The organism is Pseudomonas sp. NPDC090755 (assembly GCF_044769005.1).
Classification (GTDB): Bacteria; Pseudomonadota; Gammaproteobacteria; order Pseudomonadales; family Pseudomonadaceae; genus Aquipseudomonas.
In genome coordinates, this window is the sequence record NZ_JBIVXC010000005.1 from 115344 (window position 1) to 171956 (window position 56613).

The following is a 56613-nucleotide window of genomic DNA, read 5'->3' on the forward strand; positions in this document are numbered from 1 at the left end:
GGGCCATGCGCAGGTGTTTTTCCGCTTCCTGGTCAGCCTTGCGCTTGCGCGCCAGCAGCAACAGCAGCAGGAGCAGCACCAGCAAGGCGGAACCGGCGATCAGCGCCAGCAACAGCGGATTGCCGAGCAGCTCGTCGAGCACCTTGCTGGAGCTGCCAGGTGCAGCGTCTTCGACCGCTGGTGCGCTGCTGTCGACCGGCGCGGTGTCGACGGCCGCCGGTGCTGGCGTGGCCTCAGGTTCGCCAGGTGCTGGTTGCAGCTCGGCGGAAATGGCCGGCGGCTCTTCTGCACCTTCGGCAGCCGGGACCTCGCCCGCAGCGCCCTGGGCCTCCAGCCTGGCCAGCTGATCGTTTTTCAGGGCAATCAGGCGCTCCAGCTTGTCCAGCTGGCTCTGCAGGTCGGTCATGCGGCCTTTCAGCTCGGCATTGTCGCGCCGGCTGGTGTCGAGGCTTTCCTGGGCAACGGCGAGCTTGTCACTGACCGCCTTGCCATTACCCGAGACCGCCTTGCCACCCGGGGTGACCAGGCGCAGGTTGTCCTGGTTGGCGATCTGCGCCGGAGCGGCTTCGGCGGCGGTGCGACGGGTGGCGTCCAGCTGCCGCGCGCGCGGGCCCAGGCGCCGGCCTTCACGCCAGGCGGCATAATGCTCGGCGACTTCGGCGACCGCCTGCCCCTGGGGAATGCTCATGATCTGTTGCTGGTCGGGCAGGCGCAGGACCTGGCCGGTTTTCAGCTGGTTGATGTTGCCGTTGATGAAGGCATCGGGGTTCAGGGCCTGGATGGCCATCATGGTTTGCTGCACCGAGCCACCCTGACGCACCCGGGAAGCGATCTCCCACAAGGTGTCACGGCGTACCGTGGTGTAGTTGGCCGACGCAGTGACCGCCGGGCTGATCGCCGATTCAGGCTTGGCACCCGGCAGCCCGGCCTGGTTGACCAGCACACTGTAGTCGCGCAACAGGCGCCCGCTCGGCCACATCACCTGGACCACGAACTTGACCATGGTCGCCGGCAACGGCTGGCTCGAGGTCACCCGCAACACGCTCTTGCCGTTGGGATTGATCACCGGCGTGAAGGTCAGGTCATTGAGGTAGTCCGGACGCTGGATCCCGGCCTTGACGAACTCTTCCTGCGGCGCAAGGCTGGGGGCCATCTCCGCCGCTGTGAGATCGCGCACATCGAGCAGCTCGATCTCGGCATCCAGTGGCTGGTTCTGCGCCGACTTGAGAGTCAGCTCTCCAAGGCCCAGGGCATGCGCCATACCGGACGACAGCGCCGACGCCGCGGCTATTGCTAAGACCAGTTTGCGAATTCGAAGCATGACCTCTTCCTTTGAAAAAACCGTCCCCGGCAACCGAGAATCAGCCGGTAAAAATTATCGGCAAGTATCTTTTACGCAATCTGTTTTATCAACAATTGCGCCAGTTGCACGGCGTTCAGGGCCGCGCCCTTGCGTACGTTGTCGGTGGTCAACCAGAGGTTGAGCTGCTCGACTTCGTCGATTCCACCGCGCACCCGTCCAACATAGACCACGTCCTGGCCAACCGCGTCACCGACCGGTGTCGGGTAGTCGCCCTCCTCCACCAACTCGATGCCATCGGCGGCTTCCAGCGCTGCATTGACTGCAGCGAGGTCGATCGGTTCACGACTTTGTAGCGACACACTGTAGCTATCGCCAAAAAATACCGGCACTTGAACGCAGGTCACGGAAATCTTCAGGGCCGGCAAGCCCAGTACTTCACGCAGTTCGCTGACCAGGCGACGCTCCAGCAGGCCATGCCCCTGGGCATCGCTGGCGCCGACCTGGGCCAGCAGGTTGAAGGCCATCTGCCGATCGAAGAAGCGTGGCTCCAGCGGGCGCGCATTGAGCAGTTCGGCGGTCTGCCGGGCCAGTTCGTTGACCCCTTCGCGGCCCTGGGCCGAGACCGCCAGGCAAGCGGTGACATTGACCCGCTCGATATCGAGCAACTCCTTGAGCGGCGCCAGGGCGACGGCCAGGGCCACCGCCGCAGTGCTCGGGCTGCTCAGTTGGCAAGGTTGCGGCAGGCTGTCCAGGCGCCCTGCATTGGCCTCGGGCACCACCGCCGGTGCCTCCTGGGCCGACAGGCCACCCGACAGATCGATCACCGCACAACCGGCCGCCTGGGCCCGTGGCGCGAAACTGCGGGTCACGGCGGGACCTGCGGCGAAGAAGGCCAGTTTGACCTTGGCGAAGTCGAAGCTGTCGACCTCGCGCACCCGCAGGCTCTTGTTGCGAAACATCACGCCACTGCCGGCCGACTCGTTGCTGGCCAGCAGGTGCAGGGTGCCCAGCGCAAAGTCCTGCTCTTCGAGTATCTGCACCAGGGTTTCACCGACTGTTCCGGTGGCACCGATCACGGCGATATCAATAGGCTGGCTCATGAAAAATCCTCTGCTGGAACGGCGGGAGCGGCACTTTACTTGGATTTGCATCCGCAGGACACCGTAATCGCGGGGCAAGTCGGGCCGCCGCATCGCCACTCCCACAGGCCAGTCACAAAAAAGCCCGCGCTGTCACCAGCACGGGCTCTCGTTCAACTCACCGGCGCAATCAACGCTCCAGCAGGATCCGCAGCATGCGACGCAGCGGCTCGGCCGCGCCCCACAGCAGCTGGTCGCCGACGGTGAAGGCGCCCAGGTATTGCGAACCCATGTTCAACTTGCGCAGACGACCCACCGGAATGTTCAGGGTACCGGTGACGTTGGTCGGGCTCAGCTCCTGCATGCTGATCTCGCGCTGGTTCGGCACCAGTTTCACCCACGGGTTGTGCTGGCTGATCATGCCTTCGATATCGGCGATCGGCACGTCTTTGTTCAGCTTGATGGTCAGCGCCTGGCTGTGGCAACGCATGGCGCCGATGCGCACGCAGATGCCGTCGACCGGGATCGGGCTCTTGAAGCGGCCGAGGATCTTGTTGGTCTCGGCCTGGGCCTTCCACTCTTCGCGGCTCTGGCCGTTCGGCAGTTCCTTGTCGATCCACGGGATCAGGCTGCCTGCCAGCGGTACGCCGAAGTTCTCGGTCGGGTAGGCTTCGCTGCGCATGGCCTCGGCAACCTTGCGGTCGATGTCGAGGATGGCACTGGCCGGGTTGGCCAGGTCGTCGGCCACGGCGGCATGGGTCGCGCCCATCTGGCGGATCAGCTCGCGCATGTTCTGCGCACCGGCGCCCGAGGCCGCCTGGTAGGTCATGGCGCTCATCCACTCGACCAGGCCGGCTTCGAACAGGCCGCCCAGGCCCATCAGCATCAGGCTGACGGTGCAGTTGCCGCCGATGTAGTTCTTGGTACCGGCGTCGAGCTGCTGGTCGATGACCTTGCGGTTGACCGGGTCCAGGACGATGACCGCGTCATCCTGCATGCGCAGGCTGGAGGCGGCGTCGATCCAGTAGCCCTGCCAGCCGGCTTCGCGCAGCTTGGGGAAGACTTCGTTGGTGTAGTCGCCGCCCTGGCAGGTCAGGATTACATCGAGGGTCTTGAGCTCTTCAATGCTGTAAGCGTCCTTGAGCGGAGCAATATCCTTGCCCACTGCCGGACCCTGGCCACCGACGTTGGAGGTGGTGAAGAACACCGGCTCGATGAGATCAAAATCCTGCTCTTCCAGCATCCGCTGCATGAGCACGGAACCGACCATACCGCGCCAACCGATCAGACCTACACGTTTCATCGCAACTACACCTTTGCTAAAAAGTGGGCCGCTGCTTCACATGGAAAAACAGCAGCGGGCCCGAGAGATTACAGATTCCGCAGCGCTGCGACTACTGCGTCGCCCATTTCCTGCGTACCTACCTTGCTGCAACCGGCCGACCAGATGTCGCCCGTGCGCAGCCCCTGATCCAACACCAGACTGACGGCCCTTTCAATCGCTTCGGCTGCCGCCTGCTGGTTGAAGCTGTAACGCAACATCATCGATACCGACAAAATGGTTGCCAGCGGGTTGGCGATGCCCTGCCCGGCGATGTCCGGCGCGGAACCGTGGCAAGGCTCGTACATGCCCTTGTTGTTGGCATCCAGGGACGCCGAAGGCAGCATGCCAATGGAGCCGGTCAGCATGGAAGCTTCATCCGACAGGATGTCACCGAACATGTTGTCGGTGACCATCACGTCGAACTGCTTGGGCGCGCGCACCAACTGCATGGCGGCGTTGTCGACGTACATGTGCGACAGCTCGACGTCCGGGTAATCCTTGGCCACTTCCTCGACGATTTCGCGCCACAGCTGGCTGGACGCCAGGACGTTGGCCTTGTCCACCGAGCAGAGTTTCTTGCCGCGCACGCGGGCCATGTCGAAGCCGACCCGGGCGATACGGCGGATTTCGCTTTCGCTGTATGGCAGGGTGTCGTAGGACTGACGTTCGCCGCCTTCCAGCTCACGGGTGCCACGTGGCGCGCCGAAGTAGATACCGCCGGTCAGCTCGCGGACGATGAGAATATCCAGGCCCGAGACGATTTCAGGCTTGAGCGACGAGGCATCGGCCAGTTGCGGGTAGAGGATCGCCGGACGAAGGTTGGCGAACAGGCCCAGTTGCGAGCGGATCTTCAGCAGGCCGCGCTCGGGACGAATGTCGCGCTCGATCTTGTCCCATTTCGGGCCGCCCACGGCGCCCAGCAGCACGGCATCGGCCTGGCGCGCACGCGCCAGGGTCTCGTCGGCCAGCGGTACGCCGTGCTTGTCGATGGCCGCGCCACCGATCACGTCGTGGGACAGGCTCAAACCCAGCTGGAACTTGTCGTTGGCCAGCTCCAGCACCTTGACCGCCTCGGCCATGATTTCCGGACCAATGCCATCACCTGGGAGAATCAGAATCTGCTTGCTCATGGGTTCCTCTTGTTCGAATCAAGCGACACGCCGCGATGGCGAGCCGGAAAAATAACTAGCGCTCGGCCCAGAGCACCAGGACATCGGTGCTGAACGAGCCATCGGCTTCAATCTGGTAATACTGCCGTACTTCTTCGCCCATTGCCTGCTGCAAATGGCGTATGCCGTCACGCATCACCTGCGGGGTACGCATACGTTCGACCCAGGAGCCGAACTCCAGGCGCAGGCGCTGGCGGGTATGGCTGCGGGTGAACAGGCCGGCGTCGCTGACCTGATGCAGCCACTCGGCCGCCGAATAGTCGCGCACATGACTGGTGTCGCGCAGCACTTCCACGCTTTGCAGGTAGGTGTCGAGCAGCGGGCTGCCCGGCGACATCACGTCGATGAAAGCAGCCACCCCGCCCGGCTTGAGCACCCGGCGCACCTCGCGCAGGGCCAGGCCCAGGTCGCTCCAGTGGTGGGCCGAATAGCGGCTGAAGACAAAATCGAAGCTTGCATCGGCGAACGGCAGGCGCTCGGCGGCGCCGCGTTCGGTGACGATGTTGTCGAGTTGACGCTCGGTCGCCGTGGCGGCGACCACATCGAGCATCTGCTGCGACAGGTCATACGCCACCACTTCACGCACCAGCGGCGCGACATGGAAACTCACGTGCCCGGCGCCACAGCCCAGGTCCAGCACCCGCGCCTGCTGCTGCCCGGCCAGTTCAGCCTGCAACAGGGCGAATTCGCTGCCCTGGGCGTGTACGGCACTACTCAGGTAAGCGTTGGCCTGTTCGCCGAACTGGCGCTGGACAACGTCCTTGTGGGTGCTGCTGGTCATCGGCATCTCCTGGGTCCTGATCGGGGGGGCAAGCCCGCTCCCACCTCTGTGGGAGCGGGCTTGCCCCGCGATGGATTCAACACATCAATCAGGCGTTACGAAACAACCACGGCTGGCTCGCCCGGTGCTTGGCCTCGAACACCTCGATGGCATCACGATCCTGCAAGGTCAGGCCGATGTCGTCCAGGCCATTGAGCAGGCAGTGCTTGCGAAACGCATCGATCTCGAAGCCCAGCACCTTGCCGTCAGGACGGGTCACGGTCTGCGCCTGCAAGTCGATGGTCAACTGATAGCCAGGATCGGCTTCGACCTGCTTGAACAGCTCGTCGACTTCCTCATCGCTGAGGATGATCGGCAGCAAACCGTTCTTGAAGCTGTTGTTGAAGAAGATGTCGGCGTAGCTCGGCGCGATGATGCTGCGGAACCCGTACTCTTCCAGCGCCCACGGCGCGTGCTCACGGCTCGAACCGCAACCGAAGTTCTCGCGGGCGAGCAATACGCTGGCGCCCTGGTAGCGGTCGTGGTTGAGGACGAAATCCGGGTTCTTCGGACGCTTGCTGTTGTCCTGGTACGGCTGGCCGACATCCAGGTAGCGCCATTCATCGAACAGGTTGGGGCCGAAACCGGTGCGCTTGATCGACTTCAGGAACTGCTTGGGAATGATCTGGTCGGTGTCGACGTTGGCACGGTCCAATGGCGCGACAAGGCCAGTGTGCTGGGTAAAGGCTTTCATGCTGCGCTCCCTTGGATCAACTCACGGACATCGATGAAACGACCGGTTACTGCGGCGGCAGCGGCCATGGCCGGGCTCACCAGGTGGGTACGACCGCCAGCACCCTGACGACCTTCGAAGTTGCGGTTGGAGGTCGAGGCGCAATGCTCGCCGCTCTCCAGGCGGTCCGGGTTCATCGCCAGGCACATGGAGCAGCCAGGCTCACGCCATTCGAAACCGGCTTCGAGGAAAATCTTGTCCAGGCCTTCCTTTTCCGCCTGGGCCTTGACCAGGCCCGAGCCCGGCACGACGAGGGCCTGCTTGATGGTCGAGGCGACCTTGCGGCCCTTGGCGATCTCGGCGGCGGCACGCAGGTCTTCGATCCGCGAGTTGGTGCAGGAGCCGATGAACACCCGGTCGAGCTGGATGTCGGTGATCGCCTGGTTGGCGCTCAAGCCCATGTACTTCAAGGCACGCTCGATGGAGCCACGCTTGACCAGGTCCATTTCCTGGGCCGGATCCGGCACACGCTGGTCAACGGCCAGTACCATTTCCGGCGAGGTACCCCAGCTGACCTGTGGCTTGATCTGCGCGGCATCGAGCTCGACCACGGTGTCGAACACCGCGTCGGCGTCAGACACCAGGTCCTTCCAGGCCTCTACCGCTTGCTGCCACTGCTCGCCCTTGGGCGCGTACGGACGGCCCTTGACGTACTCGATGGTTTTCTCGTCGGTCGCCACCAGGCCCACGCGGGCACCGGCTTCGATGGACATGTTGCAGATGGTCATGCGGCCTTCGACGGACAGGTCACGAATGGCGCTGCCGGCAAATTCCATGGCGTGACCGTTACCGCCTGCGGTGCCGATCTTGCCAATCACGGCCAGGACGATGTCCTTGGCGGTGACGCCAAACGGCAATTTGCCTTCGACGCGCACCAGCATATTCTTCATTTTCTTGGCCACCAGGCACTGGGTGGCGAGCACGTGCTCGACCTCGGACGTGCCGATGCCATGGGCCAGGGCGCCGAAGGCACCGTGGGTCGAGGTGTGCGAGTCGCCGCAGACCACCGTCATGCCCGGCAAGGTCGCACCCTGCTCCGGGCCGATGACGTGGACGATGCCCTGGCGCACGTCATTCATCTTGAATTCGGTGATGCCATATTCGTCGCAGTTTTCGTCGAGGGTTTGCACCTGCAGGCGCGACACCTGGTCGACGATGGCGTCGATACCACCCTTGCGCTCAGGCGTGGTCGGCACGTTGTGATCGGGCGTGGCGATGTTGGCATCGATGCGCCAGGGTTTGCGATTGGCCAGGCGCAGACCTTCGAAGGCTTGCGGCGACGTCACTTCGTGAATGATGTGACGGTCGATATAGATCAGCGCCGAACCATCGTCGCGCTGTTTGACCAAATGCGAATCCCAGAGCTTGTCGTAGAGCGTTTTGCCGGCCATCAGACTCTTCCTCATCATCTTTCTATGCCAATAACCCCTTGGCTTGTACGGACGATGCTATGAGGTTAGATTGAATAACTCAAATTCATAATTTTTATGCTTTGGATAACCAAGAGGAATTCGAGCAGTGGACCTGGCCAACCTCAATGCCTTCATTGCCATTGCCGAGACCGGCAGCTTCTCAGGGGCCGGCGAACGCCTGCACCTGACCCAACCGGCCATCAGCAAACGCATCGCCGGGCTTGAGCAACAACTGGACGTACGGCTGTTCGACCGCCTGGGCCGCGAAGTCAACCTGACCGAAGCCGGTCGCGCCCTGCTACCGCGCGCCTACCAGATCCTCAACGTGCTGGACGACACCCGCCGGGCCCTGACCAACCTGACCGGCGAAGTCAGCGGACGCCTGACCCTGGCCACCAGCCATCACATCGGCCTGCACCGCCTGCCGCCACTGTTGCGGGCCTTCACCCGCCAGTACCCGCAGGTCGCCCTGGACATCCAGTTTCTCGACTCGGAAGTGGCCTACGAAGAGATCCTCCATGGCCGCGCGGAAATCGCGGTGATCACCCTGGCGCCGGAGCCCCATCACCTGGTGCGCGCCGTGCCGGTCTGGGACGACCCGCTGGACTTCGTCGCCGCGCCAGAGCACCCGCTGGCCTGCAAGGGTGCGGTGAGCCTGGCGGATATCGCCCATCACCCGGCGGTTTTTCCCGGCGGCAACACGTTTACGCACCATATTGTCCAGCGCCTGTTCGAAGCCCAGGGCCTGACCCCGAACATCGCCATGAGCACCAACTACCTGGAAACCATCAAGATGATGGTCTCCATCGGCCTGGCGTGGAGCGTGCTGCCACGTACTATGCTCGATGAGCAGGTTGCGCCCATCGCCTTGCCGGGCATACAGCTGTCCCGCCAGCTAGGCTACATTCTGCACACCGAGCGCACGCTGTCGAATGCGGCCAGAGCCTTCATGGCCCTGCTCGACAGCCATGCCAGCACCCCCGAGCCATTGAGGTAGAACCCGGTCAGTACGACTCTCCAGGACGCGTCACCGCCAAAGGTCTGGTATCGATGCCCAAATCAGCGAATCCCTTTCCGCGCCTGCCGCGCATCCATGCGGCAGACCCCCAGGCGCTGGAGGAGACCTGGGAAAACGCCCCGCAGCTGCTGGCGGCGCTCAATGGCGCGCGCCTGGGTGCCTGGTTCTGGGACGTCGAGACCGGGCAGATCAGCTGGTCACGGGGCACCCAGGCGCTGTTCGGCTTCGATCCCCACCAGCCGCTGCCCAATGACGTTGACTACCTTGAACTGCTGCCCCCCGAAGACCGCGCCCGGGCCTTGCAGGCCTTTCATGCGGTGATCAACGGCGAGCCGGTGGAGCAGGCCCTGCGCCACCGCATCCGCTGGCCCGACGGCAGCCTGCACTGGTTGGAAATCAACGGCAGCCTGGCCAAGGACAAACATGGCCGGCCGCGGATGGTCGGGGTGATCCGCGAGATCACCCGCCAACGCGAACGGGAAACCGCGCTGATCAACTCGGAAAAGCGCTTCGCCACCCTTTTTCACCTGAGCCCCAACGTGATTCTCCTGAGCCGGCGCTCCGACGGCCTGATCTACGAGGTCAACCAACACTTCGAACAGATCCTCGGCTGGCCGTGCCAGCAGGTGGTCAACAAGACCACCATCGAACTGGGCCTGTGGGTCAATCCGCAACAGCGCAACGTAGTGCTCGAAGCCACCCGCAACACCAGCGGCCCGGTGACCCTCGAGGTGCAGTTTCGCGCCAGCAGCGGCAAGATCCACGATGGCATCCTCAGCACCCAGAACATCGAACTCGAAGGCACGGCCTGCCTGCTCAGCACGTTTGTCGACACCAGCGATCGCAAACGCGCCGAACAAGCCCTCAAGGACAGCCAGGAACGCCTCGACCTGGCCCTGGACTCCGCGCAGATGGGCACCTGGGACTGGCACATTCCCAGCGGCATGCTCTATGGCTCGGCCCGTGCAGCAGAACTGCACGGCCTGGAACCAGTGCCTTTTCACGAGTCCTTCGAGGCGTTCTTCGAAGGGGTACCGGAGCATGAGCGCACTACCATGCGCCAGGCCTACCGCACCCTGCGCGAAGGGCCGGCTGGCAACTACCAGTTCACCTACCGCATCCAGCTGGAGAACGGCACCTCGCGCTTCATCGAAAGCCGGGCCCGGCTGTACCGCGACGAACAGGGCAACCCGCTGCGCATGGCCGGCACCCTGCTGGACATCACCGAACAGGTCGAGCGCGAGCAACGCCTGGTCAGCTCCGAGGAAAAATTCGCCAGCCTGTTCCAGGCCAGCCCAGACCCGATCTGCGTCACCCGCCAGGACAACGGCCAGTTCATCGAGATCAATCCGGCCTTCACCCAGACCTTCGGCTGGAGCACCCAGCAGGTGATCGGCCACACCGCCGAAGAGATCGGCCTGTGGGCAGAATCTGCCCAGCGGGCCCGGCGCATCGAACGGGTGATCCGCGACCAGGCCCTGAACAACGTGGCCGTGGTGGTCAACCACAGCGACGGACAACCCCTGACCTGCGTGATATCCAGCCGTCTGATCAAGGTCGACGACCAGCCCTGTAGCGTCACCACTCTGCGCGACATCACCCAGCAACAACGGGCCGAAGCGGCGCTCAAGGCCAGTGAAGAGAAGTTCGCCAAGGCGTTTCATTCCAGCCCCGACGCCATCACCATTACCGAGCTCGACAGTGGCCGCTACCTGGAGGTCAACGATGGCTTCTGTCGCCTGACCGGCTACAGCACGGCCGAGGTGATCGGCCGCACCGTGTACGAGATCGGTATCTGGGCCGACGACAAGCAACGCTCGGCGCTGATCAGCGAATTCCAGGACAAGGGCCGCGTCCACCACCGGGAAATGCTCGGGCGCAACAAGCGCGGCGACATCCTCACCGTCGAGGTGTCGATCGAGCCGATCACCCTCAATGAAACCGAATGCCTGCTGCTGACCGCCCGCGACGTCAGCCTGCTGAAGAACGCCCAGGCGCAGATCCGCCACCTGGCCTACCACGACCCCTTGACCAACCTGCCCAACCGCGCCTTGCTGATGGACCGCCTGAGCCAGCAGATCGCCCTGCTCAAGCGCCACAACCTGCGCGGCGCCCTGCTGTTCCTCGACCTTGATCACTTCAAGCACATCAACGACTCCCTGGGCCACCCGGTCGGCGACACCGTACTGAAGATCATCACCGCCCGCCTGGAAGCCAGCGTGCGCCTGGAGGACACCGTGGCGCGGCTGGGCGGTGACGAATTCGTGGTGCTGCTCAGTGGCCTGGAGGGCAGTCGCGACGAAGTCACGGAGAAGGTCCGGGAACTGGCCGATACCCTGCGCGAGCTGCTGGCCGAGCCCATGTCCCTGGATGGCCAGCGCCTGCAGGTGACGCCGAGCATCGGCGTGGCCCTTATCCCAGATCACGGCTCGACCCCCGCCGACCTGCTCAAGCGTGCCGACATTGCCCTGTACCGGGCCAAGGACTCCGGGCGCAACACGACCCAGCTGTTCCACACCACCATGCAGAAGGCCGCCAGCGAGCGCCTGCGCATGGAAAGCGACCTGCGCATGGCGCTGGCCCGGGGTGAACTGGCCCTGCACTTCCAGCCCCAGGTCGACGCCCGCGACAACCGTATCGTCGGTGCCGAGGTGCTGCTGCGCTGGCACCACCCGCAGCTGGGCCAGCAACCACCGACACAGTTCATCCAGGTGCTGGAGGAAAGCGGGCTGATACTCGAAGTGGGCAGCTGGATACTCGACGAAGCCTGCGATGCCTGTGCCGGCATGCTGCGCGATCACCTGATCGATGCCTACGACTTCAGCCTGTGCGTGAACATCAGCCCGCGCCAGTTCCGCCAGAACGACTTCGTCGAGCGGGTACTGCGCAGCCTTGATGACTTTCGCTTGCCCTACAGCATGCTCAAGCTGGAAATCACCGAGGGCATCGTCATCCAGAACCTGGAAGACACCATCAGCAAGATGCGTGAGCTCAAGCGCTATGGCGTGAGTTTCGCCATGGATGATTTCGGTACCGGGTATTCATCGCTGACCTACCTCAAGCGCCTGCCGGTGGATACGTTGAAGATCGACCAGTCGTTCGTGCGCGATGCGCCGGAGGATCCCAACGATGCGGAGATCGTCCGCGCTATCGTGGCCATGGCCCGCAGCCTGGACCTGTCGGTGATTGCCGAGGGGGTGGAGTTATCGGAGCAGCTGGAGTTCCTGGAGCGGTTGGGGTGTCATTTGTACCAGGGGTATCTGCATAGCCGGCCGTTGCCGCTGGGGGAGTTTCGGCGGATGTTGCTGGAAGCACCGGCCCTCTGACGACCCTGCCGCTGGCGCCAGGCTGCGATCGACTGCGCAGCAGTCGCAATCCAGGTACCTCGGTGGATCAGATGTATGGAGAGAGCCTGGTTCTACGACCGCTTCGCGGCCGATCGCAGCCTGGCGGCAGCGGCTACCCGGGGCCGGCGTTGTGTTTGAAATGCTCAATAAAAAAGGGCACCCGAAGGTGCCCTCTTTCACATCACGTCACTCAGTTCAGCGCAGGCTTGCTGTCCCCGTTGATCGGGATGCGCTTGGCCTTGGCCTCTTCCGGGACGATACGCAGCAGGTCGATGCTGAGCAGGCCGTTGGCCAGCCCCGCGGCCTTGACCTCGATATGGTCGGCCAGGCGGAAGGACAACTTGAACGCCCGCTGGGCAATGCCCTGGTGCAGGTAGGTGACGCTTTCGGCGCTGCTGTCACGCTTGCCGCCCGTGACGGTCAGCACGCCTTTCTCCACTTGCAGGTCCAGATCCTGCTCCTGGAAACCGGCCGCAGCAACGACGATTCGATAGTGGTCATCGCCATGTTTTTCAACGTTGTAGGGAGGGTAGCTGCTACCCGCCTCATTACGCGCCGCAGATTCGAACAGGTCATTGAAACGGTCGAAGCCTACGGAATGACGGAACAGTGGAGCCAGAGAAAAAGCAGTAGTCATGGTACATCTCCTGAAAATCAGCGAGGTTGTGTAGTAGCGCGACCCGACTTCGGCATCGCGTACTCCTTAGATAAGGACCCTCGCCGGCTTTTCAAGCAACCCGGCAAACATTTTTCACGCCGCCTGGCTGACCGGCATGCCAATCAACTGACCAACCCGATCGCAATCGGTTTCCCGGCGCAGTTCGGCGAACAGCGCCACGGCTTCAGGATAGGTACGGGTCAGCATCGCCACCCACTGCTTCAAGCGTCCCGGCGCCTGGCGCGGGGTCATCTGCGCCACCGCCTGGCCCCAGAAGTCGCGGATCAGCGGCAACAGGGCGTACCAGTCCATGGGCACGAACTCGACGCCGTCGCGGGCAGCGGCGATCTGCCGGGCCAGGTCCGGGCGCGAGACCAGGCCGCGCCCGAGCATGATGTCCTCGACCCCGCTGACTTCACGGCAACGCTGCCAGTCCTCGAAGGTCCAGACTTCACCGTTGGCGTACACCGGCACCTTGACCACGTCCTGCACCCGCGCCACCCACTCCCAGTGGGCCGGTGGCTTGTAGCCCTCGACCTTGGTCCGCGCATGGACCACCAGTTGCTCGGCACCTCCCTCGGCCAGGGCGCGGGCGCAGTCCAGCGCCACGTCGGGGCTGTCGAAGCCCAGGCGCATCTTGGCCGTTACCGGAATATGCGCCGGCACGGCGCGGCGCACTTCACGCAGGATGGCATGGAGCAGCTCCGGCTCCTTGAGCAGCACCGCACCGCCGCGGGACTTGTTGACCGTCTTGGCCGGACAGCCGAAGTTCAGATCGATCACCGGCGCGCCCAGCTCACAGGCCAGCACCGCGTTCTCGGCCAGGCACACCGGGTCGGAACCGAGCAATTGCACGCGCAACGGCACCCCGGCCGTAGTCGCTGCACCCTGGCTCAGTTCTGGCGCCAGCTTGGCGAAGGTGGCGGCAGGCAACAGCCGGTCGCAGACACGAATGAACTCGGTGACGCACCAGTCGATGCCGCCCACCTGGGTCAGTACGTCGCGCAGGATGTTGTCGACCAACCCCTCCATCGGGGCCAGGGCAATTTGCATGGGGGGCGTCTCGGCTGAAAAAGGCCGGCAGTCTAGCAAAATCCGCGACCTACAGCGCTCCGGCCATCAGCGCCGCGCCATAACCTTCGATGAACTCGCCGGGCATGCGCTTGGGCCGGCCTGTGGATAACTCGATGCAGACGAAGGTGGTCTGCGCGCGCAGCAAGGTAGCGCCGTCACGGGGACGCACCAGCTGGAAGCGCCGGGTCATTTTCAGGCGCTGGTCCCAGTCGACGATCCAGGTCGCCAGTTGCAACTCATCGTCTTCATAGGCTGACGCCAGGTAGTCGATCTCGTGGCGGACCACGGCCATGGCCCGGTCCAGGCGCCGGTACTCGGCCAGGTCCAGGCCCAGGCGCTGGGAGTGGCGCCAGGCACAGCGCTCCAGCCAGGTGACGTAGACCGCATTATTGGCGTGGCCGAGGCCATCGATGTCTTCGGCACCGACGCGCAGGTCGATGGTGAACGGTGTTGCCAGATCCCAACTCATGCCCGCTCCAGTTCTCAGGTGAACGGGCAGAGTGTACCGGATGCTCAGGCCGATTGCCGCTCGCTGGCGTGCCTGGGCGCGAGCAGCGCCTGCACGCCCTCGATCAGTTGCGGGTCGGACAACACACGCTGGTGGCCACCTTCGGGCAGCAGCAACAGGCGACTGTCGAACCAGGCCTCGTGAATGGCCCTCGCCTCGCTGGACGGCACCAGACCGTCATCCTCGGCATGCACGACCAGCGCGGGAATATCCAGTTGATAGCCTTTGACATCAAGGCGCGCGATCGGCACCCCGACATCCCGCTCGACCTGGCGCACAAAGGCCGCTCGTGCCCGCGCCGGCATGCCCAGTCGCCGGGCGAAGCCGCGCAGTACACCCAGCAGTTGAGCCGGCGCGGCAATACTCACCGCAGCTTCCGCGCGCAGGCCCCACTGCAAGGCCAGCATGACGGCAGAGCCGCCCATCGAGTGGCCGATCACTGCCCGCAGCGCCGGCAACTCGGCAGCGGCCTCAAGCAAAGCCCGGGCAAACAGAACGACATGCGCCTGTTTACCTGGAGAATGACCGTGGGCAGGCCCTTCCAGGGCGACGGCGGTATAGCCGGAACGCACCAGGGTATCGATCAGGTGGGCGAACTGGGTCGGGCGCCCTTCCCAGCCGTGCATCAGCAGTACCGTCGGCCCCTGCCCCCAGCGCAAGGCCGAGAGACCGAAACGCAAGGTGATGCGCTCGGCGCGGGCCAGCAGCGGCAATTCCCAGTCCCGCGGCGGCAGGTTGCGCGGCGTCATGAAGGCCCGACGCATCTTGTTGGCCACATGCTCCGGTACCAGGTGTCCAAGGGTGCCGTTGACGCTACGAATCCAGCTCAAGGTATTCATCGCTTCGCTCCGGTGGATGGCGCAGGTTCAGACAACCGCCGACTTGGCGGCACGCAGGATGCGGTCAGACAATTCATCAGTGCCCAGGGCGCGGGCCAGGGCAATGCCACCGATCATCAGGGCCAGGTCGGCCAGGACCTTGTCGGCGTCTTCGGGGCTGTCGGCGAGGCTGGCCATCATCAGTTCAATGTGTTCGGCCAGTACCTCACGGAAGGCATCTGGCAGACGCGTCATCTCGCCCACAGAGTTGGGCAACGGGCAGGCACGTTCGGTGGCGTCACGGTGCTTGCGTGACAGGTAGAAAGCGGCGACCAGGCCACGGCGCTCTTCACCGCTCATGCTCGGGTCCACCTCGGCGAGCAGGGCCCGCCGTTCGGCAAGCAACTGGCGGAAGGCTTCCAGCATCAGCGCGTCCTTGCTGTCGAAGTGCGCATAGAAGCCCCCTACCGTCAGCCCGGCGGCGCCCATCACCTGGTTGACGCTGGGTTCGGCGGGGCCGTGCTGGATCAATGCACTGCAGGCTGCCTCGAGAATCCGTTCGCGGGTTTTCGCCTTCTTGTCGTTCATGACCTGCCTCCAAATATTATGATCACAATATTATTCTCATAATATTTTTCCGCAAGCGCTATCGCCCGCCATTTGTCGTACGGGTGCATCAGAAAGAGGAAGGAAGTTTTTTTCGCGGAAAAAACAAAAGGCTCATTCAATAATCGAATGAGCCTTGAAATCCCACAAAGTGGGTAAAATGGCGTCCCCTAGGGGACTCGAACCCCTGTTACCGCCGTGAAAGGGCGGTGTCCTAGGCCACTAGACGAAGGGGACTTGTAACCTTCGTGCAGATCCGTTTTCACGAACCCTGGCAAAATTGGTGGAGCTAAGCGGGATCGAACCGCTGACCTCCTGCATGCCATGCAGGCGCTCTCCCAGCTGAGCTATAGCCCCAGATTTCTAGCCTCGCGGCCCAGCGACCTCTTTCGATGTCACTTGTGTGAAACTGGCGTCCCCTAGGGGACTCGAACCCCTGTTACCGCCGTGAAAGGGCGGTGTCCTAGGCCACTAGACGAAGGGGACGAACCTTCTTACCTTCTCAACCCGGCCGCTGGAACCCGGTTGACTCTGAAGTTGTTACTACCAACTCCAGATCGGAATTTGGTGGAGCTAAGCGGGATCGAACCGCTGACCTCCTGCATGCCATGCAGGCGCTCTCCCAGCTGAGCTATAGCCCCACAATGTCGCTTTGAACTTGATTCGCTTGGCTGGGTGCTTCGCGTTTCGTTTTCGTTCATCGCTGTGGACGGGGCGCATATTAAGATCGGATCGCACACCTGTCAAATATATTTTCGAATTTTTTTGAATTTTTTTTCCGAGATAACAAACACTTACCGGGTTTACCGGGCGAAAGCCCCGGATTTGTTGGGCGCGGCCCGGAAAAGCATCGCGGGGCAAGCCCGCTCCTACAAGGGGTAGGAACGGGCTTGCCCCGCGAACAAGGGTGAAGGCGTTATCAGGCAATAGTGCCCAACAGCTTCTCCCACTCCTTGTTTTCCTTCTTCGACACACCACCGAGCAGGTCCAGGGCCTGGCGCAGGCGGTAACGGGTCAGGTCCGGACCGAGGATTTCCATGGCGTCGAGCACCGACACCGAGCTGGCCTGGCCTGTAATGGCGGCGAACATCAGCGGCATGGCATCACGCAGCTTCAGCTCCAGCGCCTCGACAACGGCCTGGATGCAACCGGTGATACGCTCTTTTTCCCACTGGCGCAGGCTTTCGAGCTTCCACAGGATCAGCTGGATCACCTGGCGAACCTGGTCGCCCGACAACTTCTTGCTCTCGAACAGCTTGGCATCGAGCTTCAGCGCGCCTTCGAAGAAGAAGCCGCCCAGCGGTGCAACCTGGCTGAAGGTCTCTACCCTGCCCTGCACGTGCGGCGCGATCTTCATCATGTAGTCGCTGTTGAACGCCCACTTCTGCAGGCGCGCGGCGAATTCTTCCACCGGCAGGTCACGCAGCCACTGGCCGTTGAGCCAGGACAGCTTCTCGATGTCGAAGATCGGCCCGCCCAGGGACACCCGCGACAGGTCGAAGTGCTCGACCATCTCGGCCAGGGAGAATTTCTCGCGCTCGTCCGGCATCGACCAGCCCATGCGGCCCAGGTAGTTGAGCATGGCTTCGGGCATGAAGCCCATGCGCTCGTAGAAGGTCACCGAGGTCGGGTTCTTGCGCTTGGACAGCTTGCTCTTGTCCGGGTTGCGCAGCAGCGGCATGTAGCACAGCTGTGGCTGCTCCCAGCCGAAGTACTCGTACAGTTTGATCAGCTTGGGCGCAGACGGCAGCCACTCTTCGCCACGCAGCACGTGGGTGATGCCCATCAGGTGGTCGTCGACCACGTTGGCCAGGAAGTAGGTCGGCAGGCCATCGGTCTTCATCAGCACCTGCATGTCCATGCGGTCCCACGGGATCTCGACTTCGCCACGCAGCATGTCCGGCACCACGCAGACGCCTTCGCTCGGCACCTTCATGCGGATCACGTGGGGCTCGCCTGCGGCCAGGCGGCGCTGCACTTCTTCAGGCGAGAGCAGCAAGGCGCGACCGTCATATCGCGGGGTCTCACCGCGGGCCATCTGCTCGGCGCGCATCTGGTCCAGCTCTTCGGCGGTGCAGAAGCACGGGAAGGCGTGGCCCAGGTCGACCAGTTGCTGGGCGTACTGCTTGTAGATATCGCCCCGCTCGCTCTGCCGGTACGGACCGTGCGGGCCGCCGACGTCCGGACCTTCGCTCCATTCGATGCCGAGCCAGCGCAAGGCGTCGAAAATCTGCTGTTCGGACTCGCGGGTCGAACGCAGCTGGTCGGTATCTTCGATACGCAGGATGAACTCGCCGCCGTGCTGCTTGGCGAAGCAGTAGTTGAACAGAGCGATGTAAGCGGTGCCGACGTGGGGATCGCCAGTTGGCGAAGGCGCGATACGCGTGCGAACGGTGGTCATGGACAGTCTCGAACTAGAGATGAAACAAAGGCTGGATGTTAACAGGGAGCGGGCATCGGGCTCCAGCAATGGGCGCGATCGACACTTGTGAGCATGGATCCAAACATTGTTAAATTTGCTTACATTTTTGGAACGATGGTACACATGCCCGCTCAACTCAAACGCCGCCTGCTGGTTTTCATGACCCTGGTCGCGCTCGTCGCCCTCGCCTTTCTCGCCCACTGGTACATCAAGGGTCGTTTCTACGAAAGCACCGACAACGCCTATGTACAGGGCGAAATCACGCGGATTTCCAGCCAGCTCGGTGCCCGTATCGATGACGTCCTGGTCCAGGACAACCAGCATGTCGCCAAGGGTGACCTGCTGGTACGCCTGGAGCCGGATGATTTTCGCCTGGCTGTGGAGCGCGCCCGCGCCGCCTTGGCCACCCGCGAGGCCGAACACGTGCAGGCCGAAAGCCGCCTGACCCAGCAAGCCAGCCTGATCGCCGCGGGCAAGGCCCAGGTCGCTGCCAACCAGGCCACCCTGGGTCGCTGGGTGCTGGACCTGAACCGGGCCCAGGCCTTGCGCAAGCCGGGCTTCGTTTCGGAAGAACGGGTGACCACCCTGTCGGCGGAAAACAACGTTGCCCGTTCACAGGTGAGCAAAGCCCAGGCCGACCTGCAAGGCCAGCGCCAGCAGGTCAATGCCCTGTCCGCCGAGCTCAAGCGCCTGGATGCACAGATTGCCAACGCCCGCGCCGAACTGGCCCAGGCCGAGCTGAACCTGACCCGCAGCGAAATCCGCGCCCCGATCAGCGGCATCATCGGCCAGCGTGCCGCCCGCAATGGCCAGGTGGTCCAGGCCGGCGCCTACCTGTTGTCGATCGTTCCGGATGAAGACATCTGGGTCCAGGCCAACTTCAAGGAAACCCAGATCGGCCACATGCAACCCGGGCAAACGGCCGAGCTGTTGTTCGACAGCTACCCCGACACCCCGATCCAGGCCCGGATCGACAGCCTGTTCGCCGCCTCCGGCGCGCAGTTCAGCCTGCTTCCGCCGGACAACGCCACCGGCAACTTCACCAAGGTGGTACAGCGCATTCCGGTCAAGCTGACCTTCGCTGCCGACAACCCGCTGCGCGGCAGGATCCGCCCTGGCATGTCGGTCACCGCCATCGTGGACATCCGGAACCACACCGACAATGGCCGGTGACCAGTTGATCCGTCCCGTCGGCGAACCCAGCCGGCGCGACTGGATCGCGGTAATGAGTGTGATGCTCGGCGCCTTCATGGCCGTGCTGGATATCCAGATCACCAACTCCTCGCTCAAGGACATCCAGGGCGCGCTGTCGGCGACCCTGGAGGAAGGCTCGTGGATCTCCACCTCGTACCTGGTGGCCGAGATCATCATGATCCCGCTGACCGCCTGGCTGGTGCAGCTGCTCTCGGCCCGGCGGCTGGCCGTGTGGGTGTCGCTGGGTTTCCTGGTCTCCTCGCTGCTGTGCTCCATGGCCTGGAACCTGGAGAGCATGATCGTCTTCCGCGCCATGCAGGGCTTCACCGGCGGCGCGCTGATTCCGCTGGCCTTCACCCTGACCCTGATCAAGCTGCCCGAACACCACCGTGCCAAGGGCATGGCGATGTTCGCCATGACCGCCACCTTCGCGCCATCCATCGGCCCGACCCTGGGCGGCTGGCTTACCGAGAACTGGGGCTGGGAATACATCTTCTACATCAACATTCCGCCGGGCCTGCTCATGATCGGCGGCCTGATGTATGGCCTGGAGAAGAAGCAAGCGCACTGGGAACTGCTGAAAAGCACCGATTACGCCGGCATCGTCACCCTGGGCGTGGGCCTGGGTTGCCTGCAGGTATTCCTCGAAGAAGGCCACCGCAAGGACTGGCTGGAGTCGAGCCTGATCGTCGGCCTGGGCAGCATCGCCCTGCTGAGCCTGATCACCTTCGTGATCGTGCAGTACTCAAAACCCAACCCGCTGATCAACCTGCGCATTCTCGGCAACCGCAACTTCGGCCTGTCGAGCATCGCCAGCCTGGGGATGGGAGTCGGGCTTTACGGATCGATCTACCTGCTGCCGCTGTACCTGGCGCAGATCCAGAACTACAACGCCCTGCAGATCGGCGAAGTGATCATGTGGATGGGGATTCCCCAGCTGTTCCTGATCCCGCTGGTGCCGCAGTTGATGAAGGTGATCTCGCCGAAAATCCTCTGCACCCTGGGCTTTGGCCTGTTCGGCCTGGCCAGTTTCAGCTCCGGGGTGCTCAACCCGGACTTTGCCGGTGAGCAGTTCAACCAGATCCAGATCATCCGCGCCCTCGGCCAGCCAATGATCATGGTGACCATCTCGCTGATCGCCACGGCCTACATCCTGCCCCAGGATGCAGGTTCGGCGTCGAGCCTGTTCAACATCCTGCGCAACCTGGGTGGCGCCATCGGCATCGCCTTGCTGGCGACCCTGCTGGATGCGCGCACCAAGATGTACTTCGACTACCTGCGCGAGTCGCTGGTACCGAGCAATCCACAGGTCGCCGAGCGCCTGGCGCAGTTGGCCGAAAGGCTGGGGAGCGATGCTGCGGCGCTGGGCAAGTTGAGCGAGATTACCCACCAGCAGGCGATGATCATGGCCTACAACGATGCCTTCCATTTTGTCGGTATCGGTTTGGCGATCAGCATGGTGGCGGTGTTGATGACGCGCAAATTGCCACCGGGGTTGAAGGCTGGAGAGGCTCACTGACAGCGGCGTCTGAATCGCGGGGCAAGCCCGCTCCTACCCCTGTAGGAGCGGGCTTGTCCCGCGATAGAGGCTTACGCGGTAATCATGCGCTCACGCAACGCGGTGATCTCGTCGCGCAACTGCGCCGCCGCTTCGAACTCCAGGTCCCGCGCCAGCTGGTACATCTTCTCTTCCAGCTGCTTGATGCGCTTGGCGATCTCGCCCGGGGTACGCAGTTCGGCTTCGTAGCGGGCGCTCTCCTCCGCGGCCTTGGCCATGCCCTTGCGCTTCTTGCTGCGCGAGCCGGGCACGTTGGCGCCTTCCATGATGTCGGTGATGTCCTTGACCACGCCCTTGGGCACGATGCCGTTGGCCTGGTTGAAGGCAATCTGCTTGTCGCGGCGGCGTTCAGTCTCGCCGATCGCCCGCTCCATGGAGCCTGTCCTGTTGTCGGCATAGAGGATCGCCCGACCGTTGAGGTTACGCGCCGCCCGGCCGATGGTCTGGATCAGCGAACGCTCGGAGCGCAGGAAACCCTCCTTGTCGGCATCGAGGATCGCCACCAGCGACACCTCGGGCATGTCCAGCCCCTCACGCAGCAGGTTGATCCCCACCAGCACATCGAACGTCCCCAGGCGCAAGTCGCGGATGATCTCGACCCGCTCCACGGTGTCGATGTCCGAGTGCAGGTAGCGCACCCGTACATCGTGGTCGGCCAGGTAATCGGTGAGGTCCTCGGCCATGCGCTTGGTCAGGGTGGTGACCAGCACACGCTCTTCAATGGCCACACGCTTGCGAATTTCCGACAGCAGGTCGTCGACCTGGGTGGTGGCCGGGCGCACCTCCACCTGCGGATCGACCAGGCCGGTGGGCCGCACCACCTGCTCCACTACCCTGCCGGCGTGATCGGCCTCGTAGGGCCCGGGCGTCGCGGAAACGAAGATGGTCTGCGGACTCACGCTTTCCCACTCGTCGAAACGCATGGGCCGGTTGTCCAGCGCCGACGGCAGGCGGAAACCGTACTCGACCAGGGTCTCCTTGCGCGAGCGGTCGCCCTTGTACATGGCCCCGACCTGGGGAACGCTGACGTGGGACTCGTCGATCACCAGCAAGGCATCGGCCGGCAGGTAGTCGTAGAGGGTCGGCGGCGGCGCCCCGGCCGGACGCCCGGACAGGTAGCGCGAGTAGTTTTCGATGCCGTTGCAGTAGCCCAGCTCGAGGATCATCTCCAGGTCGAAGCGGGTGCGCTGCTCCAGGCGCTGGGCTTCGACCAGCTTGTTGGCCTTGTGCAGGTATTCCAGTCGCTGCTGCAGCTCCTCCTTGATGCCCTCCACCGCCTCGAGCAGGGTTTCGCGCGGGGTCACGTAGTGGCTCTTGGGGTAGAAGGTGAAGCGCGGCAGTTTGCGGATCACCTCGCCGGTCAGCGGGTCGAAGGCGGCAATGTTCTCCACTTCATCGTCGAACAGCTCGATGCGGATGGCTTCCAGGTCCGATTCGGCCGGGAAGATGTCGATCACATCGCCACGCACGCGGAAGGTGGCGCGGGCGAAGTCCATTTCGTTGCGGGTGTACTGCAGGTCGGCCAGGCGGCGCAGCAGGGCGCGCTGGTCGAGCTTGTCGCCACGGTCCACGTGCAGGACCATCTTCAGGTAGGTTTCCGGGCTGCCCAGGCCGTAGATGCACGACACCGTGGTGACGATGATCGCATCGCGCCGCTCAAGCAGCGCCTTGGTCGCTGACAGGCGCATCTGCTCGATGTGATCGTTGATCGAGGCGTCCTTCTCGATGAAGGTGTCTGACGACGGCACATAGGCTTCGGGCTGGTAGTAGTCGTAGTAGGAAACGAAATACTCCACGGCGTTGTTGGGGAAAAACGCCTTGAACTCACCATACAACTGCGCCGCCAGGGTCTTGTTCGGCGCCAGCACCAAGGTTGGGCGCTGCACCTGGGCGATCACGTTGGCGATGCTGAAGGTCTTGCCCGAACCGGTCACCCCGAGCAGGGTCTGGTGCGCCAGGCCCGCCTCGATGCCTTCGACCATCAGGCGAATGGCCTCGGGCTGGTCGCCGGCCGGCTGGAAACGGGTGACGAGCTGAAACTCGGACATGACGGACCTCTGTGTTATCGCGGCTGCAGGCAACTGTATCTATAGACAGTACTTATACCGAATTAGTGTCACTGAGTGCCAGTTTCAACTCAGTGTTGCGGGCAATTGCCGCACTGGACCGGTCAATACGACTAACGGTCGAAAAAATTTCGGCCAAACAGCAGGAAAAGCTGCACCAGACTGTCGCCGTGACCGGTGGGTATCACTATACTGACTCCCCGTTTGTGCACCGCTCTAGTGCATTTCGGCTGGAGCGTGCGAACTCTTCCACTCTCCATTCGAGCCAAGGTAATAATGAGCCTGTTTTCCGCTGTCGAGCTGGCACCACGCGACCCCATTCTGGGCCTGAACGAAGCTTTCAACGCCGATACCCGTAGCAACAAGGTCAACCTGGGTGTAGGTGTGTACTGCAACGAAGAAGGGCGTATCCCACTGCTGCGCGCAGTGATCGAAGCCGAAACCCAGCGCGCTGCCCAGCACGCTTCCCGCGGTTACCTGCCGATCGACGGCATCGCCGCCTACGACCAGGCCGTGCAGAAACTGCTGTTCGGTGCCGAGTCGCCACTGCTGGCCGCTGGCCGCGTGATCACCACCCAGGCCGTCGGCGGTACCGGCGCCCTGAAGATCGGTGCCGACTTCCTCAAGCAGATCTCGCCAAATGCCGTCGTCGCCATCAGCGACCCGAGCTGGGAAAACCATCGCGCCCTGTTCGAAACCGCCGGTTTCCCTGTGCAGAACTACCGTTACTACGACGCCGCCACCAACGACGTCAACCGTAGCGGCATGCTCGAAGACCTCAACGCCCTGCCGTCGGGCTCGATCATCGTCCTGCACGCCTGCTGCCACAACCCGACCGGCGTCGACCTGAGCCTGGACGACTGGAAAAACGTCCTCGAAGTGGTCAAGGCCAAGGGCCACGTACCGTTCCTCGACATGGCCTACCAGGGCTTTGGCGACGGCATCTACGAAGACGCCTTTGCCGTGCGCCTGTTCGCAGAGTCCGGCCTGAACTTCTTCGTTTCCAGCTCGTTCTCCAAATCCTTCTCGCTGTACGGCGAGCGCGTTGGCGCCCTGTCGATCATCACCGAGTCCAAGGAAGAGAGCGCTCGCGTGCTGTCCCAGGTCAAGCGCGTGATCCGTACCAACTACTCCAACCCGCCAACTCATGGCGCCAGCATCGTTGCCGCCGTGCTCAACAGCCCGGAACTGCGTGCGATGTGGGAAGAGGAGCTGGGCGAAATGCGCAGCCGCATCCACGGCATGCGCAAGCAAATGGTCGAGCTGCTGGCCGAGTACGGTGCCAACCGCGACTTCAGCTTCGTCGGTCGCCAGCGCGGCATGTTCTCCTACTCGGGCCTGAGCATTGAGCAAGTCGCCCGTCTGAAGAACGAGTTCGGCATCTACGCCCTGGACACCGGCCGCATTTGCGTCGCCACCCTGAACCAGAGCAACATCCATGTGGTGACCAAGGCCATCGTCGAGGTCCTGTAACTGATTAATTGCCAAGGGGAGGCTTGACTTCCCCTTAGCAATCAGTAAGATACGCCACAGATTCCGCGATAGCTCAGTCGGTAGAGCAAATGACTGTTAATCATTGGGTCCCTGGTTCGAGTCCAGGTCGCGGAGCCAAATACCTGAAAAACCTCCAGTTGCGCTGAGCACTGGAGGTTTTTTCGTTTCAGCCCCTCCCCTCCTGCCGGTAGGGCTCGGTCACCGGCCGCTGCTCATCCACCAGAATCCACACCAGCAATTTTGCCGGCTTCGCCTGGCTGGCATTGCGCGAAACCAGGTGCGCGGCGCCTGGCGGCTCGTACCAGAAATCACCCGTCTTGTAGGTCACAGGCTTGTGTTCGCCCTTGAGCTGGGAAACCACTTCCCCTTCGAGCACATAGGCCATGACTGCGCCCGGATGCTGGTGCGCGACGGATGCCTGCCCCGGCGCATAATCGACCGTCAGCATGATGGCTTTCTTGCCCGGCGCATTGGCTGGCAGTTGCTGCTGCAGGATATTGACCGCTTCCTGGCCTTCTTCCGGGCCATGGGCCCAGGCCCCCGGCAGGGTGAACAGGCTGGCGACGATCAGTGTACTGATGGGTATCAGACGGGATTTCATGGGCATTACCTCGCAGGAGTGGATGCCGGCAGGTTATGCCGACACCAGTGAGGTAAAAAGCGCCAATTCAGGGAAAAACGTGGAGGCTAATCAGCTGCGGCCAATCGGGTAGAAGGTGCCCGAACTCCAGACGCCCAGCCATTGCTCGCCGTCGATCTGGCGCGGCACGGCCAGCTCCACCAACTGATAGAACACATTGCGGTGGATCAGCGCCTCCAGGTTGCTGCGCATATGCACATAGGGCGAAGGCTCCTGGGTGCTGGCATCGATCTCGAAGCGCAGGGGATGCTCAGGCCCGGCCTCGACCTGGTCCTCGACGTTGCTGGTAAAGCGCAGCACCTGCTGCTCACCACTGCCCTGCACCTCCAGGACAACCGCCACGAACGGCGCATCATCGACCTTGATACCGACCTTCTCGACCGGCGTCACCAGGAAGTAGTCGTCACCGTCGCGGCGGATGATGGTGGAGAACAGCCGGACCATCGGCTTGCGCCCGATCGGCGTACCCAGGTAATACCAGGTGCCATCACGGGCGATGCGCATGTCGATATCGCCGCAAAAATCCGGGTTCCACAGGTGTACCGGCGGCAACCCCTTTTCTGTCTTGGGAATCTGCGCCAACAGATCATTGGCCTTGCCGCTACCTGACATCACCCTCTCCTTACTGACTCATGCCCAGAAGACTGCGAGCGTAATCCTCAAGCGGTGGACCAAGCAAATCTTCCGGCTTGTTGTCATGGAACGTCAGCAAACCGCCACGGCTGTTGATCCGCGTCGTATCGATCAGGTAGCGGGTGCTGGTTTCGATCAGCATCAACTGAATCACGCCGGTATCGATACCCAGACGATCGACCGCCTGCTCGTCATACCATTCATCGCCATTGCCGATACGGTCATCGGTGCGAGCAAAGCGGGCATACAGCAGGTAGTGGGCACCCACCGAGCGGGCCTCGACCAGGGCGTCTTCAAGCCCCAGCGGCCCCCGGGCCCGGCGTACCATGGGGAAGTACTCGATAAAGCCCTTGAAGGCCTCTTCGGCAACCACGTTAGGTCGTGGATAAGGGCCTTTGCCCGGCGGAACGAAGGCACCCTGGCCAATGTAGATGAACGAGTCAGGCTGCAAGCGCACCGACAGCGACCGGCGGGTGTCGCTGTGATCGAGCAGACCGGCGTCGCTCATGTGGTAGCGGACACCCTCACCCATATCGCTGACATTCATGCAGCCGCCCAGCGCCGTCAGCGCCAGCAGCAAAACCAGGCTACGCATCAATCCTCCAGTGGCCGGTGACGGAAAACCGGCGAATGGCCGACAGATGCAGCTTTTGCGCCAGTCTTAACCGCCGATGATCTTCATCACTGTCGCACCACCGGAAAACGCCACCGGCTGCTTGTCGCCCAGGGCCTTGAGCAGCAGGCCCTGCAGGGCCGGCAGCGCCTCATGACGCGGCTTGTCGAGCAAGTCGCCGATGTAGTGACGGTTGCTCGACGACAGGCAGCCATGCAGCCAGCCGGTGGAGGACAGGCGCAGCCGCGAGCAGGTACGGCAGAACGGTACGCTCTCGTTGGCGATCACGCCGAAATAACCCTGGCCCGGGATCTGGTAGCGCAAGGCCGTGGCATCCACCGGTGCATTGGCCTGCAGGTATTCGTAGCGTTCGCCGATCAGTTGCAGCAGGTGCTCTAGGCTGACGAACTGCTGCAGGAAAGCATTGCTGTCGCGGGCCAGATGGCCCATGCGCATCAGTTCGATGAAGCGCAGCTCGAAACCGCGGGCCAGGCAGTATTCCAGCAGCGGGATCACCTGGTCGAAGTTCTGCCCGCGCAGGGGCACCATGTTGACCTTGATCTTCATCCCCGCTGCGCTGGCCTGCTCCATGCCATCGAGCACGGTGGCGAGGTCGCCGCCACGGGCGATGCGACGGAACGCATCGGGATCGAGGGTATCGAGGGAGACATTGAGACGGCGAATGCCGGCAGCGCGCAGCAATGGCAGCTTGCGCGCCAGCAACTGGCCGTTGGTGGTCAGACTGATTTCATCCAGGCCCAGGGATGCGACCGAGGTCAGGAAGGTTTCCAGCTTGGGACTGACCAGCGGCTCGCCACCGGTGACCCGCAAACGCTCGATGCCGGCCGCTTCGATCAGGTAGGCCACGCCGCGCGCCATCGCTTCGGCAGACAGCTCGTCCTGAGCCGCCACCAGACGCTTGCCGTCCGGTACGCAATAGGTGCAGGCATAGTTGCAGGCAGCGGTGAGGCTGACACGCAAGTTGCGAAAACGCCTGCCTTGGCGGTCGACGATCATGGATGACTCCGGCATGGATGAATCGGGCTTGCAAAACCTGACTCAAAAATCAGGTTTTTGCAAGCCTTCATACCTGAGTATATTCCTGCATGGCACTTCCCTGTAGCGGCATCGGGCTGCCGAATGTGTCAGTTACCGGCCGCATCCGGGTCGCGCTTGCGCTTGTTGCCCATGCGCACGCCGATGTCCATCAGGAACTGGAAGAAGCCTTCCTGGTCTTCCAGCACGTTGCTCCAGAACGGCGAGTGATACAGGGCCACGGCGCCATGCACCAGGGCCCAGGCGGCGCAGTAGTGGAAGTACGGTGGCACGTCTTCGAGCTTGCCTTCGCTGATGCGGCCCTTGATCAGCAGGGTCAGGCGGTCGAAGTTGGAGGCACGGATCTTGTGCAGCTCCTCGACCATTTCCGGCACCTGGTTGCCCTTGACCACCTTCTCTTCGAGGCGGTCGAACAGCCGGTAGCGCTGCGGGTCACGCATGCGGAATTCGAAGTAGGCGCGCGACAGGGCCTCCTTGTCGCGGTCAACGTCGGCAGAGTGCAGCAGTTCGTTCAAATCGCGCTCGTAGTCGAGCATCAGGCGCAGGTAGATCTCCGCCTTGGATTTGAAATGCTTGTAGATCGTGCCTTTGCCGATACCGACAGCATCAGCGATCATCTCGACGGTGACGCTGTCTTCACCCTGGTCGAGAAACAGCTTGAGCGCGGTATCGAGAATTTCTTGCTCACGGCGACGAAACTCACGGACCTTACGAGGTTCTTTCTGCATAAGATGGACTGGATCGAAATCGAAGCCGGTTATTATGCCTAAATTGCGCCAAAATGCACGGATCATCCAACCATGTCTATGTTTCTTGATGAGTTCGAGCAGGCCCCCGGCCTGCGCTACCTGAACCATGCTGCCGTGGCACCCTGGCCCAAACGCACCAGCCAGGCGGTTTCGCGCTTCGCCAACGAAAACGTTTGGCTCGGCGCAAGGGACTATCCGGACTGGATGACCGTGGAGCAACGCCTGCGTGAGCGACTGATGCGCCTGACCAACGCACCGTCGACCGATGACATTGCCCTGGTCAAGAGCACTTCCGAGGCACTTTCGTTCGTCGCCTTCGGGCTTGACTGGCACGCAGGCGACCAGATCGTCATCAGTGATGAGGAGTTCCCGTCCAACCGCATCGTCTGGGAAGCCCTGGCCGACCAGGGTGTCGAAGTGGTCCAGGTCAGCCTCAAGGGCAGCGATCCGGAGGCCGACCTGCTCGACGCCTTTGGCCCGCGGACACGCCTGCTGGCGATCAGCGCCGTGCAGTTCGCCAGCGGCCTGCGCCTGGACCTGGCACGGCTTGGCCAGGGCTGCCGAGCGCGCAATGTGTTGTTCTGCATCGATGCCATCCAGCAACTGGGCGCCCTACCCTTCGACGTGCAGGCCTACCAATGCGACTTCGCCATGGCTGACGGGCACAAATGGATGCTCGGCCCGGAAGGCCTCGGGGTGTTCTACTGCCGCGCCGAGGTGCGCCCGCGGCTGAAGCTCAGCGAGTACGGCTGGCATATGCTCGAACACATCGGGGACTACACCCGCACCGAATGGGAACCGGCCCACAGCGCCCGACGCTTTGAATGCGGCAGCCCGAACATGCTCGGCGCCGCAGCGCTGGAGGCCAGCCTGTCGTTGCTTGAAGAAGTAGGCATGGAGCACGTGGCCGCAGCCCTGGACGAGCGGGTGACCTGGCTACGCGAAGGCCTGGCGGCGATCTGCGGGGTACGCCTGCACAGTCCGCAGGATCCGGCACGGCGCGCCGGCATTGTTTCGTTCAGCATCGACGGCCTTGATAACTTCGCGCTCTATCAACGCCTCAAGCAGGAGCAGGTGGTGTGCATTACGCGAGGTCCTGGCGTGCGCTTTTCGCCGCATTTCTACACGCCAAGGCACATAATCGACGAAACTCTGACTATAGTGCGGCAGATTGCAGAGCGATGAGTGCTCAGCAGCCGCAGCCGTATTCCAAATCTGTTTAAAAAACGAGCAGTGAGCGCTGGCAGCCCGCCAATCCTGGCCAATACTTCAGGTGTTGGCGCGGCGCATCCCCCCAGTGGCGCGCCGATAAAGGTGCTCAGGGACCGCGTACCTTTGTTTTACTCCTAATGGTCTTAACCCGGATTCACCCCCCAGAACCCGGGTTTTTTTTGCCTGTAATAATCTGCCGCCCCCAAGGGAGCCGTGGGAGCTGGCGTAGCCTGCGATGCCGACACCGCACAACCACCTGACACCACAGTGCCCCTATCGCCGGCGATGCCGGCTCCCACAATGACCAGCCAGCCGTATCAGCTCACCCGCGCCAACGGGAACAGGCGCTTGAAGTTGGCCGTGGTCTGCTGCGCCAACTGCTCGTAGCGCTCCCCCCGCAGCATGGCGACGAACTCCGCCACTTCCCGCACGTACTGTGGCAGGTTCGGCTTGCCTCGGTAGGGAATCGGCGCCAGGTAAGGCGAGTCGGTCTCCACCAACAGTCGATCGGCCGGCACCTGGCGGGCCACATCGCGCAAGGCATCGGCATTGCGGAAGGTGACGATGCCGGACAAGGAGATGTAGTAACCCAGGTCCAGCGCCGCCTTGGCCATGTCCCAGTCTTCGGTGAAGCAATGCAGCACCCCGGCCTGGCCCAGGTCGGCCTCGCGCAGCAAGGCCAGGGTGTCGGCGCGGGCCGCACGGGTGTGGATGATCACGGGCTTACCGGTGCTTTTCGCCGCTTGCAGGTGCAAACGGAAGGACGCCCGTTGCAGCTCGGCCGCTTCCGGCTCGTAGTGGTAGTCCAGGCCGGTTTCGCCGATAGCCACCACATGCGGGTGCTCAAGCTCCTTGAGCAGCCAGTCCAGGGCCGGCGCGCCGTCGCTGGAAAGGTCCAGCGGGTGGATGCCCACCGAGCAGTCGACATCACTGTAGCGCTCGCTCAGGTCCTTGACCGCTGCCGCATTGTCGGCGCTCACACCAATGCACAGGAAGTGCCCTACCCCTCTCGCCCGCGCAGCCTCCAGGGCAGCATCAAGAGAACCCTGGTGGGCCGAAAGGTCGAGGCGATCGAGGTGGCAATGGGAATCTACAAGCATGGCATCACGGCAACTGTGGAAAATGAATGGATTCGGGCGGGCCGGCTCAACGCTGGCCGGGCAACATGGCCCAGGACGCCAGCAGTGCTTCGAGCAACAGCACGCGGTTGAGGTTGGCCTTGGACATGACCTTCTGGCGTTGGGCGAGGATCCAGTCCTGGATCTCCAGCACCTTGCCCTGCCCGCTCTTCTGCGCCAGGTACTGCACGACCTTGCGCATATCGTTCAAGCCTAATCCTTCCTCATCCTCGGTCAACTGATAGCGCAGGATCAGGTTGGACCAGTCGCAGAACCAGTCGAACAGCTGCAACAAGGGAATGGCATTCCAGGCCTCGGCCAGCTGGCTGGGGGATTGCTGTTGCTTGAGCAGTTTCTTCACCCCGTCGACCACCTGCGCACGCTGTTCGCGCACGCCCTGGGCATTCAGGCTGACGGCGGCCAGCGGTGAACCGGCAGCAAGGCTCAACAGCTCCAGGCGCTCCTGCTCGTCGCATTCAGGCAGTGCACGGCTCAACCAGGCCAGGCTCTGGGCGGTATCGGGCAAGGGACAGGCCTGCTGCACGCAGCGGCTCTTGATGGTGGGCAACAAGCGGCTGGGCTGGTGGCTGACCAGGAGCAGCACGGTGTCGCCGGACGGCTCTTCCAGGCTCTTGAGCAAGGCATTGGAGGCATTGATGTTCATCGCCTCGACCGGCTCGATCAGCACCACCTTGCGCCCACCCAGCTGGGCCGTCTGGACCACGAAGGACACCAGGTCGCGCACCTGGTCGACCTTGATCGCCTTGTCGGCCTCCTCCGGCTCCAGCACATAGTTGTCCGGGTGGCTGCCGGCCGCGAGCAACAGGCAGGACTTGCACTGACCACAGGCTTGGAGGTTGGCCGGACGCTGGCACAGCAACAGGGCCATCAGGCGCTCGGCCAGGGCGCGCTTGCCGATACCCTGAGGCCCATGCAGCAGGTAGGCATGGGCATGCTGGGTGCGCCCGGCCAGCTGCTGCCACAGCGCCTGTTGCCAGGGGTAGGCTTCAGCCACGGCAACGCTCCAGGATTCGCGGCAGCACGGTATCCAGTGTTTGCTGTACCTGCGCCAGCGACTGAGACGCATCGATCAGCGTGTAGCGTTGCGGGGCCGCCTTGGCCCGCGCCAGATAGGCCTGGCGTACGGCCTCGAAGAACGCCTGGCCTTCTTGCTCGAAGCGGTCCAGGCGACCACGGGCCGCGGCCCGGGACAAGCCGATTTCCACCGGCAGGTCGAAGACCAGGGTCAGGTCAGGACGCAGTTCGCCCTGGACAAACTGCTCGAGGGTGGCGATGCGCTCAAGGGACAAGCCGCGACCACCTCCCTGATAGGCGTAGGTGGCATCGGTAAAACGGTCGCACAGCACCACCGCGCCTCGCGCCAGCGCCGGACGAATCACTTGCGCCAGGTGCTGGGCGCGGGCGGCGAACACCAGCAGCAGCTCGGTGTCGGCGTCCATGGTTTCGTCGCTGGGCGCCAGCAGCAGTTCGCGTATCTTTTCGGCCAGCGGGGTACCACCGGGCTCACGGGTCAGGACCACGTCCACGCCCTGGGCGCGCAGATGCCCGGCCAGGTACTCGCGGTTGGTACTCTTGCCCGCGCCTTCGGGACCTTCCAGGGTAATAAACAAGCCGCTCACAGGCAGTCCTTACAATTGATCATTGCGGGGTAGTTTCGCTGTCCGGCGCCGACGCTTCAGTCTGCGACTCCGGCTGCGCTTCAGGCTGCACCTGCGACGGCTCCGGCTGCTCGTCAAGCGCTTCCTGCGGCACCTCGACTGCAGGCTGGCCCTCGGGCGCGGGGCTGGAGCGATAATCGGCACGACGCTTGAGCTGAAACTCGCGAACCGCCGAGTTATGCGCATCCAGGTCATCGGAGAAGACATGGCTGCCATCGCCACGGGCGACGAAATACAAGCTGGTGCCCGGCGTCGGGTTCAGCGCCGCGTGAATCGCCTCGCGACCGACCATGGCGATCGGCGTCGGCGGCAGGCCGGCATTGGTGTAGGTATTGTATGGCGTCGGCTCGCGCAGGTCGGAACGGCTGATCTTGCCGTTGTAGCGCTCACCCATGCCGTAGATCACGGTCGGGTCGGTCTGCAGCAGCATACCGATGCGCATGCGCCGCACGAAGACGCCGGCAATCTCGCCGCGCTCCTGGGGTACGCCGGTTTCCTTCTCGACGAGCGAAGCCATGATCAGCGCCTGGTACGGATCGCGATAAGGCAAGTCGGTCGGACGCTCCGCCCACTCCTTGGCCAGCACCTCCTCGAGACGAGCATAGGCCTGCTGCAGGAACTCCACATCGGTCATGCCACGCACGAAGCGGTAGGTGTCGGGGAAAAAACGCCCCTCGGGAAAGACGCCGGGATGGCCGAGCTTGTCCATCACGTCGGCATCGCTGAGGCCATCGAGGGTCTGCTTGATCTTTTCATGCTTGGCCAGTGCCGCACGCACCTGGCGGAAGTTCCAGCCCTCGACCAGGGTCAGGCTGTATTGCACCACGTCGCCACGACGCCAGACCTCGAACAGGTCGTGTACGGTCATGCCCGGACTCAGGCGGTATTCACCGGTGTGCAGCGGCACGCCGGCCATGTTGAAGCGCCAGTACAAACGCAGCCAGAACGCATCGTCGAGCAGGCCTTCGCGCTCCATGCGGTAGAACATGCGGTTGGGGTTGGTGCCGGTAGGCACGTCGAGCAATTGCTCCTGGCTGACGTGCAGGGGCTGGTCCAGCGCCGAGTTCACCTTCCAGGCGGAAAAACCCAGCATCAGGCCTGCCAGAATCAATCCGGTCTCCAGCAGCACCAAGAATTTACGTCTCACAAATCAGGTATCCAGTAGCGTACGGGCAATGGCCTGCAGTTTACGGGTGAGCGGCCCCGGCGGCCAGTTCAGCGATGCAAAAGCGCGCACCGGCCAGATGCCATAGACACTGTTGCAGACGAAGACCTCATCGGCCTGCTCCAGGTCCTGCAAGGACAGATCGGTAATGCGCACGGCAATACCGGCAACAGCCGCCTGCTCGATCAGCGCCGCGCGCATCACACCGGCCACGCCGCAGCGGCTCAGGTCGGCCGTCAGCAGCTCGCCTGCGCGCACCATGAACAGGTTACTGTACACCCCTTCGATGACCCGGCCCGACATATCGCGCATCAGCCCTTCGGCATGCTCGGTATCCTGCCACTCGGCCCGCGCCAGTACTTGCTCGAGCCGATTGAGGTGTTTGAGTCCGGCCAGCAGCGGTTGTTCCGCCAGGCGTGTGGAACAGGCAAACAGGCGTACGCCCTGCTCGGCATTGACGATGGGGTAAGCGGGCAATGGACTGCCCTGGAGGATGCGCCGCGGCGCGGCACCGGCAGCCGGCGCGTAGCCGCGCTGACTGTCACCACGGACCAGGATCAACTTGAGCACGCCGTCCCCCAGGGCACTGGCGTAACGGCACAGCTCATCGCGAATCAACCCGTGATCGGCGCTGATCGCCAGGCGCTGGCAACCCAGCGCCAGGCGTTCGAGGTGAAACTCGAGCAACGACGGTCGACCTGCCCGTACGGCGATGGTCTCGAACAGACCATCGCCGTACGCCAGCCCGCGGCTTTGCAGATTGACCGCATCGGCCGGCAGGCCATCGACCCAGGCGTGCATCAGCCGGCGAACCGGCGGAACACCAGCGAGCCGTTGGTACCACCAAAACCAAAGGAGTTGGACAGTACGACGTCGATCGGCATGTTGCGTGCCTCGTGCGGCACGAAGTCCAGATCGCAGCCCTGGTCCGGCTCATCGAGGTTGATGGTCGGCGGCGCCACCTGGCTGTTGATCGACAGCACGCTGAAGATCGCCTCAACCGCACCGGCAGCGCCGAGCAGGTGGCCAGTCATCGACTTGGTCGAGCTGACAGCCAGCTTGTAGGCGTGCTCACCGAACACCGACTTGATCGCCGAGGCTTCGGCCAGGTCACCGGCCGGGGTCGAGGTACCGTGGGCGTTGATGTAGTTCACCTGGTCGGCGTTCAGGCCGGCATCGCGCAAGGCATTGACCATGCAGCGCGCGGCGCCGCTGCCGTCTTCAGGCGGCGAGGTCATGTGGTAGGCGTCGCCGCTCATGCCGAAGCCCACCAGCTCGGCATAGATGGTCGCACCACGGGCCTTGGCATGTTCGAGTTCTTCGAGCACCAGAGCACCGGCGCCGTCGGACAGGACGAAACCGTCACGGCCCTTGTCCCATGGACGGCTGGCACGGGTCGGGTCGTCATTGCGGGTCGACAGTGCACGCGAGGCGCCGAAGCCCCCCATGCCCAGGCCGCAGGCGGCCATTTCCGCACCGCCGGCAATCATCACGTCGGCTTCACCGAAGGCGATGTTGCGCGCAGCCATACCGATACAGTGGGTACCGGTGGTGCAGGCAGTGGCAATGGCGTAGTTAGGTCCCTGTACACCCAGGTGGATCGACAGGAAACCGGAAATCATGTTGATGATCGAACCGGGTACGAAGAACGGCGAAATGCGCCGCGGGCCCTGGTCATGCAAGGTCCGGCTGGTTTCTTCGATGTTGGTCAGGCCACCGATACCCGAGCCCATGGCCACGCCGATGCGCTCGCGGTTGGCGTCGGTCACTTCCAGGCCGGCATTACGCACCGCCTGAAAACCGGCTGCCAGGCCGTACTGGATGAACAGGTCGAGCTTGCGGGCTTCCTTGACCGACAGGTACTGCTCGACTTCGAAGCCCTTTACCGAGCCGCCGAAACGGGTGGAGTAGGCAGACAGGTCCGTATGCTCGATCAGACCGATGCCACTGCGGCCAGCCAGAATGCCTTGCCAACTGCTCGGTACATCCGTACCCAGTGGCGACAGCATACCCATACCGGTGACCACGACGCGTCTACGCGACACAGCACTCTCCTTATTCACATTGACTACATGTCTTGTAAAGAAAAAACCGCACGCCGGCGAAGGCAGTGCGGTTTTTCCATGACAAGAAGCGACGACTACAACGTCTTAGGCCTGGTGGGCGTTGACGTAGTCGATAGCAGCTTGAACAGTAGTGATCTTCTCGGCTTCTTCGTCAGGGATTTCGGTCTCGAATTCCTCTTCCAGAGCCATCACCAGCTCAACGGTGTCAAGGGAATCGGCACCCAGATCTTCGACGAAGGAAGCAGTGTTCACTACTTCTTCTTCTTTAACGCCCAGTTGCTCGGCGACGATTTTCTTGACGCGTTCTTCGATGGTGCTCATACCTTGTTTTCACTCCTAATGGACATATGTCAGGCAGCTGGCCGGTGTGTAAGTGTATAGAAAGACGTCTGCTTTTCAAGCGCAACACGCCTCACCAGACCACACCTGCCAACCGACTAGAATCTGGTTGCAGCTTTATAACGGATTTTAGACAGCTCGTATGACATTTTTTTGAAGCAATCCGTCACATTCGATTTACATGTACATGCCGCCGTTGACCGGAATGGTCGCGCCGGTCACATAACCTGCGCCTTCGGAAGCCAGGAACGCCACCACATTGGCGATCTCCTGGGCCTGGCCCAGGCGGCCCAGTGGAATCTGGGTCTGCAGGGCTTCGCGCTGCGCTTCCGGCAGTTCGCGGGTCATGTCGGTGTCGATGAAGCCCGGGGTCACCGAGTTGACGGTGATGGCGCGCGAGCCGACTTCACGGGCCAGGGCGCGGCTGAAGCCTTCCAGGCCGGCCTTGGCGGCGGCGTAGTTGACCTGACCGACGTTACCCATGGCGCCGACCACCGAGCCGATGCTGATGATACGACCCCAACGGGCCTTGGTCATACCACGCAGTACGCCCTTGGACAGACGGTAGAGGCTGTTCAGGTTGGTGTCGATGACGTCGAACCACTCGTCGTCCTTCATGCGCAGCATGAGGTTGTCGCGGGTGATGCCGGCGTTGTTGACCAGGATGGTCGGCGCGCCGAACTGCTCCTGGATCGCGGCCAGGGTGGCGGTGACCGACTCGTCGCTGGTTACGTTCAGCTCCATGCCGGTGCCGGTGATGCCGTGTTCCTTGAGGGTGGCGGCGATACGCTCGGCACCCGAGGCGGAGGTCGCGGTACCGATCACGGTCGCGCCCAGACGGCCCAGTTCCAGGGCGATGGCCTGGCCGATACCACGGCTGGCGCCGGTAACCAGTGCAACTTTACCTTGCAGGCTCATGCAAGCTTCTCCTAAATCAGGCCAGCGCCGCACGGGTGGCGGCGACAGCATCCGGGGTATTGAGGTTGTAGGTGGTGACGCCTTCGGCGCAACGCTTGTTCAGGCCGGCCAGGACCTTGCCCGGGCCGCACTCGACCAGGTTGACCGGGCCATTGGCGGCCAGGGTCTGCACGCACTCGACCCAGCGCACTGGCTGGTAGAGCTGTGCCAGCAGGTCTTGCTTGAGCGCCGTCAGGTCTGCGGCGACTGCTGCGGTGACGTTCTGCACCACCGGAATTTGCGGGGCCTTCCAATCGATGGCATTGACCGACTCGGCGAAGCGCTCGGCAGCCGGGCGCATCAGCTCGCAGTGCGACGGTACGCTGACCGGCAATGGCAGTGCACGCTTGGCGCCCTTGACCTTGCAGGCTTCCATGGCGCGTTCGACAGCCGCCTTGGCACCGGCGATGACCACTTGGCCCGGCGAGTTGAAGTTGACCGCACTGACCACTTCGCCCTGGGCTGCTTCGGCGCAAATGGCGACGACATCGGCGTCGTCCAGGCCGAGAATGGCAGCCATGGCGCCCTGCCCGACCGGCACGGCTTCCTGCATCAGTTGACCGCGGCGCTCGACCAGCTTGACCGCATCGGCCAGGCTCAGGCTGCCAGCGGCGACCAGCGCGCTGTACTCGCCCAGGCTGTGACCGGAAACGAATGCAGGGCGTGCGCCGCCTTCGTCAAGCCACAGGCGCCACAGGGCGATGGAAGCGGTCAGGATGGCGGGCTGGGTTTTATCGGTCTGATTGAGTTGCTCCTCCGGGCCTTCCTGGACCAGTTTCCACAGGTCGTAACCCAGAGCCTCGGAAGCTTCCTTGAAGGTCTCGATGATCAGCGGCTTTTCTGCGCCGAGCTCGGCGAGCATGCCGAGGGACTGCGAACCTTGACCGGGAAAGACGAATGCGAGGGATGCAGACATTGAACAAGCCCCTAATGATCTTGTCGTCGGAAAATGAAGCGCCCGGCACCGGGCCGAGCACAAGAAACTGAAGACTTGGATGATAGCGAGCACCAAGCGGTCACATTTAACCACTTCCTGGCGGATATGCCTAAAGCAACAGGTCTTCCAGGCGCCCGTGCAGACGCTCGGGCAGGTTCTCCTGAATCTCGATCAGGGCGCGCTGGATGGCGCTCTGGAACCCTTGCACGCCAGCAGACCCATGACTCTTGATGACAATGCCCTGAAGGCCGAGAAAGCTTGCGCCGTTGTGTCGTGCAGGCGCGAGGTCGGCACGCAGGCGCTTGAGCAGCGGCATGGCCATGGCGCCCGCCAGGCGCGCACCCATGCCACCCTTGAACAGGGCTTCGATGCGCGAGGCGATCATGGTCGCCAGCCCTTCACTGGACTTGAGCAGGATATTGCCGACGAAACCGTCGCACACCACCACATCGGCCTCGCCGCGATACAGGCCATCGCCTTCGACAAAGCCGATGTAGTTCAGGCCCCGGGCGTTCTGCAGCAGGTTGGCCGCAAGCTTGACCTGCTGGTTGCCCTTGATGTCTTCGGTGCCGACATTGAGCAGCGCCACGCGTGGGCGCGATATCCCCAGGGCCTGGGCCGCCACCGACCCCATCACGGCGAACTGGAACAGGTTTTCCGCACTGCAATCGACATTGGCACCCAGGTCGAGCAACTGGCAGTAGCCGGTCTGGGTCGGAATAGCCGCGACCATGGCCGGACGGTCGATACCGGGCAGGGTCTTGAGCACATAGCGCGACAGCGCCATCAGCGCACCGGTGTTACCGGCGCTGACGCAGGCCTGGACCTTGCCATCACGCAATAACTCGAGGGCCACGCGCATGGACGAATCGGGCTTGCCGCGCAACGCCTGGGACGGCCGCTCGTCCATGCCGATCACTTCGCTGGCCGCAACAATCTGCAGGCGCGCGCGATCCGCTGCCGACTGGCCAGCGATCAGATCTTCAAGGAGGGAGGGTTGACCGACGAGGGTCAGGTGCAGCGAGGGGGTAGCCGACAGGCAAGCAATACTCGCCTGAACAATGCTGCGGGGACCGAAGTCCCCGCCCATTGCGTCAATCGCAATGATCTGAGCGGACAAGGATTACTCGTCAGCGCCCTTGTCGATCACTTTACGACCACGGTATACGCCTTCTGGCGATACGTGGTGACGCAGGTGCACTTCACCAGTGGTTTTCTCTACGGACAGAGCGTTTTCCGAGAGGGCGTCGTGGGAACGGCGCATGTCACGGGCAGAGCGGGATTTTTTGTTCTGCTGAACAGCCATAATTGATTAACTCCTAAACGTTTGGGTCACGCTTTAACTGCGCCAATACACTGAACGGGTTGGACCGTGTTACCTCGTCCTTGCTCGGTTCGGGCTCATCGGCGCCCGCCGGCTGCTGGCATTCTTCCGGATGATGAGCAGGCACGATGGGCAGGGCGAGCAGAAGCTCTTCCTCGACCAAGGCCTGCAGATCCAAAGGATCTTCGCCCAGTTCCAGCACGTCATAACCTTTCGGTAACGACTGGGTATTCGCACCCTCCTTCACCACGGCGTAGGTACACTCGCTGTGGATCGGCAGGGTGACCAGCTCAAGACAACGCTGGCAAACCATCTTGACCTCGACGTCGAGTTCGGTGTGGATCACCACAGCCTTCTGCTCGTCTCGCTCAAAATCGAATTTAGCCTGCACCGTACCGACATCGTCGGAAAGCGGGTCGCAGAGTCTCTCCAAATCGGCGAGCTGCAGCGTTCCTGTAATGGAAACACCACGATCGGCCAATTTGCGCGGGTCAACGTGAGGTGGAATCGGGTCATTCAACATAGGCGCAGCATTCTAGGGATGACCCCCGCCCCTGTCAAAGGAAATTCGGCCCCGTTCAGCATGTTAGAATCGTTTCACCTGCCCAGGAGTTTATCATGCCGCCCTTGTTACTGGCTTCCAGCTCACCTTATCGCCGTGAATTGCTCGAACGGCTGCGCCTGCCGTTCAGCTGGGCGAGCCCCGACATAGACGAACAGCGCCTCGTCGATGAGCCCGCCGTGGACCTGGTCAAGCGACTGGCCCGGGAAAAAGCCCAGGCCCTGGCCGCAAGCCACCCCAACCACCTGATCATCGGCTCCGACCAGGTCGCCGTGCTCGGCGAACAGATCCTCGGCAAGCCGCACACCTTTGAACGGGCCTGCGAGCAACTGTTGGCCGCCAGCGGCAATCACGTCACCTTTCTGACCGGTGTGGCCCTGCTCAACAGCCAGACCGGCCGCTGCCAGGTCGATTGCGTCCCCTTCACGGTGTGCATGCGCGAACTGGACCTGGCGCGCATCGAGCGCTACCTGCGCGCCGAAGAGCCCTATGACTGCGCCGGCAGCTTCAAGGCCGAAGGCCTGGGCGTCAGCCTGTTCCAGAGCACCCACGGGGTCGACGCCACCAGCCTGGTCGGCCTGCCACTGATCCGCCTGATCGACATGCTGCTGGCCGAGGGCGTGAACCTACCGTAACCCTGTAGGAGCGGGCTTGCCCCGCGATGGCAGCGTGCCAGTCACATCGCATCGCGGGGCAAGCCCGCTCCCACCCCACCAGCATCTGCGACGGACACAAAAAAGCCGACCCCCGGGCCGGCTTTTCATTTGCAGCGAATCACTCAGCGCAGCGACGGCCCCTGGAAGCCCATCCACAGCGCCAGGCGCTCGGCAATGCTGGTGCCCAGGCGCTTGGAGAAGCGATCGAACGGCGACTCCTCGACGGTAAAGTCCACCAGCTCCTTCTCACCCACCACTTCGCGCGCCACATAGCCGGCACTGCCCAGGCCATCCACCAACCCCAGGGCCAGCGCCTGCTCGCCCGACCAGATCAGGCCACTGAACAGCTCGGGATGCTCCTTGTCTTTCAGGCGATCACCACGCCCCTGCTTGACGCTGGCAATGAACTGCTTGTGAGTGGTTTCCAGCACACCCTGCCAGAAAGCCGTCTCTTCCGGCTTCTGCGGCTGGAACGGATCGAGGAAGGCCTTGTGCTCGCCTGCAGTGTAGGTGCGTCGCTCGACACCCAGCTTCTCCATGGTACCGACAAAGCCGTAGCCCGCCGCCGTAACACCGATGGAACCGACCAGACTGGCCTTGTCGGCATAGATCTGGTCGGCGGCACTGGCGATGTAATAGGCGCCGGAAGCCCCCAGATCACTGATGACCGCGTACAGCTTGATTGCCGGGTATTCGGCGCGCAGGCGGCGAATCTCGTCGTAGATATACCCCGACTGCACCGGACTGCCGCCTGGGCTGTTGATGCGCAGGATCACCGCTTTGGTTTTCGAGTCCTTGAATGCATCGCGCAGGCCGCTGACGATGTTGTCAGCGCTGGCAGGCTCCTGGTCGGCAATCATTCCGCGCACCTCGACCAGCGCGGTATGGCTGACGCTGCGCGAGGCTGCCTTGTCCATGTCCATCAAGGGCGTGAACAAGGCCAGGAGGCCAAACAGGTAAACAAAGGTCAGCAGCTTGAAGAAAATCCCCCAGCGACGCGCACGACGCTGCTCCTGCACGCCAGCCAGCAGGGTTTTCTCCAGCAGCTTCCAGCTTTTCTGCTCTTCGTTGTTTTCGGCGTCGGGCGCCTTCCATTCGTCAGCCATGCTCACCTACCCTGGAATTACCGCGGCAGGCGTCCGGCTCAGCCAGGCCTGCAAATGTGAAAAATGCTCGATACAGACCTGCGGCCCGAAAGCGCTCAAGGCTTGCGGCGACATGGCCCCGTAGCCGACCGCCACCGAATGCATGCCGGCATTGCTGGCCATCAACAGGTCGAACGATGAGTCGCCAACCATCAATGCGCGCGCAGGCTCGACCTGGCAATGGGCGAGGATTTCCTCGAGCATCTGCGGATGGGGCTTGCCCCGGCTTTCGTCGGCAGCCCGGGTGATATCGAAGTAATCCTCCCAGCCATTGGCCCGCAGCACCCGGTCCAGGCCGCGACGCGCCTTGCCGGTGGCTACAGCCAGACGATAACCCTGGGCACGGAAGACTTCCAGCGACTCGACCACCCCCTCGAACAGCGGCGACGGCTGGTCGTCGAGGGCCATGTAGACATCGGCGTAGTGCTGGCGAAAGGTCGCCACCTGTCCGGCATCCAGGTGCGGATACAGCACGCTGATGGCCTCGGGCAGCGCCAGGCCGATGATGCCTTTTACCGCTCCCTCGTCACTGACGGCCTCACCGGCACGCCCGGCCGCCAGGTGCATGGCCTCGACAATGCGCCCGATCGAATCCGCCAGGGTGCCGTCCCAATCGAAGATCAGCAGGTCGTAATCACGCTGCACTCAGGCGCTCCACGGTCTTGGCCCACATCTCGTCGACCGGCGCTTCCAGCTTGAGCTCACCACCGTCCGGCAGTGGCACGGTCAGGGCGTAGGCATGCAGGAACAGGCGCTTGCCGCCCAGTTCGCGAATCTCGCGGGTGAAATCTTCATCGCCGTACTTGCTGTCGCCAGCAATGCTGTGACCGGCATGCAGGGCATGCACACGAATCTGGTGGGTACGCCCGGTGATCGGACGCGCCTCGACCAGGGTGGCGAACTCACCGAAGCGGCGCAGCACGCGGAACAGGGTCAGCGCTTCCTTGCCCTCGTCGTTGACCTCGACCATGCGCTCGCCGGAGCGCAGGTTGCTCTTGAGCAAGGGCGCGTTGATCTGCTTCTTCGCGGTCGCCCAGTGGCCACGCACCAGCGCCATGTAGCGCTTGTCGACACCGTCGCCGCGCAAGGCGGTGTGCAGGTGACGCAACATGCTGCGCTTCTTGGCGATCATCAGCAGGCCCGAGGTATCGCGATCGAGGCGATGAACCAGCTCCAGTTCCTTGGCATCGGGACGCAACTGACGAAAGGCCTCGATCACGCCGAAACTCAGACCGCTGCCGCCGTGCACGGCAATACCGGCCGGTTTATTGAGCACGATCAAAGCCTTGTCTTCATAGACAATGGCGGCCTCAAGGCGCTGAAGCAATCCCTGGGCCACAGGCACGGGCTCGTCGCGCTCAGGCAGACGAACGGGCGGAACACGCACCACGTCACCCGCCTGCAGCTTGTACTCAGGCTTGATCCGGCCCTTGTTCACCCGCACTTCGCCTTTGCGCAAGATGCGGTAAATCAAGGTCTTGGGCACACCTTTGAGCGCAGTGATGAGGAAATTATCGATTCGTTGGCCGGCAAGTTCCGGCGCGACCTCAATCAGCTGGACGCCGGAGGTCGGAGGGGCATTAGTCGTCATTTGCCAATCATAACAATTTTTGATGGATTTGAAGCACTTAATGATTGCTGCTATAGTCGCGAACGCCGCCAAAAGCGGCTGGCCAGCGGACCCACGGCTTCTAGCCGGCCCTGACCGACGCAATTCTCGAGGACGCGAGGCCGTCCGACGGGGCTTTTGCCAGTTTACAGAAATGCCTGGAATCGCCACCAGCGCCGTGCAGAGAAGACCGATAAAAAACTACAAGAGCGGTATTTCGCCCTCCCCCACGTTTTTTTCGATGCCACTCTGCCAGTGCCGTCAATTTCACGCACTCATGGCGAAGGCTTCGGAAACACCTGCCTTAGACATAAAAAGGCGCGGGCTCCCGTATCGGAGCCGGCGAAAATGCAACCCGTTGCGGATTCAGCGCGCGGCAGCACCCGAATTATCAGGGATACGTGTAGGGTGGAGATGCACAACCGTCGGACCGTGTAGTACTGCGTCCTGTCCACCGGCCAATCTGGCCAGGTGAGCGGACCCGGTCTTGATCAAGATGCCCCTGGGGCGTCCACGGCCGAAGGCTGATTCCTCCTCCTGACTGAGTGCATTTGACACCACAGCAAGCAGGACGCGTCGTCGCGACTTCGGCAGCACTGGGTTACCAGCCTGGCTCGAACGTCGCTGGACACGGGGGTGGCCCGCCACCCCTTGCGCACCTGACACCGACCGTGAGAAGTCGTGTGTGCCGAACGCCGTTTCCGGCAGCCCGGAAACCGACGGTATTACATGAAAAGAATGCTGATTAACGCGACTCAACCCGAAGAGTTGCGTGTAGCGCTGGTAGACGGCCAACGTCTCTACGACCTGGACATCGAGTCCGGTGCGCGCGAGCAGAAGAAGGCCAACATCTACAAGGGCCGGATCACCCGGATCGAACCTAGCCTGGAAGCCGCCTTCGTCGACTTCGGCTCCGAACGTCACGGCTTCCTGCCGCTGAAGGAAATCTCCCGCGAATACTTCAAGAAGACCCCGGAAGGCCGGGTGAACATCAAGGAAGTACTCAGCGAAGGCCAGGAAGTCATCGTCCAGGTCGAGAAAGAAGAACGTGGCAACAAGGGCGCAGCCCTGACCACCTTCATCAGCCTCGCCGGTCGTTACCTGGTCCTGATGCCGAACAACCCGCGTGCCGGCGGCATCTCCCGCCGCATCGAAGGCGAAGAGCGCAATGAACTGCGCGAAGCCCTGAACGGCCTGGTCGCCCCCGCCGACATGGGCCTGATCGTGCGCACTGCCGGCCTCGGCCGCAGCAGCGAAGAAATGCAATGGGACCTGGATTACCTGCTGCAGCTCTGGACCGCGATCAAGGAAGCGTCGCAGGATCGCGCCGCGCCTTTCCTGATCTACCAGGAAAGCAACGTCATCATCCGCGCCATCCGCGACTACCTGCGCCAGGACATCGGCGAAGTGCTGATCGACAGCATCGACGCCCAGGAAGAAGCCCTGACCTTCATCCGCCAGGTGATGCCGCAGTACGCCAGCAAGATCAAGCTGTACGAAGACAGCGTCCCGCTGTTCAACCGCTTCCAGATCGAAAGCCAGATCGAAACCGCCTTCCAGCGCGTGGTCGACCTGCCGTCCGGCGGCTCGATCGTGATCGACCCGACTGAAGCCCTGGTGTCCATCGACATCAACTCGGCTCGCGCCACCAAAGGCAGCGACATCGAGGAAACTGCCCTGCAGACCAACCTGGAAGCGGCTGAGGAAATCGCCCGCCAGCTGCGCCTGCGTGACATCGGCGGCCTGATCGTCATCGACTTCATCGACATGACCCCGGCCAAGAACCAGCGCGCCGTCGAAGAAAAGGTACGCGAGTGCCTGGAAGCCGACCGCGCCCGCGTACAGGTCGGTCGCATCTCGCGCTTCGGCCTGCTGGAAATGTCCCGTCAGCGCCTGCGCCCTTCCCTGGGCGAAAGCAGCGGCATCGTCTGCCCACGCTGCAGCGGTACCGGCATCATCCGTGACGTCGAGTCGCTGTCGCTGGCCATCCTGCGCCTGATCGAAGAAGAAGCCCTGAAGGACCGCACCGCCGAAGTCCGCGCCCAGGTGCCGATCCCGGTAGCTGCCTTCCTGCTCAACGAAAAACGCAATTCGATCACCAAGATCGAACTGCGCACCCGTGCGCGTATCGTCATCCTGCCGAACGACCACCTGGAAACCCCGCACTTCGAAGTCCAGCGCCTGCGCGACGACAGCCCGGAAGCCCTGAGCGGCCAGTCCAGCTACGAAATCGCCGCCGCCGAGGCCGAAGAAGCCCAGCCAGCTGCCGCCACCCGCACCCTGGTTCGCCAGGAAGCCGCGGTCAAGACCGCTCCGGCCCGCGCCAACGCACCGGTTCCGGCCACTGTGGAACAACCGGTTGCCGCCCCGGTTCATGTCGCGCCAGAGCCAAGCCTGTTCAAGGGCCTGGTGAAATCGCTGGTCAGCCTGTTCGCCGGCAAGGAAGAGCCTGCCGCCACTCCGGTCGTTGCCGAGAAACCAGCCGCCGAGCGTCCGCAGCGTAACGAAGAGCGTCGCACCGGTCGCCAGCAGAGCCGCAACCGCAACGGTCGTCGCGAAGAAGATCGCAAGCCGCGCGAAGAGCGTGCACCGCGTGAAGAGCGTCAGCCACGTGAAGAACGCGCCCCACGTGAAGAGCGTCAGCCGCGCGAAGAACGCGCCCCACGTGAAGAACGTGCACCGCGTGAAGAGCGTCAACCTCGCGCCCCACGCGAAGACCGTCGCCAGCGCGAAGAGCGCCCGGTCCGCGAACTGCGCGAGCCGCTGGACGCCGCTACCCCGGCCGTTCGTGAAGAGCGTCCTGAGCGTGCCCCACGTGAAGAGCGCCAGCCTCGCGAAGAGCGTGCACCGCGTGAAGAACGTGCCCCACGTGAAGAGCGTCAGCCTCGCGAAGAACGCGCTCCACGTGAAGAACGTGCACCGCGTGAAGAGCGTCAACCTCGCCCGCCACGTGAAGAGCGTCAGCCTCGTGACGCCGAACAGGCTGCCGAAGCGGCCGAAGAGCAACTGCCGAACGAAGAACTGCTGCAGGACGAGTCCCTGGAAGGCGCCGAAGGCGAACGCCCACGTCGTCGCTCCCGTGGTCAGCGTCGTCGCAGCAACCGTCGTGAGCGTCAGCGCGACGCCAACGGCAACCTGGTAGAAGGCGCCGAGGAAGGTGGCGAAGAACAGCCACAGCCAAGCGAGCTGGGTGCTGAACTGGCTGCCGGCCTGGCCGTAACCGCTGCCGTTGCCACCAGCAACATCAGCGCCGCCGCCGAAGCCGAAGCCGAAGCCAACCAGCAGGCCGAACGCGCCACCGCTGCCGTCGAAGAAGCGGCACCGGCTGTCGAAGTTGCCGCCGCCCAGCCTGAAGCGGTCGAAGCACCTCAGCCAGTTGTTGCTGAAGTGGCCGAAACCACCGAAGTGGTTGAAGTCACCGCTGCTCCGGTTGTCGAGCAGCCGTTCCAGGCCCCGGTTGAAGCTGCCGAAGTCAGCATCGCCCCGGTGGTCGAGGAAGTGGTTGTCGCCTCGGTTGAAGTGACCGAGCCAGCGGTTGCCGAAGCACCACAAGCCCAGGCTCCTGTGCAGGCTGAGCCACAAGTGGTTGCCGAAGTAGCTGAAGAGCCAGCGCCAGTGACTGCAGAAGCCCCGGCCCCGGTGGTTGAAGCACCTGTCGAAGCGCCAGCACCGGTCAGCGCCCTGACCAGCACTGGCCGTGCACCTAACGACCCACGTGAAGTGCGTCGTCGCAAGCGCGAAGCCGAAGCCGCTGCTGCAGCTGCTGCAGCTGCCGCCGAAGCCAGTGCCGATGCAGCCGCTGAAACCCTGGAAACCGCAGAAGAGCACAAACCGCTCGTCTGATCTTCCAGGCTGAAAAAAAGCCCCGCCAGGTAACTGGCGGGGCTTTTTTATTGGGCTCTGGAACATCACGTCGTAGCCGCTGCCGCAAGGCTGCGATCGACTGTCTGTAGGAGCGGGCTTGCCCCGCGATGCGTCGTAGCGTTCAATCGCGGGGCAAGTCGAGTCGTCGCACCGCCGCTCCCACCCTCAGTACAGGTTGGGCTCCATTTCCAGCTCAACCCCGAAGCGCTCGAGAATATCAGCCTGGATCTTCTGCGCCAGCTGATGCAGCTGCTTGCCACTTGCCCGGCCATAGTTGACCAGCACCAGCGCCTGCAGGCGATGCACCCCGGCATCCCCTTCGCGATAGCCCTTCCAGCCCGCCTGCTCGATCAACCAGCCCGCTGCCAGCTTCATCTGGCCATCGCCCTGTGGATAAGCCACCAGGCCGGGATGCTGCTGGCGAATCCGCTCTGCCAGCGCTGCCGGCACCACCGGGTTCTTGAAGAAGCTGCCAGCATTGCCCAGCTCGGCCGGGTCCGGCAATTTCTCACGGCGAATACTGCAGATGGCATTGCTGACATCCTGCGCCGTCGGCGCGGTGATGCCCTGCTCGCTCAGGCGTTGGCGCACTGGGCCGTAGTCCAGGTGCGCATGCAGTACTCGACTCAAGGCAAAGCGCACACGCAGGATCAACCAGCGCCCCGGGTTACGCTTGAACAGACTGTCGCGGTAGCCGAACTGGCACTGTTCCAGCCCGAACTCGCACAGCTCGCCGGTCTGGCGGTCCAGCGCCGTGAGTCCGACAAACACATCCTTGATCTCGACCCCATAAGCGCCGATGTTCTGCATCGGCGCCGCGCCGACCGTGCCGGGAATCAGGCTGAGGTTCTCAAGGCCCGCCAGGCCCTGGGCCAGGCTCCATTGCACGAAAGGATGCCAGGGCTCGCCGGCCTCGGCCTCGACGATCACCCGCTCGCTCTCTTCGGCGATGATGCGCAGCCCAGTGCTTGCCATGCGCATGACCAGCGCCTGCACATCGGCGGTCAACAGCAGATTGCTGCCACCACCGATCACCAGCACCGGCACCGCTTGCTGCGCCGCCTCGGCCAGCACATCACGGATTTCTGCATCATTGTGAACCTGGGCGAAGTAACGCGCCTTCACATCGATGCCGAAGGTGTTATACGGCTTGAGCGATACCTGCTCCTGCCACTGCACGCTCATAGACGTCCCTTGAGTTCGATGACCAGGCGCTGGCAGGCTGCTTCGATCAGGTCCAGCACCTGCTCGAAGCCTTGCTCGCCACCGTAGTAAGGATCCGGCACCTCATCCAGCACGCCGTCGAAGCGGCGCAGGAACAGGTCCAGCTCGGCCTTGGCGCCGGCCGGTTGCATGACCTGCAGATGACCAAGGTTGCTCTTGTCCATGGCCAGGATCAGGTCGTAGTCGTTGAAGTGCGAAGCGCGCACCTGCTGGGCGCGCTGCTGCGACAGGTCATAGCCGCGCAGCTGGGCCGCACGGCGGGTGCGGCTGTCTGGCTGCTTGCCGACATGCCAGTCACCGGTACCGGCCGAGGCCACTTCGATCAACGCGTCCAGGCCTTCGGCCTGCAACTGGTGGCGCAGCACGCCTTCGGCCGTAGGCGAGCGACAGATATTGCCCAGGCAGACAAACAGAACCCGCATCAGGCCTCCAGCAAGCGCCGTACGCGCTCCAGGTCTTCTGGCGTGTCCACGCCCACAGGCGGTGCCTCGAAGGCATCGGCGACATGGATGCGCACACCATGCCAGAGGGCACGCAGCTGCTCCAGCGACTCGGTTTGCTCCAGCCAGCATGGGCCCCAGCCGACGAAGTCATGGAGAAAGCCGGCGCGGTAAGCATACATACCGATATGGCGACGGTACGGCACACCCGCAGGCAAGGCGTCGCGGCTCTGCGCAAAGGCATCACGCGCCCAGGGCAAGGGGGCGCGACTGAAGGTCAACGCCAGGCCATTGCAGTCACTGACCACTTTGACCGCATTGGGATTGAACACGGCGCTGACATCGCTGATCGGCTCGGCCAGGGTGGCGATACCCGCTTGCGGGTGTGCCGCCAGGTTGGCCGCGACCTGGTCGATGATCACTGGCGGAATGAGCGGCTCGTCACCCTGCACATTGACCACGATGGCGTCGGCGGCCAGGCCCAGCTTGGCGGCCACTTCAGCCAGGCGATCGGTGCCCGACTCGTGGTCTTCACGGGTCATCAGCACTTCGGCGCCAAAGGCTTCGCAGGCCTGGTAGATGCTGACGTCATCGGTGGCGATCAACACCCGGCTGGCGCTGCTCTTGCGCGCCTGTTCCCAGACATGCTGGATCATCGGCTTGCCGGCGATCAGCAGCAAGGGTTTGCCCGGCAGGCGAGTGGATCGCAGCCGTGCGGGAATGACCACAGTGAAGTTCAGGCTCATTTGTCCAGGCGCTCGTCATCGCTCAGGGTGCGGGCCTCGCTTTCCAGCATCACCGGGATGCCGTCGCGGATCGGGTAGGCCAGGCCTGCGCCCTTGCTGATCAGCTCGGTCTTGTCGGCGCTGAGCTTGAGCGGGCCCTTGGTGATCGGGCAAGCCAGGATATCGAGCAGTTTGGTGTCCATGGTTATTCCTTGAGGCCGGTGGCCGGAAAAAGAAAGGATTCAGGGCTGCGGTGGTGCCTGCAACAAGCGTTCGAGCTGGCCGTCGAACCAGGCCAGGAAGGCCGGGGACGGCACAGCGTCAACCGCCAGGTACCACCAGTCGTCAGCCGCGAAGGCACGGCATTTGACCGCGTCCTTCTCGGTCATGATCAGCGGCAGCGCCGGCGTGAAGCTCAGGGCCTGGACGCTGTACTGCGCGTGATCGGCAAAGGCATGCGGTACTGGCCGCCAGTTTAGCCCCTGCAAGGTATTGAAGAAACGTTGCGGATTGCCGATGCCGGCCACCGCGTGCACGGCCTGGCCGGCAGGGAAGCGCCCAAGGCCCACCCGCTCGCCACTGCGCAGGTTGACCAGCGCGGTGGGCTTGAGGGTAAAGGCGAAACCATCGTCGCGGTCGGCGGTAGCGCCATTGTAGAGCAGCGCATCGACTTCCTGCAGGCGCTCCACCGGTTCGCGCAGGGGGCCGGCGGGCAGGCAGCGGCGATTACCCAGGCCACGGGCAGCGTCGATCAGCACCAGCTCCAGGTCACGGGCCAGGCGGTAGTGCTGCATGCCATCGTCACACAGGATCAGGTCCAGCTTTTCGCTGGCCAGCAACGCCTGCACGGCGCGCGAACGGTCCGGATCGATCATCAACGGCACACCGCTGCGCTGCACGATCAGCAGCGGCTCATCACCCGCCTCATCGGCGTTCTGCCCGGCCGTCACGCGCCAGGGCAGCTGCGGTGGCTTGGCGCCGTATCCGCGACTGACCACGCCGACGCGCAAGCCTTGCTGGCGACAATGTTCGATCAGGCAGAGAATCATCGGGGTCTTGCCGGTCCCCCCGATGGTGATGTTGCCCACCACGATGACCGGCACCGGTGCCCGGTAGCTGTCACTCTCCCCGCTCAGGAAGCGCGCGCGCTTGCGCAACACTACTCGGCGGTAGAGCGCCTCCAGGGGGCGTAGCAGTGCCAGTGCCGGGTGACCGTCATACCAGGCGGCAAGCAGGCGATCGGCAAAGGCCATCAGGGTGTCCCCTGAGCCGCCTCGACCGTGGTCATGCGCAACTGGCTGAAACCGAGCTTACCGGCCGCATCCATGGCAGTGACCACCGCCTGGTGCGGGGTCTTGCCGTCGGCGCTGATCGACAACGGCAGTTTGGTATCACCGGCAGATTCTTTCTGCAGGGCTTCGCTCAGGGTCGCCAGGTCGCTCTTGGGCAACAGGTTGTTGTTCACCGAATAGACGCCGTCGGCGCTGATGGTGATATCCAGCCGCTTGGGCTCGTCATCCGGTGCCGGCGCGCCGCTGACCGACTCGGGCAGCTCGACGCGCAGCTGGGTTTCGCGGGTGAAGGTGGTGGTCACCACGAAGAACAGCAGCAGGATGAACACCACATCGATCAACGAGGCCAGGTTGATGTCCACGGTCTCCCGTGGCTTGCGCCGGAATTTCACGCGCGGCCCTCGGCCAGGTCGACTTCACGGTCGCCCTGCACCACTTCGACCAGCTTGATCGCCTCCTGCTCCATGCCGACCACCAGCTCGTCGATGCGCCGCTGCAGGAAGCGGTGGAAGAACACCGCCGGGATACCGACCATCAGACCGGCGGCCGTGGTGATCAGGGCCTTGGAGATACCACCGGCCAATACCGCGGCGTTGGTGGTCATGCCGGTGCCCATGAAGGCACTGAAGATGTCGATCATGCCCAGCACGGTACCCAGCAGGCCCAGCAACGGCGCCATGGCGGCGATGGTGCCCAGGGCGTTGATATAGCGCTCCAGCTCGTGGATCACCCGGGCGGCGGCCTCTTCGATGCACTCCTTCATGATCTCGCGACCATGACGGGAGTTGGCCAGGCCCGCGGCAAGGATCTCGCCCAGCGGCGAATCGGCACGCAGGGCCTTGAGCTTGTCACTGGTCAGTTGCTTGTCCTTGATCCACAGCCATACCTGACCCAGCAGGTGTGGCGGGGTGACCCGGCTGGCGCGCAGGGTCCAGAGACGCTCGGCGACGATAGCCATGGCGGCGATGGAACTCAGAATGATCGGCAGCATCATCCAACCACCGGACTTGACCAATTCCCACACAGTAAGCATCCCCTTGAAAAAGTCCGCCACTCTACCATAGGACCCCTGCACGCTCATCTGCCGAAGGTCGTCAACCGGGCTGACGCCAGAAGCGCCGCTGCTCGCGCAGCCCCGACGGTTTGCCGAAAGCCCCCAACTGCAGGCGCAGGGCACCCTGTATAGCGCTGTCGAAGGCTTCGACGCCGTTGGTCCGGTAGCGTTCCATGACCTCGGCATGGGGGTGGCCGAAAGCGTTGTAGCGGCCTCGGGAAATCAGCACCCCCCGCGGCCTCGTGGCATCCAGCAAGGCCTGGCTGGATGAGCTGCGGCTGCCGTGGTGCGGGGCCTGCAGCCAGTCGACCCGGGTGGCCTGCCAGTCCCGGACCCAGGCCCGCTCACCGGAAGCGTCCAGATCGCCGGTCAGCAACAGGCGCTCCCCACCCGCCTCGACCAGCAGCACACAGGAATCCTGGTTGCTGTCAGCAGCGTCCCGCCACTGCCAGAGCGAGAAATTCACGCCATCCCATTGCCATTGCCGTCCACTTTCACAGGGCTGTGCCTGCAAGGCGGGTGGCAGCCTGGCCGCCTCACCGGCGACCACACTGCGCACCGGTAATCCACGCTGCACCGCCAGCGCACCGCCGGCATGATCGGCGTCGGCATGGCTGAGCAGCATCAGATCGACTGCGCTTGTGCCCAGCTTGCGCAAGGTCGGCAACACAACCCGCTCACCCAGGTCTTGATCAGCTATTGCAGGACCTGCGTCATACAGCATTGTGTGGTGACGGGTACGCAGGACGAACGCCAGCCCTTGGCCCACGTCCAGCTGCCAGACTTCGACCTGCCCTTGCGCCACCCGCTCTCTCGGCGCACATACCGCCAGCAGCAACAAGGGCCAGCCCAACACCCGCATCGGCAGGCCCCGGGGTAACAACAGCAAGATCACCCCGAAACTCAACAAACCCCAGAGCGGCCACGGCAGCGGTTCCGGCACCCAGGCCGGGCGCCACTGGGCGATTGACGCCAACAGACGAAACAATCCATCGAGTAGCCCACCCGCCAGCCATAGCAGGGCTTCGCCCACTATCGGCAGCGGCAACAACAGGGTACCCAGCAGCGCCAGTGGCAATACCGCCAGGCTGACCCAGGGCACCGCAACGAGATTGGCCAACGGCGCACTGAGGCTGACCGGCAGTCCCAGCGCCAGCAACGCCGGCAACAGGCCGATGGCGATCAACCATTGCGCCCTCCCCCAGGCCAGCCAGGGATTCCAGGCGCCCAATCGACCGCTGAAGGTAAATATCAGCACCGCAACGGCGACGAAGGACAACCAGAACCCCGGCTGCAGACTGGCCAGCGGCTCCCATAGCAGTACCACAACGAGCGCCAGCAACAGCGGCACACCCACACCCAGGTGGCGATAGCGCAGGCGCCAGAGCAACACCACCGCCAGCATCAGGCAGGCGCGTTGCACCGGCACCTGAAAGCCGGCCAGCCAGCCATAGCCCAGCGCCGTACCGAGGGCCGCGGCACAGGCCCAGGACAACCAGGGCAAGGCCCGCGGCCACAGCCCCAGCCGTGCCGCTCCTGCGATCAGTCCATAGACCAGCCCGGCCAACAATCCCACATGCTGACCGGAGATCACCAACAGGTGCACCGTGCCGGTGGCCTGCAGCGCCTGCCAATCCTCCCGGGCAAGGCCGGCGCCATGCCCCAGCACCAGGGCCACCAGCGCCGCCTCACGCCCCTGGGCATCGACTGTCATCAACCGCTGGCGCAGGTCATCGCGCCAGGCCGCCCCGGCAGGCTCCAGACGCTCACCGGCCTTGACGCTGCCCGTGGCGCCGATGCGCCGGGCCAGCAGGGCTGCCTCGCGATCCGGACCGTAAGGGTTGAGCAAACCATGGGGCCGCTTGAGGGTGACGGCCAGGCGCCAGCGCTCGCCACTGGCCACCTGCGGTCCGCCAAACCAGCTCAGTTGCAGGCGTTGCGGCAATTGCGCCCGGCGTGAGTAAGGCGCGTCAAGTTCGAAGCGTACCGCCCGAGCCCCCTGCTCCGGCAAGCCAACGACCCTGCCCTCCAGCCACAGGGTGCGACCATCCAGGGCCGGAGCCAGTCGATCATCCAGTGCCTGCTGCGCCGACAGGCAAGCCCAGCTCAAGCCCAACAGGAACAGCCCCAACGGACGAACCCGCCAGGGCAAGCAACAAAAACCGATCAGGGCGATAGCGGCCAGCATCCCGACCGATGGCAACACCGGTAGAACAGCCAGGCACAACATCCCCAGTGCAAGCGCCAACATCCCTGTGCGCATGGCGTTAAGCTCCAGAAGCAATTCACCTTCTGAGGCTTAGATCACCAGCACCGGGCGCTCGCTCAATAATTGTCACAAAGTCTGTAATGGGGTGCTTTAGAATCCGTGCATACTGGCCGCCTTCCTACAGTCGAGAGCCTACATGCCGCGTCGTCTCTTCAAACGCTACATGCCCGACCCGACCAGCATCAGGGAACACAAATCCTTACGCTTTCTCGGCCGGCTGTTGCACGACCCGAACCTTTGGCACCTGAATCGGCATTCGGTGGCACGGGCGATGGCTGTGGGCCTGTTCGCGGCGTTCATCCCGGTTCCGATGCAGATGCTGCTGGCCGCCAGCCTTGCGATCCTGGTACGCGGCAACATGCCGATTGCTGTCAGTCTGGTCTGGCTGACCAACCCTTTCACCATGCCGCCGGTGTTCTATTGCACCTACCAGATGGGCGCCTGGCTGATGCAGATTCCGCCCAGGACCTTGCCCGAAGAATTGACGTTCGAATGGATCACCGACCAGCTATCGACCCTGTGGCAGCCATTTTTGCTGGGTTCGGTGGTGTGCGGCCTGCTGCTCGGCGCCCTGGCCTACTGCCTGACCATGCTCTACTGGCGCTGGTGGGTAGGCCGGCAGTGGCGCCGGCGCAAGCAGAAGCTCTCAGGTGCGCATTCCTCGCCCGCTGACCAGTAACCGGGTGCAGCCGACATACAGCACGGCGGTGGCCACCAGCATGAACGCGATGGCCACGCCGATGCGGATATCCGACACACCGAGAATGCCGTAGCGGAACGAGTTGACCATGTGCAGCACCGGGTTGGCCAGCGACACGGTCTGCCAGAACGGCGGCAGCAGGTTGATCGAATAGAACACCCCGCCCAGGTAGGTCAGCGGCGTCAGGACGAAAGTCGGGATGATCGAGATGTCGTCGAAGTTGCGCGCAAACACCGCGTTGATGAAGCCGAGCAACGAGAAGATGGTCGCCGTGAGCAGCACCACCAGGACGGTCACCCCCAGGTGATGCACCTGCAGGTCGGTGAAGAACAGCGACAGCAGGGTGACGATCACCCCCACCGCCAGACCGCGCAGCACGCCTCCCAGGGTATAGCCGATGAGGATGGTATGCGGCGAGACCGGCGAAACCATGAGCTCTTCGATGGAGCGCTGGAACTTGCTGCCGAAGAAGCTCGACACCACGTTGCCGTAGGAGTTGGTGATCACCGACATCATGATCAGCCCCGGCACGATGTACTCCATGTAGGTGAAGCCACCCATGTCGCCGATCTGCCGGCCAATCAGGTTACCGAAGATGACGAAGTACAGGACCATGGTGATCGCCGGGGGCAGCAGGGTCTGCGGCCAGATCCGGGTAAAACGACGCACTTCACGGTAGACAATGGTATTGAGGGCGACCAGGTTGGCGCTCAGTTCCGAACTCATACCGCCACCTTCGCCAGGTTCTTCTCGACCAGGGACACGAACAGCTCCTCCAGGCGGTTGGTCTTGTTGCGCAGGCTCTGCACCTCGATGTTCTGTACCGCCAGCTGGCTGAACAGCCCGGTGATGCCGGCTTCGTTGTCCACGCCCTTGTCTACCTGCACCTCCAGGGTATTGGGGGTGACCAGGCGGCACGGGTAGCCGATCAGCGTCGGCGCCTGGGCCAGGTCCCGCTTGAGGTCGAGCAGGAAGGTCTCGACATGCAGCTTGCCCAGCAACTCACGCATGCTGGTGTTCTCGACGATGGTGCCATGGTCGATGATGCCGATGTGGCGACACAACTGCTCGGCTTCTTCCAGGTAGTGGGTGGTGAGGATGATGGTGATGCCTTGCTGGTTCAGCTCGGTCAGAAAACTCCACATCGAGCGGCGCAGTTCGATATCCACACCCGCGGTCGGCTCATCGAGGATCAGCAGGCGCGGTTCGTGGATCAGCGCCCGGGCGATCATCAGGCGCCGCTTCATGCCGCCGGACAACGAACGCGACGGCACATCACGCTTGTCCCACAGGCCCAACTGGGTCAGGTACTTCTCGGCGCGCTCCTTGGCCACCTTGGCCGGAATGCCGTAGTAACCGGCCTGGGTCACGACGATGTCGAACGTCTTCTCGAACTGGTTGAAGTTGAATTCCTGCGGCACCACGCCAATGCTGCGCTTGAGCGCCGCGGGCTTGCGGTCCAGGTCGTTGCCGAACACGCTCACGCTGCCACTGGTCTTGTTCACCAGGGTCGAGAGGATGCCGATGGTGGTGGACTTGCCAGCACCGTTGGGGCCGAGCAAGGCAAAGAAGTCACCTTCGGCGACATCCAGGTCAATGCCCTTGAGGGCCTGGAAACCGTTGCCGTAGGTTTTGGTTAGCTGCCTTATGGACAGAGCAGAACTCATAGCGGGTCATGTACCAGTATCGAAGGTTCAGAACGCGGCCGGGCAGACCAGCCGCAGCGAATATGACCATGGTGCTTGTCCAGGCCATACAAGTACAGTCATGTGTATCGATAGTAACTATCAGATTGACCGTTGTGATCAGGTCAAGGCGGTCATCACCGCCGCCTGGAACGCCGGACGCTCCTGCAGACGCTCGTACCAGGCGCGCAGGTGACGCATCTCGGGACGCTCGATGGGCATCTCGAACCAGGCGTAGGCGAAGCAGCCCAGGGGAATGTCACCCATCCCCAGCTGTTCGCCGGACAGGTAGGGCCG

General features: G+C 63.2%; 54 protein-coding genes and 5 tRNA genes (2 of these 59 running past the window's edge). 10 read left to right on the forward strand and 49 right to left on the reverse strand.

The genetic code is table 11. The features are described 5' to 3' along the window. The 7 genes from ACIQUS_RS10270 to leuC all read right to left on the reverse strand — a co-directional run. Nucleotides 1-1321: the start of a FimV/HubP family polar landmark protein gene (locus tag ACIQUS_RS10270; RefSeq protein ID WP_403046327.1), read on the reverse strand. It extends 1391 nt beyond the left edge of the window; only the first 1321 of its 2712 coding nucleotides appear in the window; its start codon is at nt 1319-1321; its stop codon lies beyond the left edge, outside the window. A 71-nt stretch (nt 1322-1392) separates the two neighbouring features. Continuing rightward, the gene (locus ACIQUS_RS10275) at nt 1393-2403 is read right to left on the reverse strand and encodes an aspartate-semialdehyde dehydrogenase (protein WP_403046329.1); all 1011 of its coding nucleotides are present in this window, start codon (nt 2401-2403) and stop codon (nt 1393-1395) included. Nucleotides 2404-2572: 169 nt separating this feature from the next. Then, nucleotides 2573-3685, reverse strand: a complete 1113-nt coding sequence (asd, locus tag ACIQUS_RS10280; RefSeq protein ID WP_010223256.1) for an aspartate-semialdehyde dehydrogenase — start codon at nt 3683-3685, stop codon at nt 2573-2575. 68 nt (nt 3686-3753) lie between these two features. Further along, on the reverse strand, nt 3754-4836 hold the full coding sequence (gene leuB / locus ACIQUS_RS10285) for a 3-isopropylmalate dehydrogenase (RefSeq protein WP_403046333.1): 1083 nt from the start codon (nt 4834-4836) through the stop codon (nt 3754-3756). 55 nt (nt 4837-4891) lie between these two features. After that, entirely contained in the window at nt 4892-5656 is a 765-nt protein-coding gene (locus ACIQUS_RS10290; RefSeq protein ID WP_403046335.1) for a class I SAM-dependent methyltransferase, read from the reverse strand. Between the two features lie 88 nt (nt 5657-5744). After that, nucleotides 5745-6389 (reverse strand): 3-isopropylmalate dehydratase small subunit, encoded by a 645-nt coding sequence (gene leuD / locus ACIQUS_RS10295; protein WP_403046338.1) that lies wholly within the window; start codon nt 6387-6389, stop codon nt 5745-5747. After that, a complete protein-coding gene (gene leuC, locus ACIQUS_RS10300; protein WP_403046341.1) occupies nt 6386-7819 on the reverse strand; it encodes a 3-isopropylmalate dehydratase large subunit in 1434 nt (477 codons plus the stop codon). The genes leuD and leuC overlap by 4 nt, the downstream gene beginning before the upstream one ends. Nucleotides 7820-7946: 127 nt before the next feature. Between leuC and ACIQUS_RS10305 the strand changes: the two genes are divergently transcribed. Next, nucleotides 7947-8837: a LysR family transcriptional regulator gene (locus tag ACIQUS_RS10305; protein ID WP_403046344.1), complete on the forward strand. Its 891-nt coding sequence runs from the start codon at nt 7947-7949 to the stop codon at nt 8835-8837. A gap of 53 nt (nt 8838-8890) precedes the next feature. Beyond that, nucleotides 8891-12184, forward strand: coding sequence for a PAS domain S-box protein (locus ACIQUS_RS10310; RefSeq protein WP_403046346.1), 3294 nt, complete (start codon nt 8891-8893; stop codon nt 12182-12184). Nucleotides 12185-12395: 211 nt separating this feature from the next. Here ACIQUS_RS10310 and ACIQUS_RS10315 read toward each other — a convergent pair whose 3' ends face one another. The 10 genes from ACIQUS_RS10315 to gltX form a co-directional block, all read right to left on the reverse strand. Further along, nucleotides 12396-12842: an Hsp20 family protein gene (locus ACIQUS_RS10315; protein WP_403046349.1), complete on the reverse strand. Its 447-nt coding sequence runs from the start codon at nt 12840-12842 to the stop codon at nt 12396-12398. Nucleotides 12843-12956: 114 nt separating this feature from the next. Further along, nucleotides 12957-13916, reverse strand: coding sequence for a tRNA dihydrouridine synthase (locus ACIQUS_RS10320; RefSeq protein ID WP_403046352.1), 960 nt, complete (start codon nt 13914-13916; stop codon nt 12957-12959). 49 nt (nt 13917-13965) lie between these two features. Continuing rightward, nucleotides 13966-14406, reverse strand: coding sequence for an acyl-CoA thioesterase (locus ACIQUS_RS10325; RefSeq protein WP_403046354.1), 441 nt, complete (start codon nt 14404-14406; stop codon nt 13966-13968). Between the two features lie 44 nt (nt 14407-14450). Further along, on the reverse strand, nt 14451-15284 hold the full coding sequence (locus tag ACIQUS_RS10330) for an alpha/beta hydrolase (protein WP_403046357.1): 834 nt from the start codon (nt 15282-15284) through the stop codon (nt 14451-14453). A gap of 27 nt (nt 15285-15311) precedes the next feature. Further along, on the reverse strand, nt 15312-15851 hold the full coding sequence (locus ACIQUS_RS10335) for a TetR/AcrR family transcriptional regulator (RefSeq protein WP_403046359.1): 540 nt from the start codon (nt 15849-15851) through the stop codon (nt 15312-15314). 179 nt (nt 15852-16030) lie between these two features. After that, nucleotides 16031-16106: transfer RNA gene (locus tag ACIQUS_RS10340), tRNA-Glu, on the reverse strand. A 44-nt stretch (nt 16107-16150) separates the two neighbouring features. Further along, a tRNA-Ala gene (locus ACIQUS_RS10345) sits at nt 16151-16226 on the reverse strand. Nucleotides 16227-16279: 53 nt separating this feature from the next. Further along, nucleotides 16280-16355 (reverse strand) — tRNA-Glu (locus ACIQUS_RS10350). Nucleotides 16356-16434: 79 nt separating this feature from the next. Beyond that, nucleotides 16435-16510, reverse strand: a tRNA-Ala gene (locus ACIQUS_RS10355). Nucleotides 16511-16788: 278 nt separating this feature from the next. After that, entirely contained in the window at nt 16789-18270 is a 1482-nt protein-coding gene (gltX, locus tag ACIQUS_RS10360) for a glutamate--tRNA ligase (RefSeq protein WP_285861775.1), read from the reverse strand. A 144-nt stretch (nt 18271-18414) separates the two neighbouring features. On the opposite strand from gltX, the gene ACIQUS_RS10365 reads away from it, so the two are divergent. After that, nucleotides 18415-19464, forward strand: a complete 1050-nt coding sequence (locus ACIQUS_RS10365; protein ID WP_403046363.1) for an HlyD family secretion protein — start codon at nt 18415-18417, stop codon at nt 19462-19464. Further along, entirely contained in the window at nt 19454-21004 is a 1551-nt protein-coding gene (locus ACIQUS_RS10370; RefSeq protein ID WP_403046366.1) for an MDR family MFS transporter, read from the forward strand. Before ACIQUS_RS10365 ends, ACIQUS_RS10370 begins: the two co-directional genes overlap by 11 nt. A 71-nt stretch (nt 21005-21075) precedes the next feature. Here the strand turns inward: ACIQUS_RS10370 and uvrB are convergent, their stop codons facing one another. After that, complete coding sequence (uvrB, locus tag ACIQUS_RS10375; RefSeq protein WP_403046368.1) at nt 21076-23091, reverse strand: excinuclease ABC subunit UvrB; 2016 nt, start codon at nt 23089-23091, stop codon at nt 21076-21078. Nucleotides 23092-23385: 294 nt separating this feature from the next. Between uvrB and ACIQUS_RS10380 the strand changes: the two genes are divergently transcribed. Together ACIQUS_RS10380 and ACIQUS_RS10385 are read left to right on the forward strand one after the other, a co-directional pair. Next, nucleotides 23386-24582 (forward strand): amino acid aminotransferase, encoded by a 1197-nt coding sequence (locus tag ACIQUS_RS10380; RefSeq protein ID WP_403046371.1) that lies wholly within the window; start codon nt 23386-23388, stop codon nt 24580-24582. Nucleotides 24583-24644: 62 nt separating this feature from the next. Next, a tRNA-Asn gene (locus tag ACIQUS_RS10385) sits at nt 24645-24720 on the forward strand. Between the two features lie 49 nt (nt 24721-24769). Here ACIQUS_RS10385 and ACIQUS_RS10390 read toward each other — a convergent pair. From ACIQUS_RS10390 to ACIQUS_RS10410, 5 genes are all read right to left on the reverse strand, one after another. Next, nucleotides 24770-25204, reverse strand: a complete 435-nt coding sequence (locus ACIQUS_RS10390) for a cupin domain-containing protein (RefSeq protein ID WP_403046373.1) — start codon at nt 25202-25204, stop codon at nt 24770-24772. A 90-nt stretch (nt 25205-25294) separates the two neighbouring features. Next, on the reverse strand, nt 25295-25855 hold the full coding sequence (locus tag ACIQUS_RS10395) for a DUF1285 domain-containing protein (RefSeq protein ID WP_403046376.1): 561 nt from the start codon (nt 25853-25855) through the stop codon (nt 25295-25297). Between the two features lie 10 nt (nt 25856-25865). Further along, a complete protein-coding gene (locus ACIQUS_RS10400; RefSeq protein ID WP_403046379.1) occupies nt 25866-26471 on the reverse strand; it encodes a DUF4823 domain-containing protein in 606 nt (201 codons plus the stop codon). Nucleotides 26472-26537: 66 nt separating this feature from the next. Further along, the gene (locus ACIQUS_RS10405; RefSeq protein WP_403046382.1) at nt 26538-27506 is read right to left on the reverse strand and encodes a GTP 3',8-cyclase MoaA; all 969 of its coding nucleotides are present in this window, start codon (nt 27504-27506) and stop codon (nt 26538-26540) included. A 128-nt stretch (nt 27507-27634) separates the two neighbouring features. After that, nucleotides 27635-28273 (reverse strand): TetR/AcrR family transcriptional regulator, encoded by a 639-nt coding sequence (locus tag ACIQUS_RS10410; protein WP_285861765.1) that lies wholly within the window; start codon nt 28271-28273, stop codon nt 27635-27637. Nucleotides 28274-28345: 72 nt separating this feature from the next. Between ACIQUS_RS10410 and ACIQUS_RS10415 the strand changes: the two genes are divergently transcribed. Next, a complete protein-coding gene (locus tag ACIQUS_RS10415) occupies nt 28346-29479 on the forward strand; it encodes an aminotransferase class V-fold PLP-dependent enzyme (protein WP_403046386.1) in 1134 nt (377 codons plus the stop codon). A gap of 344 nt (nt 29480-29823) precedes the next feature. Here ACIQUS_RS10415 and ACIQUS_RS10420 read toward each other — a convergent pair whose 3' ends face one another. The 12 genes from ACIQUS_RS10420 to ACIQUS_RS10475 form a co-directional block, all read right to left on the reverse strand. Beyond that, nucleotides 29824-30606 (reverse strand): TatD family hydrolase, encoded by a 783-nt coding sequence (locus ACIQUS_RS10420; protein ID WP_403046389.1) that lies wholly within the window; start codon nt 30604-30606, stop codon nt 29824-29826. Between the two features lie 46 nt (nt 30607-30652). Continuing rightward, nucleotides 30653-31639, reverse strand: coding sequence for a DNA polymerase III subunit delta' (locus ACIQUS_RS10425; RefSeq protein WP_403046392.1), 987 nt, complete (start codon nt 31637-31639; stop codon nt 30653-30655). Then, nucleotides 31632-32264 carry a dTMP kinase gene (gene tmk / locus ACIQUS_RS10430; protein WP_403046395.1) on the reverse strand — a complete coding sequence of 211 codons (633 nt, stop codon included), beginning with the start codon at nt 32262-32264 and terminating at the stop codon, nt 31632-31634. Before tmk ends, ACIQUS_RS10425 begins: the two co-directional genes overlap by 8 nt. Nucleotides 32265-32283: 19 nt before the next feature. Continuing rightward, nucleotides 32284-33450 carry an endolytic transglycosylase MltG gene (gene mltG / locus ACIQUS_RS10435; protein ID WP_403046398.1) on the reverse strand — a complete coding sequence of 389 codons (1167 nt, stop codon included), beginning with the start codon at nt 33448-33450 and terminating at the stop codon, nt 32284-32286. Nucleotides 33451-33453: 3 nt separating this feature from the next. Beyond that, complete coding sequence (gene pabC / locus ACIQUS_RS10440; protein WP_403046401.1) at nt 33454-34269, reverse strand: aminodeoxychorismate lyase; 816 nt, start codon at nt 34267-34269, stop codon at nt 33454-33456. Next, nucleotides 34269-35513 (reverse strand): beta-ketoacyl-ACP synthase II, encoded by a 1245-nt coding sequence (gene fabF / locus ACIQUS_RS10445; RefSeq protein WP_403046404.1) that lies wholly within the window; start codon nt 35511-35513, stop codon nt 34269-34271. Before fabF ends, pabC begins: the two co-directional genes overlap by 1 nt. A gap of 105 nt (nt 35514-35618) precedes the next feature. After that, nucleotides 35619-35855, reverse strand: a complete 237-nt coding sequence (gene acpP, locus ACIQUS_RS10450) for an acyl carrier protein (protein ID WP_065257230.1) — start codon at nt 35853-35855, stop codon at nt 35619-35621. Nucleotides 35856-36050: 195 nt separating this feature from the next. Then, on the reverse strand, nt 36051-36791 hold the full coding sequence (fabG, locus tag ACIQUS_RS10455) for a 3-oxoacyl-ACP reductase FabG (protein ID WP_274112872.1): 741 nt from the start codon (nt 36789-36791) through the stop codon (nt 36051-36053). A 16-nt stretch (nt 36792-36807) separates the two neighbouring features. Next, entirely contained in the window at nt 36808-37746 is a 939-nt protein-coding gene (gene fabD / locus ACIQUS_RS10460) for an ACP S-malonyltransferase (RefSeq protein WP_403046410.1), read from the reverse strand. 130 nt (nt 37747-37876) lie between these two features. Further along, on the reverse strand, nt 37877-38887 hold the full coding sequence (gene plsX, locus ACIQUS_RS10465) for a phosphate acyltransferase PlsX (protein WP_403046413.1): 1011 nt from the start codon (nt 38885-38887) through the stop codon (nt 37877-37879). A gap of 3 nt (nt 38888-38890) precedes the next feature. After that, the gene (gene rpmF / locus ACIQUS_RS10470; RefSeq protein ID WP_010223221.1) at nt 38891-39073 is read right to left on the reverse strand and encodes a 50S ribosomal protein L32; all 183 of its coding nucleotides are present in this window, start codon (nt 39071-39073) and stop codon (nt 38891-38893) included. A gap of 13 nt (nt 39074-39086) precedes the next feature. Further along, a complete protein-coding gene (locus tag ACIQUS_RS10475) occupies nt 39087-39614 on the reverse strand; it encodes a YceD family protein (protein ID WP_403046416.1) in 528 nt (175 codons plus the stop codon). Between the two features lie 95 nt (nt 39615-39709). Between ACIQUS_RS10475 and ACIQUS_RS10480 the strand changes: the two genes are divergently transcribed. Beyond that, nucleotides 39710-40288 carry a Maf family protein gene (locus ACIQUS_RS10480; RefSeq protein ID WP_403046418.1) on the forward strand — a complete coding sequence of 193 codons (579 nt, stop codon included), beginning with the start codon at nt 39710-39712 and terminating at the stop codon, nt 40286-40288. A 143-nt stretch (nt 40289-40431) separates the two neighbouring features. On the opposite strand, the gene ACIQUS_RS10485 is transcribed toward ACIQUS_RS10480, so the two are convergent. The 3 genes from ACIQUS_RS10485 to rluC are packed head-to-tail and all read right to left on the reverse strand — an operon-like array spanning nt 40432 to nt 43045. After that, entirely contained in the window at nt 40432-41415 is a 984-nt protein-coding gene (locus ACIQUS_RS10485; protein ID WP_403046421.1) for a S49 family peptidase, read from the reverse strand. A 6-nt stretch (nt 41416-41421) separates the two neighbouring features. Next, nucleotides 41422-42099 (reverse strand): HAD family hydrolase, encoded by a 678-nt coding sequence (locus tag ACIQUS_RS10490; RefSeq protein WP_403046423.1) that lies wholly within the window; start codon nt 42097-42099, stop codon nt 41422-41424. Beyond that, nucleotides 42089-43045: a 23S rRNA pseudouridine(955/2504/2580) synthase RluC gene (gene rluC / locus ACIQUS_RS10495; protein ID WP_403046425.1), complete on the reverse strand. Its 957-nt coding sequence runs from the start codon at nt 43043-43045 to the stop codon at nt 42089-42091. Before rluC ends, ACIQUS_RS10490 begins: the two co-directional genes overlap by 11 nt. Nucleotides 43046-43792: 747 nt before the next feature. Between rluC and rne the strand changes: the two genes are divergently transcribed. Beyond that, a complete protein-coding gene (gene rne, locus ACIQUS_RS10500; protein ID WP_403046428.1) occupies nt 43793-46906 on the forward strand; it encodes a ribonuclease E in 3114 nt (1037 codons plus the stop codon). A gap of 186 nt (nt 46907-47092) precedes the next feature. On the opposite strand, the gene murB is transcribed toward rne, so the two are convergent. The 8 genes from murB to ACIQUS_RS10540 form a co-directional block, all read right to left on the reverse strand. Further along, nucleotides 47093-48112, reverse strand: coding sequence for a UDP-N-acetylmuramate dehydrogenase (murB, locus tag ACIQUS_RS10505; RefSeq protein ID WP_403046430.1), 1020 nt, complete (start codon nt 48110-48112; stop codon nt 47093-47095). Next, nucleotides 48109-48573 carry a low molecular weight protein-tyrosine-phosphatase gene (locus ACIQUS_RS10510; RefSeq protein ID WP_403046433.1) on the reverse strand — a complete coding sequence of 155 codons (465 nt, stop codon included), beginning with the start codon at nt 48571-48573 and terminating at the stop codon, nt 48109-48111. The genes murB and ACIQUS_RS10510 overlap by 4 nt, the downstream gene beginning before the upstream one ends. Continuing rightward, the gene (gene kdsB, locus ACIQUS_RS10515) at nt 48573-49337 is read right to left on the reverse strand and encodes a 3-deoxy-manno-octulosonate cytidylyltransferase (RefSeq protein WP_403046436.1); all 765 of its coding nucleotides are present in this window, start codon (nt 49335-49337) and stop codon (nt 48573-48575) included. Before kdsB ends, ACIQUS_RS10510 begins: the two co-directional genes overlap by 1 nt. Beyond that, nucleotides 49334-49519 (reverse strand): Trm112 family protein, encoded by a 186-nt coding sequence (locus tag ACIQUS_RS10520; protein ID WP_045187141.1) that lies wholly within the window; start codon nt 49517-49519, stop codon nt 49334-49336. Before ACIQUS_RS10520 ends, kdsB begins: the two co-directional genes overlap by 4 nt. A 39-nt stretch (nt 49520-49558) precedes the next feature. After that, nucleotides 49559-50569, reverse strand: a complete 1011-nt coding sequence (lpxK, locus tag ACIQUS_RS10525; RefSeq protein ID WP_403046439.1) for a tetraacyldisaccharide 4'-kinase — start codon at nt 50567-50569, stop codon at nt 49559-49561. After that, nucleotides 50569-51000 (reverse strand): ExbD/TolR family protein, encoded by a 432-nt coding sequence (locus tag ACIQUS_RS10530; protein ID WP_403046442.1) that lies wholly within the window; start codon nt 50998-51000, stop codon nt 50569-50571. Before ACIQUS_RS10530 ends, lpxK begins: the two co-directional genes overlap by 1 nt. Beyond that, a complete protein-coding gene (locus ACIQUS_RS10535) occupies nt 50997-51632 on the reverse strand; it encodes a MotA/TolQ/ExbB proton channel family protein (protein ID WP_403046444.1) in 636 nt (211 codons plus the stop codon). The genes ACIQUS_RS10530 and ACIQUS_RS10535 overlap by 4 nt, the downstream gene beginning before the upstream one ends. Before the next feature lie 70 nt (nt 51633-51702). Then, complete coding sequence (locus ACIQUS_RS10540) at nt 51703-53925, reverse strand: DNA internalization-related competence protein ComEC/Rec2 (protein WP_403046447.1); 2223 nt, start codon at nt 53923-53925, stop codon at nt 51703-51705. Between the two features lie 142 nt (nt 53926-54067). Here ACIQUS_RS10540 and ACIQUS_RS10545 point away from each other — a divergent pair, with 142 nt between their 5' ends. Beyond that, nucleotides 54068-54610, forward strand: coding sequence for a DUF2062 domain-containing protein (locus ACIQUS_RS10545; RefSeq protein WP_403046450.1), 543 nt, complete (start codon nt 54068-54070; stop codon nt 54608-54610). Here ACIQUS_RS10545 and ACIQUS_RS10550 read toward each other — a convergent pair. From ACIQUS_RS10550 to ACIQUS_RS10560, 3 genes are all read right to left on the reverse strand, one after another. Next, nucleotides 54578-55357, reverse strand: a complete 780-nt coding sequence (locus tag ACIQUS_RS10550) for an ABC transporter permease (protein WP_403046452.1) — start codon at nt 55355-55357, stop codon at nt 54578-54580. The genes ACIQUS_RS10545 and ACIQUS_RS10550 overlap by 33 nt on opposite strands. After that, entirely contained in the window at nt 55354-56298 is a 945-nt protein-coding gene (locus ACIQUS_RS10555; protein ID WP_403046454.1) for an ABC transporter ATP-binding protein, read from the reverse strand. The genes ACIQUS_RS10550 and ACIQUS_RS10555 overlap by 4 nt, the downstream gene beginning before the upstream one ends. Before the next feature lie 138 nt (nt 56299-56436). Further along, nucleotides 56437-56613: the 3' portion of a glutathione S-transferase family protein gene (locus tag ACIQUS_RS10560; protein WP_403046456.1), read on the reverse strand. It continues 447 nt past the right edge of the window; 177 of the gene's 624 nt are visible here — the last part of the coding sequence; its start codon lies off the right edge, out of view; the stop codon is at nt 56437-56439.

Coding starts and splice junctions, on each gene's coding strand:
- ACIQUS_RS10545 (WP_403046450.1), top strand. CDS start 54,068: ATGCCGCGTCGTCTCTTCAAACGCTACATGCCCGACCCGACCAGCATC.
- leuC (WP_403046341.1), bottom strand. CDS start 7,819: ATGGCCGGCAAAACGCTCTACGACAAGCTCTGGGATTCGCATTTGGTC.
- rne (WP_403046428.1), top strand. CDS start 43,793: ATGAAAAGAATGCTGATTAACGCGACTCAACCCGAAGAGTTGCGTGTA.
- ACIQUS_RS10510 (WP_403046433.1), bottom strand. CDS start 48,573: ATGCGGGTTCTGTTTGTCTGCCTGGGCAATATCTGTCGCTCGCCTACG.
- ACIQUS_RS10400 (WP_403046379.1), bottom strand. CDS start 26,471: ATGCGTAGCCTGGTTTTGCTGCTGGCGCTGACGGCGCTGGGCGGCTGC.
- asd (WP_010223256.1), bottom strand. CDS start 3,685: ATGAAACGTGTAGGTCTGATCGGTTGGCGCGGTATGGTCGGTTCCGTG.
- ACIQUS_RS10320 (WP_403046352.1), bottom strand. CDS start 13,916: ATGCAAATTGCCCTGGCCCCGATGGAGGGGTTGGTCGACAACATCCTG.
- lpxK (WP_403046439.1), bottom strand. CDS start 50,569: ATGGCCTTTGCCGATCGCCTGCTTGCCGCCTGGTATGACGGTCACCCG.
- ACIQUS_RS10325 (WP_403046354.1), bottom strand. CDS start 14,406: ATGAGTTGGGATCTGGCAACACCGTTCACCATCGACCTGCGCGTCGGT.
- ACIQUS_RS10540 (WP_403046447.1), bottom strand. CDS start 53,925: ATGCGCACAGGGATGTTGGCGCTTGCACTGGGGATGTTGTGCCTGGCT.
- acpP (WP_065257230.1), bottom strand. CDS start 35,855: ATGAGCACCATCGAAGAACGCGTCAAGAAAATCGTCGCCGAGCAACTG.
- kdsB (WP_403046436.1), bottom strand. CDS start 49,337: ATGAGCCTGAACTTCACTGTGGTCATTCCCGCACGGCTGCGATCCACT.
- ACIQUS_RS10475 (WP_403046416.1), bottom strand. CDS start 39,614: ATGTTGAATGACCCGATTCCACCTCACGTTGACCCGCGCAAATTGGCC.
- ACIQUS_RS10415 (WP_403046386.1), top strand. CDS start 28,346: ATGTCTATGTTTCTTGATGAGTTCGAGCAGGCCCCCGGCCTGCGCTAC.
- uvrB (WP_403046368.1), bottom strand. CDS start 23,091: ATGTCCGAGTTTCAGCTCGTCACCCGTTTCCAGCCGGCCGGCGACCAG.
- ACIQUS_RS10370 (WP_403046366.1), top strand. CDS start 19,454: ATGGCCGGTGACCAGTTGATCCGTCCCGTCGGCGAACCCAGCCGGCGC.
- ACIQUS_RS10310 (WP_403046346.1), top strand. CDS start 8,891: ATGCCCAAATCAGCGAATCCCTTTCCGCGCCTGCCGCGCATCCATGCG.
- ACIQUS_RS10275 (WP_403046329.1), bottom strand. CDS start 2,403: ATGAGCCAGCCTATTGATATCGCCGTGATCGGTGCCACCGGAACAGTC.
- ACIQUS_RS10485 (WP_403046421.1), bottom strand. CDS start 41,415: ATGGCTGACGAATGGAAGGCGCCCGACGCCGAAAACAACGAAGAGCAG.
- ACIQUS_RS10390 (WP_403046373.1), bottom strand. CDS start 25,204: ATGAAATCCCGTCTGATACCCATCAGTACACTGATCGTCGCCAGCCTG.
- ACIQUS_RS10315 (WP_403046349.1), bottom strand. CDS start 12,842: ATGACTACTGCTTTTTCTCTGGCTCCACTGTTCCGTCATTCCGTAGGC.
- ACIQUS_RS10330 (WP_403046357.1), bottom strand. CDS start 15,284: ATGAATACCTTGAGCTGGATTCGTAGCGTCAACGGCACCCTTGGACAC.
- ACIQUS_RS10555 (WP_403046454.1), bottom strand. CDS start 56,298: ATGAGTTCTGCTCTGTCCATAAGGCAGCTAACCAAAACCTACGGCAAC.
- ACIQUS_RS10410 (WP_285861765.1), bottom strand. CDS start 28,273: ATGCAGAAAGAACCTCGTAAGGTCCGTGAGTTTCGTCGCCGTGAGCAA.
- ACIQUS_RS10380 (WP_403046371.1), top strand. CDS start 23,386: ATGAGCCTGTTTTCCGCTGTCGAGCTGGCACCACGCGACCCCATTCTG.
- leuB (WP_403046333.1), bottom strand. CDS start 4,836: ATGAGCAAGCAGATTCTGATTCTCCCAGGTGATGGCATTGGTCCGGAA.
- gltX (WP_285861775.1), bottom strand. CDS start 18,270: ATGACCACCGTTCGCACGCGTATCGCGCCTTCGCCAACTGGCGATCCC.
- murB (WP_403046430.1), bottom strand. CDS start 48,112: ATGAGCGTGCAGTGGCAGGAGCAGGTATCGCTCAAGCCGTATAACACC.
- pabC (WP_403046401.1), bottom strand. CDS start 34,269: ATGCACGCCTGGGTCGATGGCCTGCCGGCCGATGCGGTCAATCTGCAA.
- ACIQUS_RS10365 (WP_403046363.1), top strand. CDS start 18,415: ATGCCCGCTCAACTCAAACGCCGCCTGCTGGTTTTCATGACCCTGGTC.
- ACIQUS_RS10520 (WP_045187141.1), bottom strand. CDS start 49,519: ATGGACACCAAACTGCTCGATATCCTGGCTTGCCCGATCACCAAGGGC.
- fabG (WP_274112872.1), bottom strand. CDS start 36,791: ATGAGCCTGCAAGGTAAAGTTGCACTGGTTACCGGCGCCAGCCGTGGT.
- leuD (WP_403046338.1), bottom strand. CDS start 6,389: ATGAAAGCCTTTACCCAGCACACTGGCCTTGTCGCGCCATTGGACCGT.
- rluC (WP_403046425.1), bottom strand. CDS start 43,045: ATGACGACTAATGCCCCTCCGACCTCCGGCGTCCAGCTGATTGAGGTC.
- ACIQUS_RS10290 (WP_403046335.1), bottom strand. CDS start 5,656: ATGACCAGCAGCACCCACAAGGACGTTGTCCAGCGCCAGTTCGGCGAA.
- ACIQUS_RS10550 (WP_403046452.1), bottom strand. CDS start 55,357: ATGAGTTCGGAACTGAGCGCCAACCTGGTCGCCCTCAATACCATTGTC.
- fabD (WP_403046410.1), bottom strand. CDS start 37,746: ATGTCTGCATCCCTCGCATTCGTCTTTCCCGGTCAAGGTTCGCAGTCC.
- ACIQUS_RS10335 (WP_403046359.1), bottom strand. CDS start 15,851: ATGAACGACAAGAAGGCGAAAACCCGCGAACGGATTCTCGAGGCAGCC.
- ACIQUS_RS10405 (WP_403046382.1), bottom strand. CDS start 27,506: ATGATCGTCGACCGCCAAGGCAGGCGTTTTCGCAACTTGCGTGTCAGC.
- ACIQUS_RS10480 (WP_403046418.1), top strand. CDS start 39,710: ATGCCGCCCTTGTTACTGGCTTCCAGCTCACCTTATCGCCGTGAATTG.
- rpmF (WP_010223221.1), bottom strand. CDS start 39,073: ATGGCTGTTCAGCAGAACAAAAAATCCCGCTCTGCCCGTGACATGCGC.
- ACIQUS_RS10420 (WP_403046389.1), bottom strand. CDS start 30,606: ATGCTTGTAGATTCCCATTGCCACCTCGATCGCCTCGACCTTTCGGCC.
- ACIQUS_RS10395 (WP_403046376.1), bottom strand. CDS start 25,855: ATGTCAGGTAGCGGCAAGGCCAATGATCTGTTGGCGCAGATTCCCAAG.